This is a genomic window from Saccharibacillus kuerlensis DSM 22868, assembly GCF_000378145.1.
GTDB lineage: Bacteria > Bacillota > Bacilli > Paenibacillales > Paenibacillaceae > Saccharibacillus > Saccharibacillus kuerlensis.
Genome location: NZ_KB899302.1, coordinates 1 through 54,160 on the forward strand (window position 1 = coordinate 1; position 54,160 = coordinate 54,160).

At 50.9% G+C, this 54,160-nt stretch carries 53 protein-coding genes and 1 riboswitch; of the genes, 47 read left to right on the forward strand and 6 right to left on the reverse strand.

Features of this window, described 5'->3' with window-relative positions; all coding sequences use genetic code 11:
* Positions 1-615 precede the first annotated feature (615 nt).
* On the forward strand, positions 616-1,014 hold the full coding sequence (locus tag F456_RS22960) for a hypothetical protein (protein WP_018978455.1): 399 nt from the start codon (positions 616-618) through the stop codon (positions 1,012-1,014).
* 142 nt (positions 1,015-1,156) lie between these two features.
* On the opposite strand, the gene F456_RS0118045 is transcribed toward F456_RS22960, so the two are convergent.
* Positions 1,157-1,687 carry a hypothetical protein gene (locus tag F456_RS0118045; RefSeq protein WP_018978456.1) on the reverse strand — a complete coding sequence of 177 codons (531 nt, stop codon included), beginning with the start codon at positions 1,685-1,687 and terminating at the stop codon, positions 1,157-1,159.
* Positions 1,688-1,885: 198 nt separating this feature from the next.
* Between F456_RS0118045 and F456_RS0118050 the strand changes: the two genes are divergently transcribed.
* The 9 genes from F456_RS0118050 (at position 1,886) to rsmI (ending at position 9,622) form a co-directional block, all read left to right on the forward strand.
* Positions 1,886-3,538: an aminotransferase class I/II-fold pyridoxal phosphate-dependent enzyme gene (locus F456_RS0118050; RefSeq protein ID WP_018978457.1), complete on the forward strand. Its 1,653-nt coding sequence runs from the start codon at positions 1,886-1,888 to the stop codon at positions 3,536-3,538.
* Positions 3,539-3,562: 24 nt separating this feature from the next.
* Positions 3,563-4,228: a dTMP kinase gene (gene tmk / locus F456_RS0118055; protein ID WP_018978458.1), complete on the forward strand. Its 666-nt coding sequence runs from the start codon at positions 3,563-3,565 to the stop codon at positions 4,226-4,228.
* Positions 4,229-4,303: 75 nt separating this feature from the next.
* Positions 4,304-4,633, forward strand: coding sequence for a cyclic-di-AMP receptor (locus F456_RS0118060; RefSeq protein WP_018978459.1), 330 nt, complete (start codon positions 4,304-4,306; stop codon positions 4,631-4,633).
* A gap of 223 nt (positions 4,634-4,856) precedes the next feature.
* Complete coding sequence (locus F456_RS0118070; RefSeq protein WP_026293968.1) at positions 4,857-5,300, forward strand: YaaR family protein; 444 nt, start codon at positions 4,857-4,859, stop codon at positions 5,298-5,300.
* Positions 5,301-5,537: 237 nt separating this feature from the next.
* Complete coding sequence (gene holB, locus F456_RS0118075; protein WP_018978462.1) at positions 5,538-6,527, forward strand: DNA polymerase III subunit delta'; 990 nt, start codon at positions 5,538-5,540, stop codon at positions 6,525-6,527.
* 61 nt (positions 6,528-6,588) lie between these two features.
* Positions 6,589-7,389, forward strand: coding sequence for a PSP1 domain-containing protein (locus F456_RS0118080; RefSeq protein WP_018978463.1), 801 nt, complete (start codon positions 6,589-6,591; stop codon positions 7,387-7,389).
* Positions 7,390-7,421: 32 nt separating this feature from the next.
* Positions 7,422-7,802: an initiation-control protein YabA gene (locus F456_RS0118085; RefSeq protein ID WP_018978464.1), complete on the forward strand. Its 381-nt coding sequence runs from the start codon at positions 7,422-7,424 to the stop codon at positions 7,800-7,802.
* Positions 7,803-7,974: 172 nt separating this feature from the next.
* A complete protein-coding gene (locus F456_RS0118090) occupies positions 7,975-8,739 on the forward strand; it encodes a tRNA1(Val) (adenine(37)-N6)-methyltransferase (protein ID WP_018978465.1) in 765 nt (254 codons plus the stop codon).
* Between the two features lies 1 nt (position 8,740).
* A complete protein-coding gene (rsmI, locus tag F456_RS0118095) occupies positions 8,741-9,622 on the forward strand; it encodes a 16S rRNA (cytidine(1402)-2'-O)-methyltransferase (protein ID WP_018978466.1) in 882 nt (293 codons plus the stop codon).
* A 167-nt stretch (positions 9,623-9,789) separates the two neighbouring features.
* Here the strand turns inward: rsmI and F456_RS0118100 are convergent, their stop codons facing one another.
* Entirely contained in the window at positions 9,790-10,044 is a 255-nt protein-coding gene (locus tag F456_RS0118100; protein ID WP_018978467.1) for an AbrB/MazE/SpoVT family DNA-binding domain-containing protein, read from the reverse strand.
* A gap of 376 nt (positions 10,045-10,420) precedes the next feature.
* On the opposite strand from F456_RS0118100, the gene F456_RS0118105 reads away from it, so the two are divergent.
* From F456_RS0118105 to F456_RS0118160, 11 genes are all read left to right on the forward strand, one after another.
* Entirely contained in the window at positions 10,421-11,722 is a 1,302-nt protein-coding gene (locus F456_RS0118105; protein WP_018978468.1) for an HD domain-containing protein, read from the forward strand.
* A 139-nt stretch (positions 11,723-11,861) separates the two neighbouring features.
* Entirely contained in the window at positions 11,862-12,629 is a 768-nt protein-coding gene (locus F456_RS0118110; protein ID WP_018978469.1) for a TatD family hydrolase, read from the forward strand.
* 200 nt (positions 12,630-12,829) lie between these two features.
* A riboswitch (cyclic di-AMP (ydaO/yuaA leader) is annotated at positions 12,830-13,060 on the forward strand.
* A gap of 325 nt (positions 13,061-13,385) precedes the next feature.
* Positions 13,386-14,867, forward strand: a complete 1,482-nt coding sequence (locus F456_RS23755; protein WP_018978470.1) for a ubiquitin-like domain-containing protein — start codon at positions 13,386-13,388, stop codon at positions 14,865-14,867.
* A gap of 176 nt (positions 14,868-15,043) precedes the next feature.
* On the forward strand, positions 15,044-15,589 hold the full coding sequence (gene rnmV, locus F456_RS0118120; RefSeq protein WP_018978471.1) for a ribonuclease M5: 546 nt from the start codon (positions 15,044-15,046) through the stop codon (positions 15,587-15,589).
* Positions 15,590-15,594: 5 nt separating this feature from the next.
* On the forward strand, positions 15,595-16,479 hold the full coding sequence (gene rsmA / locus F456_RS0118125) for a 16S rRNA (adenine(1518)-N(6)/adenine(1519)-N(6))-dimethyltransferase RsmA (RefSeq protein ID WP_018978472.1): 885 nt from the start codon (positions 15,595-15,597) through the stop codon (positions 16,477-16,479).
* A gap of 130 nt (positions 16,480-16,609) precedes the next feature.
* Positions 16,610-16,888, forward strand: a complete 279-nt coding sequence (locus tag F456_RS0118130) for a Veg family protein (RefSeq protein WP_018978473.1) — start codon at positions 16,610-16,612, stop codon at positions 16,886-16,888.
* A 177-nt stretch (positions 16,889-17,065) separates the two neighbouring features.
* Complete coding sequence (gene ispE, locus F456_RS0118135) at positions 17,066-17,920, forward strand: 4-(cytidine 5'-diphospho)-2-C-methyl-D-erythritol kinase (protein ID WP_018978474.1); 855 nt, start codon at positions 17,066-17,068, stop codon at positions 17,918-17,920.
* A gap of 233 nt (positions 17,921-18,153) precedes the next feature.
* Positions 18,154-18,981, forward strand: a complete 828-nt coding sequence (purR, locus tag F456_RS0118140) for a pur operon repressor (protein ID WP_018978475.1) — start codon at positions 18,154-18,156, stop codon at positions 18,979-18,981.
* Positions 18,982-19,327: 346 nt separating this feature from the next.
* Entirely contained in the window at positions 19,328-19,624 is a 297-nt protein-coding gene (spoVG, locus tag F456_RS0118145; protein ID WP_018978476.1) for a septation regulator SpoVG, read from the forward strand.
* A 285-nt stretch (positions 19,625-19,909) separates the two neighbouring features.
* Entirely contained in the window at positions 19,910-21,301 is a 1,392-nt protein-coding gene (glmU, locus tag F456_RS0118155) for a bifunctional UDP-N-acetylglucosamine diphosphorylase/glucosamine-1-phosphate N-acetyltransferase GlmU (protein ID WP_157060132.1), read from the forward strand.
* A 170-nt stretch (positions 21,302-21,471) separates the two neighbouring features.
* Complete coding sequence (locus tag F456_RS0118160; RefSeq protein WP_018978479.1) at positions 21,472-22,422, forward strand: ribose-phosphate diphosphokinase; 951 nt, start codon at positions 21,472-21,474, stop codon at positions 22,420-22,422.
* Positions 22,423-22,535: 113 nt separating this feature from the next.
* On the opposite strand, the gene F456_RS0118165 is transcribed toward F456_RS0118160, so the two are convergent.
* Positions 22,536-22,736, reverse strand: coding sequence for a hypothetical protein (locus F456_RS0118165; protein ID WP_018978480.1), 201 nt, complete (start codon positions 22,734-22,736; stop codon positions 22,536-22,538).
* Positions 22,737-22,871: 135 nt separating this feature from the next.
* Between F456_RS0118165 and pth the strand changes: the two genes are divergently transcribed.
* The 15 genes from pth (at position 22,872) to hslO (ending at position 41,654) form a co-directional block, all read left to right on the forward strand.
* Positions 22,872-23,432: an aminoacyl-tRNA hydrolase gene (pth, locus tag F456_RS0118170; protein ID WP_018978481.1), complete on the forward strand. Its 561-nt coding sequence runs from the start codon at positions 22,872-22,874 to the stop codon at positions 23,430-23,432.
* 92 nt (positions 23,433-23,524) lie between these two features.
* On the forward strand, positions 23,525-27,058 hold the full coding sequence (gene mfd / locus F456_RS0118175; RefSeq protein ID WP_018978482.1) for a transcription-repair coupling factor: 3,534 nt from the start codon (positions 23,525-23,527) through the stop codon (positions 27,056-27,058).
* On the forward strand, positions 27,039-28,217 hold the full coding sequence (locus F456_RS22970; protein WP_229675773.1) for a peptidylprolyl isomerase: 1,179 nt from the start codon (positions 27,039-27,041) through the stop codon (positions 28,215-28,217). The genes mfd and F456_RS22970 overlap by 20 nt, the downstream gene beginning before the upstream one ends.
* A 179-nt stretch (positions 28,218-28,396) precedes the next feature.
* Entirely contained in the window at positions 28,397-30,052 is a 1,656-nt protein-coding gene (locus F456_RS0118185; RefSeq protein WP_018978484.1) for a putative polysaccharide biosynthesis protein, read from the forward strand.
* A gap of 240 nt (positions 30,053-30,292) precedes the next feature.
* On the forward strand, positions 30,293-31,771 hold the full coding sequence (gene yabN, locus F456_RS0118190; protein ID WP_018978485.1) for a bifunctional methyltransferase/pyrophosphohydrolase YabN: 1,479 nt from the start codon (positions 30,293-30,295) through the stop codon (positions 31,769-31,771).
* 404 nt (positions 31,772-32,175) lie between these two features.
* Positions 32,176-32,448: an HU family DNA-binding protein gene (locus tag F456_RS0118195; RefSeq protein WP_018978486.1), complete on the forward strand. Its 273-nt coding sequence runs from the start codon at positions 32,176-32,178 to the stop codon at positions 32,446-32,448.
* 2 nt (positions 32,449-32,450) lie between these two features.
* Complete coding sequence (locus F456_RS0118200; protein ID WP_018978487.1) at positions 32,451-32,729, forward strand: RNA-binding S4 domain-containing protein; 279 nt, start codon at positions 32,451-32,453, stop codon at positions 32,727-32,729.
* Between the two features lie 318 nt (positions 32,730-33,047).
* Positions 33,048-33,440 carry an FtsB family cell division protein gene (locus F456_RS22975; protein WP_018978488.1) on the forward strand — a complete coding sequence of 131 codons (393 nt, stop codon included), beginning with the start codon at positions 33,048-33,050 and terminating at the stop codon, positions 33,438-33,440.
* Positions 33,441-33,566: 126 nt separating this feature from the next.
* Positions 33,567-34,127, forward strand: coding sequence for a S1 domain-containing RNA-binding protein (locus tag F456_RS0118210; RefSeq protein WP_018978489.1), 561 nt, complete (start codon positions 33,567-33,569; stop codon positions 34,125-34,127).
* Between the two features lie 223 nt (positions 34,128-34,350).
* Complete coding sequence (locus F456_RS22980) at positions 34,351-35,274, forward strand: protein kinase domain-containing protein (protein ID WP_018978490.1); 924 nt, start codon at positions 34,351-34,353, stop codon at positions 35,272-35,274.
* Between the two features lie 38 nt (positions 35,275-35,312).
* Positions 35,313-36,740, forward strand: a complete 1,428-nt coding sequence (gene tilS / locus F456_RS0118230) for a tRNA lysidine(34) synthetase TilS (RefSeq protein WP_018978491.1) — start codon at positions 35,313-35,315, stop codon at positions 36,738-36,740.
* A 62-nt stretch (positions 36,741-36,802) separates the two neighbouring features.
* Entirely contained in the window at positions 36,803-37,342 is a 540-nt protein-coding gene (gene hpt, locus F456_RS0118235) for a hypoxanthine phosphoribosyltransferase (protein ID WP_018978492.1), read from the forward strand.
* A 202-nt stretch (positions 37,343-37,544) separates the two neighbouring features.
* Complete coding sequence (gene ftsH, locus F456_RS0118240; RefSeq protein ID WP_018978493.1) at positions 37,545-39,572, forward strand: ATP-dependent zinc metalloprotease FtsH; 2,028 nt, start codon at positions 37,545-37,547, stop codon at positions 39,570-39,572.
* Between the two features lie 260 nt (positions 39,573-39,832).
* Positions 39,833-40,609: a type III pantothenate kinase gene (locus F456_RS0118245; protein WP_018978494.1), complete on the forward strand. Its 777-nt coding sequence runs from the start codon at positions 39,833-39,835 to the stop codon at positions 40,607-40,609.
* A 121-nt stretch (positions 40,610-40,730) separates the two neighbouring features.
* The gene (gene hslO / locus F456_RS0118250; RefSeq protein WP_018978495.1) at positions 40,731-41,654 is read left to right on the forward strand and encodes an Hsp33 family molecular chaperone HslO; all 924 of its coding nucleotides are present in this window, start codon (positions 40,731-40,733) and stop codon (positions 41,652-41,654) included.
* A 112-nt stretch (positions 41,655-41,766) separates the two neighbouring features.
* On the opposite strand, the gene F456_RS24575 is transcribed toward hslO, so the two are convergent.
* The gene (locus F456_RS24575; protein ID WP_018978496.1) at positions 41,767-41,916 is read right to left on the reverse strand and encodes a hypothetical protein; all 150 of its coding nucleotides are present in this window, start codon (positions 41,914-41,916) and stop codon (positions 41,767-41,769) included.
* A gap of 337 nt (positions 41,917-42,253) precedes the next feature.
* Here F456_RS24575 and cysK point away from each other — a divergent pair, with 337 nt between their 5' ends.
* The 10 genes from cysK (at position 42,254) to lysS (ending at position 52,146) form a co-directional block, all read left to right on the forward strand.
* Entirely contained in the window at positions 42,254-43,192 is a 939-nt protein-coding gene (cysK, locus tag F456_RS0118260; protein ID WP_018978497.1) for a cysteine synthase A, read from the forward strand.
* 214 nt (positions 43,193-43,406) lie between these two features.
* Positions 43,407-45,002, forward strand: a complete 1,596-nt coding sequence (locus F456_RS0118265; RefSeq protein ID WP_040925375.1) for an anthranilate synthase component I family protein — start codon at positions 43,407-43,409, stop codon at positions 45,000-45,002.
* Positions 44,999-45,586 (forward strand): anthranilate synthase component II, encoded by a 588-nt coding sequence (locus tag F456_RS0118270; RefSeq protein ID WP_018978499.1) that lies wholly within the window; start codon positions 44,999-45,001, stop codon positions 45,584-45,586. The genes F456_RS0118265 and F456_RS0118270 overlap by 4 nt, the downstream gene beginning before the upstream one ends.
* On the forward strand, positions 45,583-46,479 hold the full coding sequence (locus tag F456_RS0118275) for an aminotransferase class IV (RefSeq protein ID WP_018978500.1): 897 nt from the start codon (positions 45,583-45,585) through the stop codon (positions 46,477-46,479). Before F456_RS0118270 ends, F456_RS0118275 begins: the two co-directional genes overlap by 4 nt.
* Positions 46,476-47,342 carry a dihydropteroate synthase gene (gene folP, locus F456_RS22985; protein ID WP_018978501.1) on the forward strand — a complete coding sequence of 289 codons (867 nt, stop codon included), beginning with the start codon at positions 46,476-46,478 and terminating at the stop codon, positions 47,340-47,342. The genes F456_RS0118275 and folP overlap by 4 nt, the downstream gene beginning before the upstream one ends.
* A gap of 135 nt (positions 47,343-47,477) precedes the next feature.
* A complete protein-coding gene (gene folB / locus F456_RS0118285) occupies positions 47,478-47,885 on the forward strand; it encodes a dihydroneopterin aldolase (protein WP_018978502.1) in 408 nt (135 codons plus the stop codon).
* Positions 47,851-48,387: a 2-amino-4-hydroxy-6-hydroxymethyldihydropteridine diphosphokinase gene (gene folK / locus F456_RS22990; RefSeq protein ID WP_040925369.1), complete on the forward strand. Its 537-nt coding sequence runs from the start codon at positions 47,851-47,853 to the stop codon at positions 48,385-48,387. The genes folB and folK overlap by 35 nt, the downstream gene beginning before the upstream one ends.
* 100 nt (positions 48,388-48,487) lie before the next feature.
* Positions 48,488-49,480 carry a tRNA dihydrouridine synthase DusB gene (gene dusB, locus F456_RS0118295; RefSeq protein WP_018978504.1) on the forward strand — a complete coding sequence of 331 codons (993 nt, stop codon included), beginning with the start codon at positions 48,488-48,490 and terminating at the stop codon, positions 49,478-49,480.
* Positions 49,481-49,910: 430 nt separating this feature from the next.
* Positions 49,911-50,387, forward strand: coding sequence for a transcription elongation factor GreA (gene greA / locus F456_RS0118300; RefSeq protein ID WP_018978505.1), 477 nt, complete (start codon positions 49,911-49,913; stop codon positions 50,385-50,387).
* A 247-nt stretch (positions 50,388-50,634) separates the two neighbouring features.
* Complete coding sequence (lysS, locus tag F456_RS0118305) at positions 50,635-52,146, forward strand: lysine--tRNA ligase (protein WP_018978506.1); 1,512 nt, start codon at positions 50,635-50,637, stop codon at positions 52,144-52,146.
* A gap of 117 nt (positions 52,147-52,263) precedes the next feature.
* Here lysS and F456_RS0118310 read toward each other — a convergent pair whose 3' ends face one another.
* Entirely contained in the window at positions 52,264-52,863 is a 600-nt protein-coding gene (locus F456_RS0118310; protein ID WP_026293971.1) for a TetR/AcrR family transcriptional regulator, read from the reverse strand.
* 104 nt (positions 52,864-52,967) lie between these two features.
* Between F456_RS0118310 and F456_RS0118315 the strand changes: the two genes are divergently transcribed.
* Positions 52,968-53,510: a hypothetical protein gene (locus F456_RS0118315; RefSeq protein ID WP_018978508.1), complete on the forward strand. Its 543-nt coding sequence runs from the start codon at positions 52,968-52,970 to the stop codon at positions 53,508-53,510.
* Positions 53,511-53,914: 404 nt separating this feature from the next.
* Here the strand turns inward: F456_RS0118315 and F456_RS24685 are convergent.
* A partial coding sequence (locus F456_RS24685) for a hypothetical protein (protein ID WP_026293972.1) occupies positions 53,915-54,160 on the reverse strand: 246 nt, incomplete at its 5' end.

Here is a 54,160-nt window from a genome sequence, read left to right on the forward strand (position 1 = left end):
GGGAGAGTAGGAAGCTGCCAAGCCGATGAAAAAAAGCCTCTACCGTGTATACGGTAAAGGCTCTTTTTGTTTTTATGTTTGTTTTTGTATTTATATATACAAATATTGCCCTTGGTATTATTATGAATTTTGTGTGATTGTGATCTGCCCCGCCCTTCCACCCCGCAGCCGGCAAAGCCGCTGCCTCTTTCCCGGCTAGAATCCAGCCGTATCTTTAGTCCCTAAACTCTCAAGCTTCTGACTGCTTGAGAGGCCTTCCACCCCACGCCGAGAGCGGGCCTTTTTCGAACCGGAGCGCCTTTGCCCTTTCCCCTTTTCTTCCAGATGGTGTTCGTTCAATCAGAAAGGGGAAAGGACAACGAAGCGCAGGTCGAAAAAGGCCCGCGGCCCCTAAGTAACAGTTTTGTAACCGTTCATTATAGTGGAGTCGGTATAATGGAGAAATGGGTTAAATAGCTTTTCTAGCTAATTAATCTGGGGAAAAGTCAAAGTCTGCACAACAATCGCCGGTTTTTCTAGGGGACTCCAGGTTTAAACAAGGAAGTTAGAACCGGGAGAGAAGAACTATATGGGGGTTCAAAGCATTGCGCAGAACGATGTAAGGGGGAATTGAATATGAAGCGGAAGGTGTCCTTATTTGCCTTTTGCCTATTCTGCAGTTCACTTCTTCTTCTAACGGGATGCACTTCGGAAGAGCCTTCGTCCTGGGCGGTTTACGATGGTGCGACGGTGGAAGAAAGTTTTCCCGTGCCTCAAGAAGCAAGTAAAACTGAGGTAACAGCCAATAACACGAAAATAAGTTACGTGCGCTATTCAGTGCCGGGGCTGGACAGCCTTGATAGAATTCCACAAGCTTATCTCGATGCCATCCAAGCATGGGGCTGGACGGAACAAACGGATCAAGAGAACTTGGACGATCCGAATCCGCTCCTTATTTTCTCCAAAGGTGAAACTACGGTTCACTTATCGCTCGAAGGCAGTTATTTGACAGTGCTGGTTCCGAAAGAGAATTGAAGATCGCAGAAACGTAGGAAAAAGAGAAAAGATGGAAAGTCGTATAAAAAGACCGGTGCATCCGACGCAAAGTCGGGCCCGGTCTTTCTTTGGCTGCAGGGAAAGTACAAGTAATGCATACAGCGTTATTATGGAGTTGCAATTATTGAATGTAGTAAGAAACATCTTGTGGATTAAGCTTGATCATGACATCTTTTCGCTGCCCGCGCATGCTGAGCAGTACAGATAGGCGCGGAGCCATAAACCAGAAATGCCAGAACAGCAAAGCCAGCGTAAAAGGAAGCGGAACCCAAGCAATTATAATGCCGATAAAGACGAATCCAATCCACAGCGTTTGCTGAAGCACTTGCTGCAGGATGGAATAACCGGTATGTTGATCGGGCAGGAATCCAAACCACATACCGGAAAAGCGTAGACGCCACTTTTTGCGATAGATGGGGCCGCGAATCAGCAGGACGGAATGCGACACGACGAAATGAATCCACAGTACAAGTAACAAAGCGGCTAACATGTAAACAAGGGCATGCCAGGAAAACCAAAGGGTTCCGACAAGTAAGGCAGGGATAGGAAAGAATAAATAAAGTAGCAGTAAAAGACGTGGAATATGAAACTTGCGAATAAGCTGGTATTGATAAATGGTGGCATTTCCATTTTCGCGCTGTTGTTCCAGCATGTCGGACCTTCCTTCCTTTTCCTGATCAAGCATTCCCGAGCCGGGAAATCGAACTGACTTTATCATAACGCATAGCGGCGGCAATCGGAAGATTGAAAATCGTTTCCTCTCCGGTATTGACTTATAAAATTGGATGCCGTGTAGGCGTTAAATCAGGTACAATAAACAAGGAAAAATGCAGATTGCGGGAGGCTGGGCATGAACGGATGGGATCCTAATGACGCACCGCTTTATGCGGAGCTGCTTCGTTACGCTGCACGTAAAGAAGCTTCTTTTCACGTACCCGGTCATAAAGATGGGAACTTTTATCGAGATATAAGAAAAAACATACCGAGCGGATTTAAGGAAGTACTGGGAATCGATGTTACGGAGATTGAAGGAACAGACGATTTGCACGATCCTGAGGGTGTAATTAAGGAAGCGCAGGAGAAAGCTGCTGCCTTTTTCGGAGCGGAAGAAACCTTTTTTCTCATTGGAGGAAGCACGGCCGGGAATTTGGCATTGATCTTGACCGTATGCCGGGAGCCGGGGGATCTGCTGATCGTTCAGCGGAATGTACACAAATCCGTATTGAACGGTCTGATGCTTGCCGGGGCTCGAGCGGTGTTTGTCGCACCTGATCCTGATCCGGAAAGCGGCTTGGCCGTGCTGCCGGGCGATCCAACACTGGAAGAAGCGCTGCAGCGGTATCCGGAAGCGCGCGGTGTGCTGCTAACCCGGCCCAATTATTACGGGATGGGCCGCAGCATCCGGAAAACTGCCGACATCTGTCATCGGCATGGGGTTCCGCTGCTTGTCGACGAAGCCCATGGTGCCCATTATGGACTTCATACGGCTTTCCCGATCTCGGCTTTAGCGGAAGGCGCAGACGGTGTCGTACAGTCGACACATAAGATGCTGGCGGCAATGACGATGGGAGCCATGCTGCATGTACAGGGCGGACGTCTTGACCGGAGCCTGCTGCGCAGGCGGCTGGCCATGGTCCAGAGCTCAAGCCCGTCCTATCCGATTATGGCTTCGCTGGATCTGGCGCGAAGCATAGCGCAGAGCCGGGGCGAAGATGCCTGGACCGGAGCGCTGGAAGCCGCGGCTTATATCCGCCGCGAGCTGGAGCGGCTGCCCCGGTTCGGATACGTCCGGCCGAAGCTGCCGGACGGCTGCAGTGACAGCGCGGCGGCTTTCGAATGCTGCGCAGCTGAGCCTGCGGCCGCTGAGGAGGGCCGCGGTGAGCCGTTCGGCGGCGGCGCTGTCAGCGCCTACGCTGAACAGGATCCGCTCAAGATCGCCGTCTACGACAGACGGCGAGTCTTGAGCGGCTACGCAATGCAGCAGCGGCTGGCGGCCGCAGGCTGCATTGCGGAGATGAGCGATGAGCGCCGCACGGTGCTGGCGCTCGGGCCCGGTTCCGGCATGAATGATGCCGAACGGCTGATCTCCGCGCTGCGAGAGCTGCAGTGTGAACTAGACATCAACACCAAAGCCGAAAGTGTTGAATTCGGCTCTGGACAACATGAAGCCCTCGAATCGCGCGATGCAGTATTCCGGACAGCTCCGCTTATTTCCGACCCGGTACCTTTTGATCTGCGACCACCGCGCTCGTCAGAGCCCCTGCAGGTTGAAGAAGCCGCCGGAAGGATTGCGGCAGAAATGATCGTGCCTTATCCGCCGGGCATTCCACTGATTTACGCAGGCGAACGGATTACAAAATCCGCCGCAGACCATCTAATCCGGCTTCGGAAAGCAGGAGCCCGGTTTCAAGGGGCGGCCGATGGGGAGCTTACGACGATACAGGTGCGTAGGAAAGAGGAGAACGACGGCAGTATACACAATATTCCTGCCGATTTGGCATAAAATTATAGAGGACGGTAACTAAACATGAAGCATTCGGGTAAATTTATAGTGTTGGAAGGTCCGGACGGCAGCGGCAAAACGACACAGATCGGCCGGATTGAAGCTTATCTGCGCGAACAAGGAGCCGATTTCATTTCCACACGGGAGCCGGGCGGCGTCCTTGTGGCGGAGAAAATCCGCAGTGTCATCCTGGACGTGGACCATGCAATGAGCGGATTGACCGAATGTCTGCTGTATGCGGCGGCCCGTCGGGAACATCTGCTGCAAAAGGTCATTCCAGCATTGGAACAGGGAAAGATCGTGATTTGTGACCGCTATGTTATGTCTTCACTCAGCTATCAGGGGTATGGACGTGAACTGGGGGAAGCAGTACTTGATATTAACAAGCGGGCGATCAATGTGGACGGGACGGAATATTGGCCGGATTTGAACATCTATTTGGACGTTACGCCGGAAGTAGGGCTGCAGCGTATTCACGCTAAAGATGCCGGACGGGAGATTAATCGTCTTGATTTGGAGAAGGAAGACTTTCATCGGAAAGTTCGCGAAGGGTATTTGCGTCTAAGCCGCGAATATCAAGAAAGTTTTGCAACAATCGATGCTTCGCAAAACGAAGCAGAGGTATTTGCCGATATAAAAAGAGTGCTTGAACGTCTTCTTTTCGAAGGTCCGCAGCAGGAATTTTCCTGAATCGTGTCGAATAGGTAACATACGGCTCTTTTTGCCTTCAAGGCAGAGGAACCAATCGAAAGGGAGGGACCACGGATGAAACTGATTATCGCGATCGTACAGGATAAAGACAGCAACCGCCTGTCAGGCGAGCTGGTTAAATCGAATTTCCGGGCAACGAAACTGGCAAGTACAGGCGGTTTCTTGCGGGCGGGGAATACGACTTTTCTGATCGGGGTAGATGACAGCCAGGTCGAGAACGTCATGAGCGTTATTCGCAACAGCTGTAAGGTTCGCGAACAGCTGGTTACGCCGGTTACGCCGATGAGCGGAACGACAGATTCTTACCTGCCGCTTCCGGTGGAAGTACAAGTCGGCGGCGCGACGGTATTCGTGCTTCCAGTCGACCGTTTCGAACATTTCTAAACTAAGCGCTTTGTAAGGAGCGACGGAAGTTGGAAGATACGTGCTGTCCCGCCGGATGTCGGACAACAAGCCCAATAAGACGTGTACGCTATTTACGGACATGTCCGGATACGGAAGCAACCGTTTGAACGACCATTTTACCGGCGGACAGCCGGCCTGAAGGGGTTCTGGTCTCCTTATGGAGGCCGCTCGTCTTCATGGATACAAAAGGCAGGGATAAGCGATGAAGATTAACCCGGGGTTTCGCCCCTTGAATAATATACCGATTACGCCGGATACCGGTACGCGTCCGATTGAACAGCGGAGCTTCGCCGATGCGATTCGTCATCAGGAAGCACAGTCGACCCAGGACGAGCTCGGCCGTCGCATGCAGGAGATCAACCGACAGGGCGACCGTCTGGCACGTTCGATGACGATCCGCGAGCTGAAGTCTTACCGTACTATGGTCAAGCGCTTCCTTGAAGATACCGTTCGCCGCGGCGTCGGCATGAAAGAAACCAAAGGTTGGGATCGTCTCGGCCGAACGAAGCGTTATAAGCTGATTGACGAGATTGACAGCAGTTTACTGTCGATGGCGGACGAATTGTTGGCCAGCGAAGAAGGTCGTCTGGAACTGCTTCAACGCATCGGCGAGGTACGCGGACTACTGATAAATTTGTTGTTCTAACCCTGCATCCAGTCTTATTACAATTGGGCAAAAAAGAAAGCCGGGGGCCGCTATAGGCTCCCGGCTTCCGTTCAGTAAGCGGGTAATGAAGAACCCGGTAGCTTGTCTCAATCAGATGAACGGTTTTGTTTGGCGGAATCGCACTTAAACCGTGTACGTTTCCGCCAAACAAAATCCTACTATTTAAGTGAAACAAGCTGCTAGTCCCGTTAAATTCATTAAAGGAGTCTCACCCTTATGTCCTTACAAACGATCAGAGGCCAAGAGATTGCCAAACGGATGCTGGGCAGCGGTTTGCGCAGCGGACGAATCTCGCATGCCTATCTGTTCAGCGGTCCCGGCGGAAGCGCACGGCGCAGGGCTGCCGATGCGTTCGCCAAGGCGCTGCTTTGCGAACAGGCTCCGGAACTGGGCGATGCCTGCGGCAAATGTCTAAGCTGCCGCAAAGTCGAGCATGGGAATCATCCCGATCTGCAGGCGATCGGACCGGACGGTGCCTCGATCAAGATCGAGCAGATTCGCGAGCTGCAGAAGATGTTCTCTTACCGCTCAGGTTCGAGCGGCCGCAAAATATACATTATTGACGAAGCTGACAAGATGACTGTACAGGCATCGAACAGTCTGCTCAAATTTCTTGAAGAACCTCCGGCTCCGGCCGTGGCTATTCTGCTTGCGGAGAACGGTCAAGCACTGCTGCCGACCATCCGCTCGCGCACGCAGCTGGTTCCGTTCACTTCAATGGGAGCGGAAGATATCCTGGGCGAGCTTGCGGCTGAGGGTTTGGCAACCCCTGCTGCGCGCTGTGCGGCTTACTTAACGCCGGGGCCGGAAGAATGCAAAGCGCTTGCGGCAGAGAATTGGTTTGCAGAAACAAGAAATGTAGTGATACAATTAGGGAAGGAGTCGAGCAGCAGAAGTGGCGCCAGCCTCGTTACCGCCCAACAGCAAGTATTCAAGGCGGGACTTGGCGAACACCTGGACAGTCTGTTCGATCTTTTCCATTTGTGGTTCAGAGATATGATTTATGTTCAATCCGAACGGCGCGAGCATATCGTTTTCATAGATCAATTGGAGTTTATCTCCCAAGTGGCAGGTTCCCGAAGTGCGGAAGATTGGATATCCTGTATGTCCATTGCCGCCGAGAGCAAAAAGAAGCTCAAATCCAACATGAACAACCAGCTCTGTCTTGAGCAATTTTTGGTAGGCCTGGAGCAACCGGGACGGTAACATGAGGTCCAGCGAGCATCCGGGGCCGAATGTTTTGAATGCGCGCAAGGGAGGTTTAGCTTTGTATAGTGTAGTCGGAGTCCGTTTCAAGAAAGCGGGCAAAGTGTATTACTTCGATCCTTTAGAATTTCCCGTTGAGCAGGAACAATGCGTAATCGTGGAAACAGCTCGAGGGGTCGAATACGGCAAAGTCGTTGTTGGGAAGAAGCAGGTGCAGGAGAGTGACGTCGTGCTTCCGCTGAAGCGGGTTATCCGCATCGCCGGAGATACGGACGCGCGCGTAGTGGAAGAGAACAAGGATGCCGCACGCAAAGCTTTTGCAACCTGTCTAAATAAAATTAAGGACCACGGTCTGAAAATGAAGCTGGTCGACGTGGAATATACGTTTGACCGCAACAAAATCATTTTTTATTTTACGGCCGAGGGACGCGTCGATTTTCGTGAACTCGTCAAAGATTTGGCCAGCATTTTCCGGACACGGATTGAGCTGAGACAGATTGGGGTACGCGACGAAGCGAAGATGTTGGGAGGAATCGGACCATGCGGACGAGTACTGTGCTGTTCGTCATGGCTGGGTGATTTCGAACCGGTATCCATCAAGATGGCCAAAGATCAGAATCTTTCGCTTAATCCGACCAAGATTTCGGGACTCTGCGGAAGGCTGATGTGCTGCCTGAAGTTTGAACACGACAACTACGAAAGCAGCAAGGAAGAGCTTCCCGCGGTTGGCAAGATGGTCGTCACTTCGCTCGGAGAAGGCAAAGTCGTCGGCATCAATGCCGGTAAGCGGATGGTACATGTACAGTTGTTTGAGATCGGTAAGGTTAAAGAACTGCCTATGGACGACATTGTCGTCAAGTAAGTCAATCGGAATCGCTCTGGGGTGGAGTTTACTTGGAGAAGAAAAATGTTTTCGCACAAATAGACGAGATGGAAACGCAAGTTGAAAGCTTCAAAAATGAACTCAGCACGATGAAGCAGGCGGTTAAAGAGCTAATGGAAGAAAATCAGCGGCTGCTTACCGAAAATGAACGTCTGCGGATCATTTTGAAAAGGGAAGCCCAGGGAGAAGCAAGTTCCGGTGCACATCCTCAGCCTTACAATGTCCTCAGCGAACCGAAAAAGAAAAACGAAGAAGCGAGCGACACAGTTGGCGAAGGTTATGACAATTTGGCCCGTCTGTATCATGAAGGATTTCATATCTGCAACGTATACTATGGGCATCTGCGTACGGAAGGCGATTGCTTGTTCTGCCTGTCTTTTTTGAATAAATAATCCGGAATTATCGCGTTGATTATGTTCGAATCAAGGTTACCGTCGAACCAAGCCCTTGTTATTGGGGGGAGGGATCACCGGATTACAGTCAAGATTCGGTTATATCAACGTATCAGTCTGAAAGCCGCGGCGTTTTTTGCCAGCGGCTTTTTTTTGAAAGAGGAGCCTAGTCATGGAAAAACAATATGATACTCCCCTGCATAAGGGAGAACGTATCGACGATTTGCTGACACAAAATTTGCATATTATCCAAAGCCCCGAAGTATTCAGTTTCTCGATGGATGCCGTTCTGCTGGGCCGTTTCGCTTCGGTTCCCGCCCGAGGACGGGTGCTAGACCTTTGCACAGGCAACGGAGTCATTCCGCTGCTGCTGTCGACCCGGACCAAGGCGAAGATCGAAGGCGTAGAGATCCAGGAGCGGCTGGCCGATATGGCAGAACGCAGCATAACGATGAATGGGCTGCAGGAGCAAATTACGATCCATCATATGGATCTTAAGCATTTCCACGAAATAGCAGGACATGGTATGTACGATGCGGTAACCGTCAATCCTCCCTATACTCCGCTTACTGGCAGCGATATCAAAGCCAACCCTCATGAAGCGATTGCACGGCACGAGATCCACTGTACGCTGGAAGATGTGGTGCAGGCCTGTTCGAGATTGGTCAAGCAGGGCGGAAAAGTCTCGATGGTACACCGGCCGCATCGGCTGGCGGACATTTTAACATTAATGCGGCAGTACCGGATCGAACCGAAACGGATTCGCTTTGTTCATCCACGTGCCGGAATGGAAGCCAATATGGTACTGGTAGAAGGACTGCGCGACGGTAAGCCGGAAATGCGCGTTCTGCCTCCGCTGATCGTATATAACGAGCAGGGAGAATACTGCAGCGAGATTATGACCATTTATTACGGGCAACCGGGCGAGGAGCACTAATATGCAGATTCAAAAAAGCTTTGAAAAGAAGGAAGCTGAGGTCGGGACGCTGTATTTGGTAGCAACACCGATCGGTAACCTGGAAGACATGACGTATCGAGCTGTACGTATGCTGCGCGAATGCGAATTGATTGCCGCGGAAGATACCCGACAGACACGCAAGCTGCTGACTCACTTTGAGATTGTACCCCAAAAGCTGTTCAGCTACCACGAGCATAATAAGGCTGCCAGCGGCCCCGAATTGATACGTTATATAATAGAAGGAAAAAATCTAGCGCTTGTCAGCGACGCCGGTCTGCCGGCTGTTTCCGACCCCGGATCCGATCTTGTCAAGCTTGCTATAGAGGCCGGAATTCCGGTTGTGCCTGTACCAGGAGCCAATGCCGCCTTGTCCGCGCTGATCGTCTCAGGGCTGTCTACAGAGCGCTTTACTTTTGCTGGCTTCTTGTCTCGAGAAAACAAAGATCGCCGAATTGCCCTGGAATCGCTGGGGCGTCTGGAAGGCACACTGCTGTTCTACGAGTCGCCGCACCGAGTCATCAAAACGCTGGAAGCCATGCTCGAATCATGGGGGCCGAGAAAGGCAGTATTGGCGCGTGAGCTAACCAAACGGCATGAGGAAATTGCCCGCGGGACGCTGGCCGAGCTGTTGGCATTCTTGAACGAACATCCGCCGATTGGCGAATACTGTATCGCAGTTGAAGGAGAAAGCGCCGAGCAGGCACAAGAACGCAAAGATGCTTGGTGGCAGGAACTGGATCTGGAGAAACATGTGGTTTACTACGAAGAACAGAAGATGCTTTCTCGGAAAGAGGCTATGAAAAAAGTAGCGGCAGATCGCGGACTGTCCAAGCGGGACGTTTACAACGCCCTTTTGGATTAAAACAAAAAAAGGCCCCTATGTACCGAAGTCGGACACACAGGGGTGCAAGGAGATATAAAAAAGGTTAGAATTAACATCGTTAGGCTGCTTGTTGATCCCAGACTGGATCGTTTTTTCTATAATTTCCATTATACCTGATACAGCCTATTTTGCAAAAACAAATTGATTTATTTTGCAACCGGAGCAGGAATTTCGGAAACACAATCATAGCAAACAATTTTGCCTTTGAAATAGGTAACGTTATCCGCATTGCCACAGAAAATGCAGGCCGGCTCGTATTTTTTCAGCATAATGCGCTCACCATCGACGTAGATTTCCAGTGCATCCTTCTCGCCGATTCCCAATGTACGGCGCAGCTCGATCGGAATAACGACCCGTCCCAGCTCATCTACTTTTCTTACAATGCCAGTCGATTTCATCATGATAGTATGCCTCCTGAAAATGATCATTATTTAAAAGGTTAGTGGATGTTTGTACAAACGACAGGACGTCCTATCATTTAGGAAGGAACGACTTGGCTTGGCCATGCATCCATTGTCATTATTCGACATTGTTCTAGCTTTTATGATCCTCATAATAACAATGTTTCCCAGAACAGTCAACCCAGGAAGTCTAAAGATTGCATTAAATTTTGATAAAAAATGAAAAATGTCCGAAATATGTATGGAGAAAACGGTCAAATACCGTTGAAAACAAAGAATTTAATGAAAAAAAAGACTGAAAAGGATAAATGACTGCTTCGACAAAAAAAGACAAAGCTCTAATATAGTTCTATTTCCGTTTAAAGGAGTGAAATCGATGCCGAATTACATCAAGCCGCTGCGTGAAGAAAAAGTGTTTAAAGACCCGGTGCATAATTATATTCATGTACAGGATCGTACCATTTGGTCGCTGATCAATACGGTGGAGTTCCAGCGTCTGCGCCGAATCCGGCAGTTGGGCACGACTTATCTGACTTTCCACGGGGCAGAGCACAGCCGCTTCTCACACTCGCTAGGGGTATACGAAATTACCCGGCGTATCATCTCCCAATTCGAACGCAACAATTACCCGGATTGGCCGGTCGAAGAAAATCTGGTCGCCATGTGTGCTGCTCTTTTACATGACTTGGGGCACGGACCTTTTTCACACTCCATTGAAGAAGCTTTCCATATGGATCACGAAGAGTGGACCTGTAAGATCATCTTAGGTGATACCGATGTTAATCGAGTATTGAGCGAGGTGTCAGCAGACCTGCCTGAGCGGGTGGCTTCTGTCATCCGAAAGGACTATGAAAAAAAGATTGTCGTCAATCTTATTACCAGCCCGCTCGATGCGGACCGAATGGACTATTTACTTCGGGATGCCTATTTTACCGGAGTAGATTACGGGAAAATCGATATCGATCGTATTTTGCGAATGCTGCGTCCCTATAATGGAAGAATTGTAGTGAAGGAGTCGGGGATGCACGCAGTCGAAGACTATTTGATGTCCCGCTACCAAATGTACTGGCAGGTTTATTTCCATCCGGTTACCCGCAGTTCGGAAATCATTTTAAGACAGATTTTCCGCCGGGCAGGCGAGCTTCACCGTGAAGGTTATACCTTCGCTTTTCTGCCTCAGCCGCTGCCGGGATTGTTTGAAAATAATCTGACCGTCAAAGAATATCTGAAACTTGACGAATCACTGATCCAAACAACGTTTATGCAGTGGAGTGACGAGAAAGATCCGATTCTGAGTGAACTCTGCTGCAGATTCCTGCATCGCAGACTGTATAAGTATGTAGAAGTTGATTCTATCGATATAGAGACGATTGATGAGATTCGCAGCAGCTTCGCCAAAGTGGGATTAGATCCGGAATACGATTTTGAAATCGACTTTCCAACCGATTTGCCTTACGACGTTTTCCGACCGGACGACCTAAACAGAGGAAGCCGTATTCTCCTGCTGGGAAAACAGGATAAACTGAGAGAAATTTCCGAAGTTTCTGATATCATAAGGTCGATCAGTGGGCTGCATCGAGGGAAATATCATTTATACTATCCTCATCATAAATTAGCTGCTGTCGCTGCGCAGCTTCCGCCTGAAATTGCTGAAATTTTCCCGATTTCGGCGGATTAAGGACATTTTCAGCGTATTTTAGTCCATTTTGAGAAGCTGTTTTTTGAATAATACAACTTTGGAAAACAGTCAGAAAAATGATGAAACCAAGCACACAGCCCTGTGCATAGTTTGATTTTATAAATAGGAGATGGTCAGCATGTTATTCGATACTCATACACATATGGATGCGCCCGAATTCGAAGAAGATCGGGATGCGGCGATTGCTCGTGCGGTTGAAGCGGGAGTCGGACGAATGGTCAATATCGGCTTCAACCGGGAAACCATTCCTACAACGTTGGCATTAGCCGAAAAGTATCCGTTTGTCTACGCGGCAATCGGCTGGCATCCGGTGGATGCAATCGATATGCAGGATGGCGATCTAGAATGGATTGAATCACTGTGCAGTCATGAGAAAGTGGTGGCGATCGGCGAAATCGGACTTGATTATCATTGGGATAAATCGCCCAAAGAAATTCAACATCGTGTACTGAGGGAGCAGATTGCGTTGGCGAAACGGGTCAAGCTGCCTATCGTAATCCATAATCGCGAAGCGCATGAAGATACGATCCGCATCCTCAAGGAAGAGAATGCATCGGAAGTGGGCGGTATTATGCATGCATTTTCGGGCAGCTGGGAAACGGCTAAAATTTGCCTCGATATGGGCTTCCATCTTTCCTTCGGTGGGCCGGTTACTTTCAAAAATGCCAAACAGCCCAAAGAAGTGCTCGAGAAGACACCGATGGATCGGCTGTTGATCGAAACAGACTCCCCTTATTTAACGCCGCATCCTTACCGAGGGAAGAGAAATGAGACCGCTTATGTACGACTCGTGGCTGAGGCCGCTGCCCAACTAAAAGGCGTTTCTTTGGAAGAAATTACCGAATGCACGACGAAAAACGCAAATAAACTTTTTGGTATCAGTTAAAAACGGGAGTAAAACCGCCGAAAAAGAGAGTATTTACGAGATATTAACCCCTTTGTTACAAAAAAGAATAGAAGATTACAAAGTTTTAACCTTTTAGGCTGGAAAACGTGAAAACTGTCGACTTTACAAAGTCCTCTTAAAAAAGCTATTATCTTGTCAGTGATTAATCCGGCCGTATGTTCGGTTAATCCGATCAATCATGTACCGTCTCGCTGAATCTCCGCCCACCATAACGGAGAACGGGGGAACCCGAAGCGGCATGCCCAACGAAATTCGGACCGAGTCCGAAAGAGCTGCCGTGGTCGATTCCTTTCAATTGGGTCTACGGGGTGAATTGAAGGTCTTCTCGCCATGAGCGTAAGAACCGACATAGGACGACTCTCTTCGTCCGAACCCGACAGCTAACCTCGTAAGCGTAAAATAAGAGAGAGGCAGCCACGCGCCTTATGTTTTCCTCAAATCGTCAACATGTCGATTTTTTCTAGAGGGAAGCCGCGGAAAAGTCCTCTTAAGTTTGCTTAAGTTGATCTTTTCCAGGCTTCTTTTGTTTTAGGCACATATGCCGAGGGAACAGCATACATAAGAGTGATTCACGGGCTGGGCTTTAGAACGGGATGAACGTAAAACGACGCAGCCGCAGTGGAATATGTGGAAACATAATCTTTGCACTGCTCGTTTTACGGAAAAATAGCAAGTAGTCGCGTCAATTTTTCTATGTACGTACTTGACGGCGGGGCTATGGAGGAGGACGGAAGAGTGGGAATTTTCACCAAAGAAGACACCCATGGTTCACGATCATCCAGCATGACTTACGCTTTGCGTTGGAAGCGCCAGAATGGGCTTCAAATTTTGGGTGTCGCATTGTTTGTCGTCGCACTTGTGACGATGGTGCTGCTCGGGCTGTATGCGCAGGCTGAAAAGCAAATCGTGCTGGTTGTCGACGGAAAAGAACAAGCGCTGAGTACGCACAAGGGAAGCCTCCAGGAATTCCTGGATGAGCACTCGATCAGCGTTAAGCCTCAAGACGATTTGTCGGTGTCTCTTGGAGCTTCGATTCAGGACGGCGACCGCATTGCCATTACAACGGCTCTGCCGGTAACGCTGACAATCGATGAGAAGAGCGAAAAGCGGTTCACAACTGCAAGGACGGTTGGAGCTGCGCTTGAAGGATGGAATGTTAAATTAGGTCAATTCGACAAAATCTCTAAGCCTGTCAGCTCGGAACTTCAGAGCGGCGCGGAAGTTGCAATCACGAAGGCCGTTCCGGTTACTCTGTCGATCGATGGCAACAGCAAAAAGGCATATACCGCCGAGAAGACGGTTGCCGCTGCGCTTGAAGGATGGGATATTGAATTTGGCGATCACGATAAAATTTCGACACCGTTGAACTCGGCAATTGAACCGGACAGCAAGATTATTATCAAGACAGCTATTCCGGTTAAGCTGAAAGTCGGCGAAGAAACGAAGGAAGCTTATACGACTGCAAGAACGGTAGAGGATGTTCTGGCCGATCAAGGAATCACACTCGGAGAACATGATAAAGTGTATCCGGGAGGATCGAATCCGCTGACAGAAAACATGAGTGTGGCGGTACACCGGATCAACAAGTTCACTGTCGATCAGGAAGTTAAGATTCCATACCAGACGATTAAAAAAGAAGACTCGTCCCTGCTTAAAGGCAAGACCAAAACGATTCAGTCCGGCGTCGAAGGCGTCGTGGTACAAACAATCGAGAAGGTCTACCGAAATGGCGAGTACGTTACGAAATATATGGTCGACAAGAAAGTCAAAACCGAAAAACGTGATGAAATCATTGCGGTCGGTACGAAAGAGCCAGTAGTCGAGAAGACCTTTGCACCAGCTGCGGCTGCCAAAAAGTCTGCACCGGCTACAAAAGCGACTTCGTCGAGTTCATCCAGCAGCAAAGGATTCGAATACAAGACCGTATTGACCGGCGTGTCTGCCACGGCTTATTCTTCGGAACAGCCAGGGATCGGAACGCGTACAGCAACGGGTACAACGGTAACCGAAGGTCGTACAATTGCTGTCGATCCGAACGTGATTCCGCTCGGATGGTGGGTCTATATTGAAGGATACGGCTACCGCAAAGCGGAAGACACAGGCGGCGCCATCAAAGGCAAGAAGATCGATATGTATTACAATAAGCTCAGCACGGCACTCAATTTCGGCCGTAAATCCGGTTTGACTATTTATGTGATCGGACCGAATAAGCCATAAATTTATTCTTGCAAAAGGGCTGGACAGACCTTAAAGGGATGTCCGGCCCTTTCTTTCGTCGAAGCGGACGTTTACGCTGGCGGCCGCAGGGTGGTATACTCAACAATATAGGAACACAATCAAAGAAGAGGAGGTTCTCCTCTTCTTTTTGTTATGAGAGGCGAGGGAGAAGAATCATGATCAAAGAAGTAATTGTTGTGGAGGGGCGAGACGATACGGTAGCGGTCAAACGCGCAGTTGAAGCGGATACGATCGAAACCGGCGGTTCAGCGATCGGGCCAGCTGTCATAAGTCGTATTAAACTGGCGATGGAACGCAGAGGCGTCATTATTCTGACCGATCCTGATTTTGCAGGTGAACGCATCCGCAAAATCGTGGCGCAGAAAGTGCCCGGCTGCAAGCATGCCTTCATCCCCGAAGCCGATGCAACCCGCAAGGGAGACATCGGTGTTGAAAATGCATCGCCGGAATCAATCAGGCGCGCGCTGGAGCGGGTGCATACGGAAATGCCGGGCAAAGAAAGCATGATCGACTGGCAGGACCTGATCGAAGCGGGACTTATCGTACATCCCAATGCAGCCTCCCGTCGGATGGCCATGGGTAATCTGCTCGGCATCGGTTATTGTAACGGCAAGCAGTTCCATAACCGGATGCGCATGTTTCAGATCTCTCAACAGGAATTCGCCGACGCATTGGCCCAAATTGAAAACGAAGGATCGTGAGTCTCATGAACGAAAGAGAAGATATTGCTTCACCCAAACGAACTAAAGCGATTATTGATAAACATAAATTTTCATTCAAAAAAAGTCTCGGTCAGAATTTTCTGATCGATCAAAATATACTTGGTAAAATTGTGGATGCTGCCGATCTTGACTCTACAAAAGGGGCACTCGAGATCGGGCCCGGTATCGGTGCGCTGACGGAAAAATTGGCACTGAATGCCGGAGAAGTTGCCGCTGTAGAGATTGACCGCCGCCTTATTCCGATTCTGCGCGATGTGCTGGGTCCCTATGGCAATGTGACGATACGCCAAGCCGACGTACTTCAGGTTGATCTAAAAGCGCTGTTTGAAGAAGTTTTCGTATCGAGTGAAAAAGTCAGCGTTGTCGCCAACCTGCCGTATTACGTAACAACTCCGATTCTGATGAAGCTGCTGGAAGAAAAGCTGCCTCTGGAAAATATCGTGGTCATGATTCAAAAAGAGGTGGCGCAGCGCATGTCCGCTTCTCCGGGCGGTAAAGAGTACGGCAGCCTCAGTATTGCCGTGCAGTATTACAGCGAGCCGGAACTGGTCTGCATCGTGCCTCGTACTGTCTTTATCCCTCAACCAAACGTCGAGTCTGCCGTGATCCGGTTGAAGGTACGGGAGAAGCCTCCGGTAGACGTGGAGGACGAGGAACATTTCTTTACGCTCGTTCAAGCGTCTTTCGCTCAACGTCGTAAAACAATCGCCAATAATTTGCGTGCCCGCTATTTCTCGCAAGAAGGGCGCGAAAGGATGGAAGCTCTGCTGAAAGAAGCCGGAATCGAGCCTTCACGCCGTGCCGAGACGCTTTCGATCGAAGAATATGCACGACTTAGCGGCATTTTCCTTAGAGAAGGCCTTCGTTAAAACGCAGCCTTTTCCCAAAAAAATCCCCCGTTGACAAGGCTGAAATGGTATTGATATAATGATTAATTCAACTTGACAAGAACCTCTCAAAATGTTACAATTGAGTGTATGAGAGAGGTGGTTGAGAAGAATGGCAAATCAAACGCTATCGGATATCAAACGCAGTCTCGACGCTCATGTAGGACATCGTATCATGCTCCGTGCCAATGGAGGCCGGCGCAAGACGGTTGAGCAAACCGGAGTCCTCGAAGGAACTTACCCGGCGGTATTTACCGTCATGTTGGAAGAAGAGGCCGAACATGCTTCAGGCCGTGTATCGTATAGTTATGCTGATGTTTTGACCGAGACGGTTGAGCTTTCGCTTGTAGAAGACGATTCGGCAACCCCGATCGCCTATGCCAGCGTCTGATCAGCACGTTTTCTAAGAAGGCGGTTTTCGCTTACGCGAAGGCCGCCTTTGTTCGTTCTTCTGGAGACTGTTCAACAGCATGGAAATAGACTTCGTATCGGATTTTGCATATAATAGCAGAAGTCATTTAGAGAGGGCAGCCGGAATTCCGGCCAGAATGCAGGGGCGGTGGAAAGCTTGTACATTTACGAAAAAGCGCCAGCGAAGATCAATTTGATGCTGGACGTTTTACATAAACGCAATGATGGATTTCACGAAGTGGAAATGATCATGACGATGGTCGATCTGGCAGATCGACTGACACTTAGCAATTCCGGTACCGGCCGGATTTCATTATCAAGTCAATCGGGATATATTCCGCTGGATGATAAAAACTTGGCAGTAAAAGCGGCTCGTTTGCTTAAGCAGCGCTTTGGTGTCAACCGCGGTGTGCATATGCATCTGGAAAAGCGTATTCCGGTAGCAGCTGGCCTGGCAGGCGGAAGCAGTGATGCCGCTGCCGCTCTGCGCGGCTTGAACCGGCTGTGGGAGCTTGGGCTGTCTATGACGGAGCTGGAGGAGCTGGGAGCGGAGCTCGGTTCTGACGTTCCGTTCTGTGTACGCGGAGGAACCGCGCTGGCCACAGGCCGGGGCGAGAAGCTGGAAACGATCCCGAATCCGCCGCGCTGCTGGGTAGTCCTGGCGAAGCCGCCAATTAACGTGTCGACAGCGGACGTATACGGCGGTCTGAAGGCGGCAGAGATCGCGGTACATCCTTCAGCTTCGGGCATGAGAGAAGCGCTGGAGCAGGGGTCGTTCAACCGCGTCTGCGCCGGTCTCGGGAATGTCCTGGAGGATGTGACCTTGAATCTGTATCCGGATGTGCGGAGGCTCAAAGAAATCATGGAGCAACTGGGCTCGGACGGTGTATTAATGTCCGGGAGCGGCCCGACAGTATTCGGACTTGTGGCGAAGGAAGAGAAAGCCAAAAGAATCTGTAACGGGCTTAGAGGCTTCTGCGAAGAAGTATATGCGGTAAGAACGCTGGGATAGAGGCGGCATAGGCAAAATCAGCGCTCCACCGAAAATCGTATTCGATGTTTGATAAAATAGATCAGAAGCGTTTAAGAATTTTAGGGAAAGAAAACCAGCCGGTGGAATAACTCCGGCTTATTTTTCTTGATTTTGTTCGCTTTTGGGATATTTTATCAAACATTCACATATACAAATACGTACAAAAGTGATATATTTTTTATAAAATATTCGGATTTAGCGAGGAAACCCTAGTGAAAAAATTAAAACGTAGTGCACGTTTAGTAGAGTTAACCCAGTTTCTGCTGGCTAGACCGCATTCTCTTATTCCGCTGACGACGTTTGCGGAACGATACGGAGCGGCGAAATCTTCGATCAGTGAGGATCTGGCTATTATCAAGGAAGTGTTCGAAGAAGAAGGTATGGGCGAGCTGCAGACTCTGGCAGGAGCCGCAGGCGGAGTGAAATATATTCCGCGCGTATCCAACGAGAGAGCGCTTGGGATCATCAATGACCTTTGTGTCAAGCTGGAGGAACCGGGACGCATTCTGCCGGGCGGTTACTTGTACATGTCCGACCTGCTCGGAAAGCCGCATCTCGTTAATGAGATCGGAGATATTTTCGCGACCATTTTCGGCGGGCAAAATATCGATGTCGTGATGACGGTCGAAACGAAAGGGATTCCGATTGCCTACGCGACAGGAGCCAAGCTGAATCTGCCGGTCGTGCTTGTACGTCGGGATCATCAAGTTACGGAAGGGTCTGCGGTGAGTATCAATTACGTTTCCGGTTCGAACAAAAGTCTTCATACCATGACCTTGTCGCGGCGGGCGATGAAGGAAAAGTCTCGCGTGCTGATCGTAGATGACTTCATGAAAGCGGGCGGAACGGTGCGCGGCATGATCGATCTGCTTGCCGAATTCGATGCCGAAGTTGCTGGCGTTGGCGTACTGCTGGATTCGGGTACGGTAGACTCTGAAGAGCGGCTGTTCGAAGACTATGTGTCGCTCGTTACACTGGAAACGGTGGACCCGAAAAGCCGCGCTATCGGCGTCAAGCCCGGCAATTATTTCGAAAAATAAAAATGAAGTATACGCTTTACTCTTCGAGAAGACGCTTTCCTACCGGGAAGGCGTCTTCTATTACGTTATGGCGATCTGCTGCCGAATATATATATGAGGAAAATTCTGTTCAAAAGGAAACCAAGTGAGGAGGTCTCTTATAAAATTGATGCTTGAACTGAAACCTTTTCGGAAATAGTCCGTATTGAAAACGAGTTTCAGTGGAAAATGGCGCTATCTGTCGTTTCCGTTAATAAAAGCAAAAAAAATCCGAAATTCTGATATTTGCGTCAGTAAAAAGAAGGATTTCGAACACCGGTGTGGAATAATACACCAAGTCTTCTAATGATAAAGGTGGTGAACTTAAATGCAAATTACGGCTGTGAGACTCCGCCGCGTCAATTCCGAAGGTAGAATGAAGGCGATCGCTTCGATAACCATCGACGACGAATTTGTCGTTCACGACATTCGGGTGATTGATGGAAATAACGGAATGTTTGTCGCTATGCCAAGTAAGCGTACCCCGGACGGTGAGTTTCGGGATATCGCCCATCCGATTTCTTCGGGAACACGTGAGAAAATCCAGGCTGCCGTTCTTGAGGAATACGAACGTGCAGGTGTGGAAGGCACGGAAGTTGAAGAAGTGATCGAGGAAGGCGCGTAAGTCACACATAATTAGGTGGAACAGGGAGCCGGAGGATTCGGCTCCCTTTTCTTTTTGCCTGGAATGCGATATATTCAGTATAGTAAATACTTATCGCGAACTTTCGAGATAAGGATAAATTCGCATTTGTGAAGGTCGCGGATATGCTTCGCGGTCGGATGAATGACATAGACGCAGCAGCAGACGCAGAAATAGCGGCCGAAGGGCCCAACCCATAATAACCGTCGCCTCCGCAGGCAACGGTTATTTCCGGGTAAATAAAGAGGAGGCAGAGCATTGAAAAGGATGGCGATTGTTCTTGCCGCCGGCAAGGGCAAACGGATGAAGTCGAAGCTGTATAAGGTCCTGCACCCGGTGTGCGGCAAGCCGATGGTAGGTCATGTCGTGGATACGGTACGTCGTACAAACAGCGAGCGTACAGTAGTTATTGTGGGTCATGGAGCCGAAGAAGTGCAGGCTTATCTGGGCGAGCAGGCGGAATATGCGCTGCAGGAGCAGCAGCTTGGTACAGGACATGCGGTTAAACAAGCGGAAGAACTGCTGGGCAAAGAAGAAGGAACGACCATCTTGATCTGCGGCGATACACCGCTTGTACGTGCCGAGACAATCGAAGCAATGATCGCGCTGCATGAAAGCGAAGGCGCAGCGGCGACGATACTGACGGCGATTCCCGAAGATCCGACAGGTCTTGGTCGCATCATCCGCGGCGAAGACGGGGGCGTACTGCGTATCGTGGAGCAGAAGGACTGCACGCCGGAGGAAGATGCCGTTAAGGAAATCAATACGGGCACATACTGCTTCGATAATCGCAAACTGTTCGATGCGCTGTCCAAAGTAACCAATGAAAATGCTCAAGGCGAGTATTATATTACTGATGTCATCGGCATTCTGCGCGGCGGAGGCGAGAAGATCGCCGCTTATGTGACAGAGGACCTTACCGAATCGATCGGCGTTAATGATCGCGTTGTATTATCCCAAGCCGAAGCGGCGATGCGCGCGCGTATCGTTCGCGAGCATATGCTTGGCGGTGTTACGGTCATCGATCCGGCTTCGACGTATATCGGCGCAGATGTGAAGATCGGTGCGGACACAGTGCTTTACCCGGGTAGCGTGATCACGGGTCGTACGATCATTGGAGAAGATTGCAAAATCGGACCGAACAGCGAGATCGAGAACGCCGAAATCGGCAGCGGATCGACTGTGTCACACTCCGTAATCCGCGAATCAAAAGTCGGCGAACAAGTGGTAATCGGACCGTTTGCACATCTTCGTCCGGGAACAAGCTTGGCTGAAGGCGTAAAAATCGGCAATTTCGTCGAAGTGAAAAATGCCGAGATCGGACAAGATTCCAAAGTGTCCCATTTGAGTTATGTCGGCGACGCCAAAGTCGGTGATCGCGTTAATATCGGCTGCGGTGCTATTACAGTCAATTACGACGGCTTCAACAAATCGCTGACCGAGATCGAAGACGATGCGTTCGTCGGCAGCAACGTAAATCTGATTGCTCCGGTTCATGTCGGTAAGGGTGCTTATGTCGTGGCAGGATCTACCATCACGAAGCAGGTGCCAGATGGCGACTTGGCGATTGCAAGAGCACGTCAAGAGAACAAGGCGGGCTACGCCGACAAGATCAAGGCTCGTGCCAAGGCGAAAAAAGAAGCGGGCAAAAGCAAGTGAAAAAGCGAACCGGAGGCCGGACGCAGGGTCTAGGCTTTCGATTCGCAGTTTTTGAGACGGCGGAAATTCTGAAGCTCCATAATCGATAGGAGCATTATCTCTATACCCAGAGCCAGGACGCTTCCGGCGTGCCTGACCACTAATGACCAGCACGGAGGGTTTACACTACTATGACTTATTGCGATTCAAAGCTGAAAATATTCACGTGCAATTCGAACCCGAAACTGGCGAATCAAATCGCCGATTATATCGGTATCCCGATGGGCGAATCGCACACGACGAGCTTTAGTGACGGAGAGATCCAGGTCAAATTGTCGGAGAGTGTGCGCGGCAGTCACGTATACATCATCCAGTCGACCTGTCTGCCTGTTAACGACAACCTGATGGAACTGCTGGTCATGGTCGATGCGCTGAAGCGCGCTTCTGCAAAAAGCATTAACGTCGTCATTCCGTATTATGGCTATGCACGTCAGGATCGCAAAGCCCGTTCCCGCGACCCGATCACAGCCAAGCTCGTTGCGGATCTGATCGAGAAGGCCGGCGCGCACCGCGTCATCGCTATGGATCTGCACGCTATGCAGATCCAAGGTTTCTTCGACATCCCGGTCGATCACCTGCTGGGAGTGCCGATTTTGGCGCAGTATTTCCGCTCAAAGCAGATCGAGAACCCAATCGTCGTATCGCCGGACCACGGCGGCGTTGTACGGGCACGCAAATTGGCGGACCTGCTTAACGCTCCGTTGGCGATTATCGACAAACGTCGTCCGGAACCGAACGTCAGCGAAGTGATGAATATCATTGGGAATATCGAAGGCAAGACAGCGATCCTGATCGATGACATCATTGATACGGCCGGAACAATCGTACTCGGTGCAAATGCATTGGTAGAAGGCGGAGCAAAAGAAGTGTACGCCTGCTGCACACATCCGGTTTTGTCCGGACCGGCTATGGACCGTCTGGAAAACTCGCCGCTGAAGGAAGTGATCGTGACCGATACGATTCCGATCACGCATCCTAATCCAACGAATAAGCTCAAAGTACTGTCCGTAGCTCCACTGCTGGGCGAAGCGATTATTCGCGTCCATGAAGAATTGTCGATCAGCAAGCTGTTTGAAATCTAAGATTTCTTAGCGCGATAAAGCCTACCGCGGGTTACGCCTCCTTCCCGTAAGGAGCGTAACCCTTCTCGGCGTGAACGCCTCCTCTCGATTGGAGAGGGAAAAGAAAGCGGCGCTCAATACCCGGGGCGAGAAAGAAAGACGTATCTGCCGCGGTGATAGAGGGAGTGTCCAATTTCGATAAAACTGTCGTGAATGCCGGTAACCAATCCGATGTCGACGGGCACGTCCTGCTGATAGACTTCTACGGGAACCTTGGCATTCATGTGATCGTGAAAATGACGGTTATCTTTGAGTGTGGCTCCAAATTCGTACATGTCGTTCTACAGCTCCTTTGCTGAACTAACTGGCAGGGGAATCGTAACAAAATTGCGTACCCTGTGCTTTATCCCTATATTGTAACAAAAATACGCGTCAGAACCATAAAGATTGCGGGTAAGGAGTCGTAACGAATGAAATGGATCGTAGGGCTGGGGAATCCCGGCAAAAATTATGAGCACACACGTCATAATGTCGGCTTTATGGCTTTGGATCATCTTGCAGAGAAACACGGCATTTCAATTACCCAAAACAAGTGCAAAGCGCTGATCGGCGAAGGCATGATCGGACGTGAAAAGGTTGTATTAATCAAACCGATGACATTTATGAATCTGTCGGGCGAATCCGTTCGTGCTTATATGGACTATTATAAGGTCGAATTGAAAGATCTTATTGTCGTTTACGACGATTTGGATACAGAGATCGGCCGTATCCGGCTTCGTTATCAGGGAAGTGCCGGCGGTCACAATGGAATCAAGTCAATTATTCAACATACGGGTACGCAGACCTTTGATCGTATACGTATGGGCATTTCCCGTCCGCAAAACGGTATGGCCGTTGTCGATTATGTGCTGGCCCCTTTTGCTAAAAAAGAGCAGGATCTTTTGAAAGAAATGATCGAAAAAACATGCGATGCGCTCGAACACAGTCTGGACCATACGTTTGAACAGACGATGGCCCGGTTCAATGGATAATAACGAAGGCCTTTGTCGCCGTACGTCGAGGCGCACCGTAAGGACTTTGTTCGGTATCTTTTTAATTTACAAGCATAAGAGAGGTGCCCCTTTTGTTAAACGCGCTTATCAAGGAAGTTGCCCGGGATCACGACTTCGTCTCCATCAAGGACGCCGTCTTAGCAGGGATGAAGGAGCAGCTGATCGCGGGCTTGTCGGGTTCGGCACGTCAATTAATGATGGCGGGTCTGCATCAGGAGTTGGAACGTCCGCTGCTTGTCGTTACGCATAATATTTTTTCCGCACAAAAGATTGCGGATGATCTTCAGGAAGCGCTTCCCGAAGGTCAGGTACTATTTTATCCCGCCAATGAATTGGTAGCGGCGGAATCCGCAATATCCAGCCCTGAAACGATCGCCCAGCGAATCGAAGTGCTGACTCGCTGTGCAGACGGTTTCAAGGGCGTTCTTGTCGTTCCGTTCTCCGGACTGCGCAGATTCGTGCCCGATCCGGATGCTATCCGATCGGCTCAGTTTACGCTGGAAGAGGGCGGAACGCTGGATCTGGAATCGTTCCTGCTTCGTATGATCGAGCTCGGTTACACGCGCGTTGAACGTGTAGAGACGCGGGGTGAGATGAGCGTTCGCGGCGGAATCATCGACTTTTTCCCAATGACTTCCTCGCTTGCTTATCGGGTAGAGCTGTTCGACGATGAGGTCGACTCAATCCGTACATTCGATCCGGAAGATCAGCGTTCGATCGATAAAGTCAAAAGCGTTCGCATTCTGCCGAGCCGTGAGCTTGTAGCCAGCGGTGAACGGATGCAAAAAGCAGCCGATGATGCAGCGGCGCTATTAGAAAAACAATTAGAACGTATGACCGACCGCAAAGCGAAGGCAGCCATGCAGCAGGAAATCGGCCGGGAGATCGAGATGCTGCGTCAGCAGATCCATTTCCCGGAAATGTACAAGTACGTGTCGCTGATTTATCCTGAGCGTCGCACGCTGTATGACTATATGCCGGAGAACACGCTGCTGCTGATGGACGAGCCTGCTCGCCTGCTCGATACGGCTGCTCAGCTCGAACGCGACGAAGCGGAGTGGAATATTCATCTGCTGCAGAGCGGAAAAAGCCTGCCGGATCTGCCGCTTGCGCTCGAAGGGGATTCGGCGGTATACCAACGTCCGTTCCAGACGTTGTTCCTGTCGCTGTTCGTGCGCCAGATTCCTCGCACGCATCCGGGGCAGGTAGTCAATGTCGTCAGCCGGACCATGCAGGATTTCCACGGTCAAATGAATGTGCTGAAAGCCGAGATGGAGCGCTGGAAAAAATCCAACATGCGCGTAATTATGCTGGCCGGCGACAATGAACGGGCTGATCGCATCCGTCAGGTATTGGAAGACTACGAGATTGAAACGCCAGAAATTATGCACGGTCATCTGCAGGGAGGCTTCGAGCTTCCTTCTGCGCATCTCGTCGTCATTACGGAAGGCGAACTGTTTGCCCAGAAGCAGCGCAAGGTACGCAAAAGCAGCTCTACCAAGCAGATCGACAATGCCGAACGTATTAAAAGTTATACCGAGCTGAAGGTCGGCGATTATGTCGTGCATCAAAATCACGGCATCGGTAAATACTTGGGTATCGGTACGCTCGAAGTCGGCGGCATCCACAAAGATTACATGCATATCATGTACGCCGGCGGAGACAAGCTGTCCGTACCAATTGAACAGATCGATTTGATTCAGAAATATGTCGGCGCCGAAGACAAAGAGCCAAAAGTATACAAGCTGGGCGGCAACGAGTGGACGAGAGTCAAAACCAAAGTCCGGTCTTCTGTGCAGGATATCGCCGATGACCTGATCAAGCTGTATGCGGAGCGGCAAGCTTCCGCAGGTTACAGCTTCGACAAAGATACGCCGGAGCAGAACGAATTTGAAAATACGTTCCCTTACGAAGAAACCCGCGACCAGCTGCGAGCAATCGAAGAGATCAAGGGCGACATGGAAATGACCCGCCCAATGGATCGGCTGCTGTGTGGAGACGTTGGCTACGGCAAAACGGAAGTTGCAATCCGTGCGGCGTTCAAGGCGGCGATTGAAGGTAAACAGGTCGCTATTCTCGTACCGACAACGATTCTGGCGCAGCAGCACTACGAGACATTCAAAGAGCGTTTTGAAGGTTATCCGTTCAATATTGGTGTTCTCAGCCGTTTCCGCTCGCGCAAGGAACAGAACGAAACGATCAAGGGTGTTAAGCAGGGTACAATCGACGTCATTATCGGTACGCATCGCATCCTGTCACAGGATCTGGTATTCAAAGATCTGGGTCTGCTGATCGTCGATGAAGAGCAGCGGTTTGGCGTGACGCATAAGGAAAAGCTGAAGCGTCTTAAGACCAATGTGGACGTGCTGACGCTGACTGCGACTCCGATTCCGCGTACGCTGCACATGTCCATGTTGGGCGTTCGTGACTTGTCGGTTATCGAGACACCGCCGGAAAATCGCTTTCCGGTACAGACTTATGTTGTCGAATACAGCCCGACACTTGTTCGCGAAGCGATCGAGCGCGAGCTGGCGCGCGGCGGACAGGTATATTACCTGTACAACCGTGTGCAGGGCATTCACGAGAAAGCGGCGGAAATTGCGGATCTTGTGCCGGATGCACGCGTCAGCGTAGGACACGGTCAGATGAGCGAGCAGGAGCTCGAGCGCACCATTCTCGATTTCCTGGAAGGCGAATCGGACGTACTGGTTAGCACGAGCATCATCGAGACGGGCGTAGACATTCCGAACGTTAACACCTTGATTGTGCATGACGCGGACAAGATGGGCCTGTCGCAGCTGTATCAGATGCGTGGTCGCGTTGGCCGTTCCAACCGGATCGCTTACGCTTATTTCTCTTACCAAAAAGACAAAGTGCTGACCGAAGTTGCCGAGAAGCGCCTTCAGTCGATCAAAGAGTTCACGGAACTCGGTTCCGGCTTCAAGATCGCAATGAGAGACTTGTCGATCCGCGGGGCGGGCAATTTGCTCGGAGCGGAACAATCCGGCTTCATTGCTTCGGTCGGCTTCGATCTGTATTCGCAAATGTTGGCCGAAGAAATTCAGAAGCGCAAAATTTCGATGCTGGGCGAAGCGCCGGCGGAAGACAAGCACTGGAGCACAATGATCGACCTGTCGATTGATGCTTATCTGCCTTCGGATTATATCTACGACAGCATTCAGAAGATCGAGATTTATAAAAAGGTTGCGGCAGCGACTGTATTCGAAGAAGTCCTCGAATTGGAAGACGAACTGCTGGATCGGTTCGGCGAACTGCCGGAAGCGGTTGTGCGTCTGATGCAGGTCGCGCGTTTCAAAATTTACGGCCGACACTGCGGAATTGAGAGCATTTCCAGAAAGGGAGACGACTTCGTCGTTACTTTCTACGAAGGTCAGGAAAACGCGGCAGAACCGGCCAAACTTGCGCAAATTGGAAATCGATTCGAAAGCAGTGTACAATTTAAGCAGGGCACGCCTCTTGCGTTTACGATTAAGGGTAAGAGTCTGCCGGAATCCGAGCGTCTCGAGATGCTCGAGCGGGTTCTGGAAGCCCTCCAAGAAGCGTTCAAATCGAAGGGAGAACTTCATGATGCAGTTAAATCATAAAAAATGGGGAAAATTGGCATCGCTCGGCGCAGTTGCGGTATTGTCTTTTTCCGTGCTGGCCGCCTGCGGCGACAAAGCCGATAATCAAGCGGTGAATACCGACGAGCCGGCAGTAACCGATAACACTGCAGTGACCGACAACAGCAAGGTATTGGCCACATATGACGGGGGAACGATTACAGAGGATCAATTCAATACCGAATTGAACGTTATGAAATTCCTGCAGCCTGCTTATGCGTCGTTGATGGACTCGAGCGATATCAAGAATTCCATGCTGGACCAGCAGATCGCTTACAGCTACCTGCAGGGCAAAGCAACGGATGAAGAGAAGAAGGAAGGCGCCAGCATGGCGGACGAGCAGATTAGTCAGCTGAAGGCTCAGGTCGATCAAGCCCAACTGGACGAGCTGCTGAAGGCGCAAAATATTACTGAGGCGGATCTGAAGGCTTACATGACCCAGGTTATGACCGCTGTACACTATATGTCCAATCAAGTAGCGGATGAAGACGTGCAGGAGGAATACGATACGAATAAAGAATCGTATATCACTGCGGACGTTCGTCATATTTTGATCAACTTCACCGATCCGGAAGGCAACGAACGGACCGACGCCGAAACGCTGAAGCTGGCTAAAGAAGCCAAGGCCAGAGTTGATGGCGGCGAAGATTTTGCTAAAGTTGCCGAGGAAGTTTCGGAAGATCCGGGTTCGGCTTCGAACGGCGGACTGTACGAAAATGCTTCGGTCAATCAATGGGTTGAAGCTTTCAAAAAAGCAGCCTTGGAACAGGAAATTGGTGTAGTGAGCGATCCGGTTAAAACGGAATATGGTTACCACATCATCAAGGTTGAGGACAGAGCAGACACGCTGACGGATGAAGTGAAAGAGTCGGTTCGCCAGACTCTTGCGTCCAACAAGCTGAACGATTTCATGGAGAATGAACTGGAAGGTATCACGAAGAGCAAGGAAGAGTTTGCCGCTGATGAAGAGCCGGCAGCTGAAGGCACGGAAACTGCACCGACTGAAGGCACAGAAACCGTACCAGCCGAAGGAACTGAAGATGCTCCGGCTGAAGGAACAGACGGAGCCGATCAAGGCGCGGCACCTGACGCATCTGGTGATGCAGGCACGTCGACCGACACGACAACAGACGGCAAGTAAGCCAAGAATATCCGACAGAAGCAAAAACGGCCGGTTTGTTTCGTGTGCATATGCACCGGACGAGCCGGCCATTTCTGGAATTCTGAGCGCCCGGCATTTATTATAGACGGATAGGAAATAGCGCGGATTTCACGCGCTATTTTTTTGGGTCCAAAAGGGTAGGGAAAGGAGGACGCGGTTTGAAAACGTCCGCTTCATCGGGATTGTTGAGAGGTGCTTTTATTCTCGGATTTGCAGCGATCTTATCCAAGTTGATCGGTACGCTGCAGAAAATCCCGCTGCAAAATATCGGTGGAGACAGCGTGTTTGGTATCTACACGACTGTTTACTCGTTCTATACGTTTCTAGCGGTATTTGTAACGACCGCCCTTCCGGTTGCGATCTCAAAATATGTAGCTGAACGTACTGCCGGTGCGGACGAGAAAGGCGTACGTACCGTACTGTGGGCAGGAATGTTGACCGCATGCGGCGCTGGTCTTCTGATGGCGCTGGGCATGTGGTTCTGCGCACCGCTGTTGTCTGACTGGATCGGCAGTGAGCACACGCTGCTGCCGATCCGAGCCGTGTCGCTCGCCCTGCTCGTCGTTCCGCCTATGGCTGCGCTAAGAGGTTTCTTTCAAGGTCTGCAGCAGGCACTGCCTACGGCCGTATCGCAAATATCGGAACAGGTGCTTCGAGTAGGCCTCATGGTAGCGCTGCTGCTGACATTGAACGCGACAGGCGCATCGGATGAACGCATCGCGGCCGGAGCGGCGCTCGGTTCCTTAGGCGGTGGTCTGGCCGGTCTGAGTGTCATGCTGCTGTTCTGGCGGCGCTACAATCGTATCCGTAAGGCGAAAAAGTTCGGTTTTGCGGATGAAGTTCGAGCGAGCGCTGAAGCGGTATCGGGGCCGCAGGTTCGTACTGTGGGCGTTTGGGTTAAACGGCTGTTGATCTATGCCCTGCCTGTATTCGTCGGTTCATTGTCTCAACCCCTGCTGGGATTGGTCGATACGCTGACTGTACCGCGGCTTCTTCAAGATGCAGGTTGGAATGACTTGGCTTCGATGGAGCAGTTCGGTGTCTATAACCGAGGTATTCCGCTCGTGCAAATCGTGTTCATGCTGGCAACCTCATTGTCTATGCTGCTGCTGCCGGCAATAGCTGATGCGAAGGCACGCGGTGAAGAAGAAAGAATTGCTGTGTCGACAAGTGTTGCGCTGCGCTGGCTCTGGATGCTTGGACTGACAGCCGCTGCCGGACTGGCTGTTCTGGCTGCTCCGGTCAATATTATGCTGTATGCGGACACCGAAGGAACAACTGCGCTGCGTTGGACCGCCTTTTCCGCTGTAGGCGGCACGCTGGGCATCGTCTCAGCCTCGCTTCTTCAAGGAATGGGCGCGGTCCGGGCCCCCGCCTTGTTCCTGCTTGTCTCAGCCTTATTGAAGCTGTTGCTTAATCTACTGCTGATTCCGCATATGGGCATTTCTGGCGCTGCGCTGGCCGGCGCCGTATCTTACCTGGCCGCCGCACTGTTCGGCGTCCTGCTGCTCGCCCGTCTGACGGGGCTGCGCGGCCGTGTCAGCCGTACGATTCTTCAGCCCCTGCTGCTGGCTGGGCTGACGGCGCTGGCTGCTTATGCAGCCAGCCTGCTGTGCAGCGGGCTGCTGTCCGCTGCCGGGCTCAGCGGCCGTATAGGTGCGCTGCTGACGAGCGTTACCGGCGTAGCTGCGGGTGTCATTGCCTTTGCCGTCGCGCTCGTCTATACCCGTGCGGTCTCGGATGCGGAGCTGTCCGCACTTCCCGGCGGTGCGAAACTCACTGCCCTGGCACGGCGTATGCGGCGCGAAGTCTAGGCTGCGGTGCCTACGCCGAACAGCTGTTTCAGGCTTGTCGTTTGTAGCGCGAAGAAACTCGGCAAGTATCCTGCGGACCGATCATGTTTTTCGATCGGGCTGAGCTTGCAGGATCAAGAAGAGGTTTGAATTTCTTTTTTTGAATGCGGGAACGTATGTGCGTGTTTGGGATTCGCAATTCACCGAAACCCGTGATATAGTGGTAAAATGCGAGGTGCAGCGGAAGGAGAGGAATCGGCAATGAGTACAGGAATTACGGTTGTCGGGCTTGGTTCGGGAGATCCCGATCAGCTGACGTTGGGCATATGGAAAATTCTTCAGGGAGCGAGCCGGATTTATGTGCGAACGCAGGAACATCCGGTTATGAAACGCATCGCCGAAGAGGGAATATCTTTTGAATCGTTCGACTCCGTGTACGAAGATAACGGTTCATTCGGCGATGTATACGAGAGTATCGCCCGCAGGCTGATCGAGCTGGCGGCCGGAAGCGAACTTATCTATGCTCTGCCGGGTCATCCGATGGTGGCTGAGAAGACAGTGCTTCTGCTGCGCGAGTATGCAGCAGAAGCAGGAGTTCCTCTGAAGGTGCTGGGCGGGGAGAGTTTCCTGGATCAGGCGTTTGTTCGACTCGGTTTCGATCCGATTGAAGGGTTCCAGCTTTTGGATTCTTCGGACGTCAATGCGGAAAGTCTTCGCCCTTCCCTGCATACGCTGATCGGTCAAGTGTACGATTCGCTGACCGCTTCCGAGGTTAAACTCGGATTGATGGAAGTCTATCCCGACGATCATCCAGTTATTGTAGGCCATGCGCTTGGAGTAGAGGGAGAAGAGCAAATTGTGAAGGTTCCTCTATACGAGATTGATCGGCTGGAAGGCTACGGCAATCTGTCGCTGGTCTACATACCGCGGAGCGAAGAAGATTCTCTGCGAGCCGGCAGCTTTGCGAGGCTGCACGAGATCGTCGGAATTCTGCGCAGTCCAGGCGGCTGTCCATGGGACATGGAGCAGACACACGCTTCGATTCGCAAAAATTTGATCGAAGAAACGTATGAAGTGCTGGAGACGATCGATGAAGACGATCCCGACCATATGCGCGAAGAGCTGGGCGACCTGCTGCTGCAGATCATGCTGCATTCCCGTATGGAAGAGGAGGTCGGCACGTTCAATGTCTACGACGTAATTCGCGGGTTGAACGAGAAGCTGATTTTCCGTCATCCGCACGTCTTCGGCGACAAGTCTGCGGACAACGCCGAGGAAGCGCTGAAGAGTTGGGACGCCATGAAGTCCGAAGAGAAAAAGCTCAAGGGAGAGTCCAAGTCCGAAGCTTCTCTGTTGGACGGCGTTCCAAAAGATCTGCCTGCCCTTATGAAGGCGTACAAGCTGCAGAAGAAGGCAGCGAAAGCCGGCTTCGACTGGGATAAGATTGAAGATGTGCTGGCTAAAATCGAGGAAGAGCTGGAAGAGATCCGTGCCGGATTGGCCGAGGGGGATGACTCCGAGGCACTTAAGCTCGAACTGGGCGATCTTCTGTTTTCCGCAGTCAATGCGGCCCGATTCTTGAATGCCGATCCGGAAGAAGCGCTGTCTCTTGTCAATGACAAGTTCCGCCGCCGTTTCCGCTACATCGAAGACAGGCTGCGCGAAAAAGGAAGCTCGCCGCAAACCAGCACGCTTGCGGAAATGGATGCCCTTTGGAACGAAGCCAAGGCGGCAGAATAAACAGCCGATTGTTCCGAAACCAAACGCGCAGCAAAAGACCAGGTCGGGCCGATATTTGCGATCATGGCGTACTGCATGAGCACACAAAATTTGCCATACGTTCGTTCGCGAAAGAGGAATCTGCGTTATTATCCAGAATATGAGAATACAGCGCAGGTTGACGTACGAGCTATAAGCAGCCGACTTCGAATAAGCGGCAAGCCCGGACATTTCGGTCCTGCCGGAGCCTTGATTTCGAAGAAGGATTCCAATTACGGATAACCGCGGCAGCACAGACAATTTCGTGCTCTGCTTATCATTATTATTCAGCGTCTCGCTTTCGGTGAGGCCTGCTCGGATTTTACCCGGCAGCCGGAGCCGAAGCAAGAAAACGCGATTTTAAAATCCCGGGAGGAATGAAACTAATGAATAAAACCGAACTGATCAACAGCATTGCAGAAAAAAGTGGAGTAGGCAAAAAAGAAGTTGAAGCCGTATTGAACGGTTTCATGGACGGCGTAACCGAAGCTCTGGCAAGCGGAGATAAGGTTCAGCTGATCGGTTTCGGTACGTTCGAAACTCGTAAGCGTGCTGGCCGCACTGGTCGTAACCCGCAAACCGGCGAGCCAATCACTATTGCCGAGTCTAGCGTTCCTGCATTCAAAGCGGGCAACAAACTCAAAGACGCGGTTAAGTAATCATGCGTGTCGATAAATTCCTGAAAGTGTCCAGGCTTATCAAGCGGCGTACTGTAGCGAAGGACGTGTCCGAGCAGGGCCGTGTTCTGATCAACGGCCGCGAAGCCAAGCCAAGCGCTTCGGTGAAAGTCGGCGACGAAATTACTGTACAGTTCGGCCAGAAGCTTGTTACCGTTCGGGTCGAACGAATCGCCGACACGACCCGCAAAGACGAGGCTGCAGGCATGTATACCGTTGTGAAGGAAGAACCTCTTCCGAGAGAAGATGGGTTTAATTTCTAACGTCCGATTGGCTGTAAGACTCGCATCAGCCGAATTATGGTGTTTCCGTTTCGACGGAAGCGCCTTTTTTGTCATAAATTTAATTTTTTCGCGTCATAATGCCTTTTTTTGTGTTAATGTTTAAGATAGCTGAACAAGTTAGGTAAGAGAGACTATTGACTGTGTCCCTACACGTCAATAATAGTTCCGATGCTCTATTTATCTTGTCGGCCTGCTTACCGATAAAGAGTTGAAGCGTCTACAGATTTCGTTTTCAAGGGGAGTTTGTCCCTGCATACTTACATAACAGCCGGCAGCAGGCCGGAGAAGGAGGGTTCCATGAGAGCGACTTCCGCAGCAACCAAACCGAATAGGCAGCATCCTGATCAATCACCTAAGACTACCCGGACCGAGGTTCGGCGCACTTCTTCGAATCGGCAGCAAAGCGGCAAGAAGCGTCTCCGTTTATGGGCCGTCCTCATGATTTCTCTGTTCGGGTGGGCCGGATATACGTTAATCGGCCAATCTTCGGCTATTGCAGAAAAAACCGCACGTTTGGAAGAAGTGCAAGCGGTCAAAGCGGGAAGCGAAACGAAGTTAAATGAAATTCAAGCAGAGATCAAGCGTCTACAGGATCCTGAATATATTCAGCAAATCGCTCGTAAAGAGTACAATATGTTCAAACCGGAAGAGATCCCGATCCGGGTTACCGGAGAAGGTGGAGGACAGTAGCTTTTATGCAGTTTTGCGCGGTTTTGTTTGTTGACCGCGGATTGCGCTTCCGTTATAATCAAATCACCGCAGACCCGAATTTGACTGATTCGGCTGTATATTTTTAAGGGAGGATCATTTTATTCTATGGCAATTGAAGTGGGCACCAAATTAGAGGGCAAAGTGACAGGCATCACGCATTTTGGAGCATTTGTGGATTTGTCCGGAGGTGTCACGGGTCTCGTTCACATTTCGGAAATCGCTGACAACTATGTAAAAGATGTGAATGATCACCTGAAGATTGGCGATATGGTGACAGTTAAAGTCATTAACGTCGACAAAGACGGCAAGATCGGATTGTCCATCAAGCAAACGGTGGATCGGCCTGCCGGCTCTGCTCCTGCGCCATCTTCCCGTCCACCAAGACAAGACCGCGGTCCTAGCAGCGGCGGTAGTGGCGGCGGCGAACGGTTTAGTGGCGGTGGCGGTAGCGGCGGCGGTGGTGGATTCAACCGCGGCGGTAGCGGCGGTGGCAGACCTTCGAGACCCCCTGGCGGCGGTAAACCTGCATTCGGCAAGCCCGCATTCGGTAAGCCTACGTTCGATGATAAATTGTCCCGTTTCCTTAAGGACAGCGAAGAAAGAATTTCTTCGATCAAGAAAAACACGGAATCCAAGCGTGGAGGCCGTGGCGCCAAAAGATCGTAATTATAGCCTCAAACACCGCGAATGGCTCAGCTCAGCTGCTCGCGGTTTTTTGCTTTGTACGTGAAGCCTTCAGCAAACGGCCTGCATCCTCCGATAAATACAAAGAACATCCTCGACCGAACTTCGCAAGAATGATGTTCGGTCAGGGACGTTGTGATACACTGGTTGCGAATGACGGATTTGGAATTTCGTCGGAATTGCACCGGAAAGGACGGGATGGCAGGTGGCTGCACCAGATTTACCCGGATTTACGCCGGGCACGGTTGTAACCGGAGCTTCCCAGGGCGGGCAATACAAAATTCAATCACTGATTGGTCGGGGGGCAAATGGGAACGTATATCTTGTCCGAACCGCCAACGGACAGCAGGCTGCGCTGAAAGCAGGACCGGAAAAGCCCGAGCTTAAAGCGGAAGTTGAAATGCTGGTGGAGCTGAAGAAGCGCGAATTGGAGAATGGGATTCGCCGTTCATTCCTGCTTGATGCCGATCGATTCGTAACGAATGGACGATCGATTCCTTTTTACGTGATGAAATTTGTTCGCGGCATACCGATTGATGCTTATATCCGCAAATACGGTTATCGTCAGGTCGGCCCTGCAGGTCTTGAACTGCTGGATAAGCTGTCGGGACTGCACCGTGCGGGTTTTATATTTGGTGATCTCAAGCCCTGCCACGTGCTGGTTGAAGAAAGCGGCGAAGTGGAGTTGGTCGATTACGGGGGAGCCAGTCCGGTCGGAAGCAGCGTTAAACAGTACAGCGGCTGGTATGATCGCAAGTATTGGAATGCGGGCAGTCGGACGGCTGATCCCGGTTACGATTTATTTGCATTTGCCGTACTCTGCCTGCACGTCTTTGACGAACGCAGTCTGCGTCGGCTCGACGCTTCTCTGCTGCCGCAGACACGCAGTGCGGAAGACCTTGTACAGCTGGCGGGAAAGATCCCTGCGCTGCAAACGTTTGAGCCTTGGTTCAAGCGTGCACTGTATGGCGGCTTCACTACGTCCAAAGAGGCGTACATGCAGTGGCAGGCGCTCTGCAGGCGTTACCCAGCCGATAGACGTAAAGGAGCCTCAAAGCTGCTCATAGCTGCATTTTGCAGCTCACTGCTGCTGCTCGGAGCCGTACTGTATGCGGCGTTCTCGCTGTAAGGGCGAAGAGGCGGCGGTGAGACGAATGGAGGCCTGGGATGAACAGCGATGGATTGATGAACAGAATAAGCGAAGAAGTTCTTGAATATGGAATGTGGACGGTGGAGGAAACCGTAGTTGCAGCGGTATCCGGTGGCCCAGATTCCATGGCAATGCTGCATCTGCTGCACGGGTTGGCGGAACGACAGGGATTCCGCCTTGTCTGTGCGCACGTGAACCATGGCCTGCGTCCGCAGGAGTCTGCGGAGGAGGCGAAGTTGGTACAAGAGGCCGCGCAGCGCTTGGGACTTCCTTTCGAGCTTGGAGAACCCGATGTTCGAGGCCACAAGCGGGAGACCGGACTCGGTACGCAGGCGGCGGCCCGGGAACTCCGATATCGCTTTTTGCTTGATACCGCACGACGTCATAACGCTTCGGCAGTTGCGCTGGCGCATCATGCTGGAGATCAGGCAGAGACAGTCATGATGCACCTGCTGCGCGGCAGCGGGATCGGTGGGCTGACCGGTATGCGCCGCGTGCGAGAATGGGAAGGCATTCGGATTGTTCGTCCGCTGCTGAGTTTCAGCAAAGAAGAATTGATTACATTTTGTCAGAATAATGCTGTAAGTTATGCAACAGACAGCAGCAATACGCATACCGATTACACCCGTAACCGGTTGAGGTTAGAAACTTTCCCTCATTTGGAGAGCTATAATGGGAGGTTGAGCGCCGCGTTGAATCGTTTGGCCGATACGCTTGGACCGGAAGACGATTATTTGCACGAGCAGACCCTTATTGCTCTGAAGCAAACCTGTCGAATTAGCCAAAGAGAGACTGAGCTTGATACAGAGCAGTTCTCTCTGCTTCCCTTCGCTTTACAACGCAGGCTCGTTAAATTAATATTAAATTACCTGTCGGAGCCGGGAGAGGAAACGGATTTCGCCAAGGTGGACCTTGTCCGTCATCGTCTGCTTTCCCGAGGCGATTCGACATGGACACTGGATCTTGGATACGGCCGAACGTGTACGCGCGAATACGATCGTGCGTTTTTCCGTCTCGGCAGACCAAATCCCGGTGTTCTCCGTACCGAGACGATCGACAGGGAGCCGGGGATCCGTACACTGCAGTTCGGAGGTCTCGAAATGATCTTTAGGGAAGAGCGGGAAGTCCCAGATCCGAAGGTGCTAATGACCTTGGGCCGCGGAGAGGCCGCTTTTGACGCCGATCTGATCGAGTATCCGCTGACTGTTCGTTCTCGTCTTCCGGGAGACCGGATCGAGCTTCCGCGCGGAGCCGGCACGAAGAAAGTCAAAGATCTGCTGATCGACGAAAAGATCGCTCCGTCAGAGCGTGGCCTTGTGCCGGTCGTATGTGACGCGCAGGGACGTATCCTGTGGGTGGCAGGCCTTCGACGCTCTGGTCATGCCTGGGCAGACCGTCGGAGCGAGAAGATTCTATATATTCGGATAGATCGGGCTCTTTGTTGACGGTTTTGGTTTATAAGATAGAGAGAAGATTAAGATCATAATTAGTGGGAGGGTCATGCACGTTGCAAAATGACATTCAAGAAGTCCTCATTAGCGAAGAAGAATTACAGGCCAAGATCAAGGAACTGGGGGCGCAGCTCAGCACCGAGTATGCAGATCGCAATCCGCTTGTAATCTGCGTACTGAAAGGTGCATTTATTTTCATGGCGGATCTGGTTAAACGCATTACCGTACCGATCGAACTCGACTTTATGGCGGTATCGAGTTACGGTGCGGCAACCAAATCTTCCGGTGTCGTTAAGATCATTAAGGACTTGGATACGACGGTAGAAGGGCGCGATGTACTGATCGTAGAAGATATCATTGACAGCGGACTGACACTCAGTCATCTGATTGAGCTGCTCAAAAATCGTAATGCCAACAGCGTGAAGGTTGTCACACTGTTTGACAAGCCTTCGGGCCGTTCGGTAAAGATGGAAGCGGATTACACGGGCTTTGTGCTGCCGGACGCTTTCGTTGTCGGTTATGGGCTGGATTACGCCGAACATTACCGCAACCTGCCGTATATCGGAGTTCTAAAGCCTGAGATCTACACGACTTAAGACTCCATTCGTATCTGTTCTGCTGCTTGAGCGACGATCCTCCGGAAAGTCAGAACGACAGTGGCAGACGAGCGGAGCATGCGGCATAGTGGATAGACCCCAGACACGGACTTTTGGTTCCGGAGTCCGCTTCATGTCTGAATTTGTGATGTGCGAACCGACTATGGTAAAATAAATTCAGTGTCTTGAGAGGAGGTTGGGGATGAATCGGTTCATCCGGAATTCTGGCTTTTATTTAATCCTTTTTCTTGTCGTGGTAGGCATCATTCAGTTTTTGAACGGCGGCCGGGATACGGCCCAAGCTCCAAGATACGACGAACTGGTCCAACAGGTTGAGAGCAATAACGTGGAGAAAGTCACGTTTCAGTTCGAAAACTATTCTTACTTAGTGACCGGTACGTATAAGGAGCCGTTGGAGGAAGACGGCCCGAAGACGTTCTCGACGTATATTCCATCCACCGAAGAGGTGGTTAACAATCTTACGGATACCATGCGAGCGAACCAAGTACAGGTGACATGGGAACCGATGCGGGGCCCGAGCATTTGGGTTACGCTGTTCACTTCGTTCATTCCTCTGATCCTCATGTTCGTACTGTTCTTCTTCCTATTTAATCAGGCTCAGGGTGGCGGCGGCAAAGTGATGAACTTTGGCAAGAGCAAAGCCAAACTGTACAGTGAAGAGAAGAAGAAAGTCACCTTCAACGATGTTGCGGGAGCGGACGAAGAGAAGCAAGAATTGGTCGAAGTGGTCGAGTTCCTCAAAGATTCGCGTAAGTTCTCCGCACTCGGTGCAAGAATTCCTAAAGGCGTACTGCTTGTAGGTCCTCCGGGTACCGGTAAAACATTGCTTGCTCGTGCAGTAGCCGGTGAAGCAGGTGTAGCGTTCTTCAGTATCTCGGGTTCCGACTTCGTTGAAATGTTCGTCGGTGTCGGCGCTTCGCGAGTTCGCGATTTGTTCGAGAATGCGAAGAAAAGCGCTCCTTGTATCATCTTTATCGACGAAATCGACGCCGTAGGACGTCAGCGGGGCGCAGGCCTCGGCGGCGGACACGACGAACGCGAGCAGACGCTCAACCAGCTGCTCGTCGAAATGGACGGTTTCGGCGAAAACGAAGGTATCATCATTATTGCGGCAACGAACCGTGCGGATGTGCTTGACCCGGCTCTGCTGCGTCCGGGACGTTTTGACCGTCAGATTACGGTGGATCGTCCGGATGTTAAGGGACGCGAAGCGGTTCTGCACGTTCACGCACGTAACAAGCCTCTGACGAAGGATGTTCAGCTCGACAAGATCGCCAAACGCACCACCGGCTTTTCCGGTGCGGATCTGCAGAACCTTCTGAATGAGGCGGCCTTGATCGCGGCTCGCCGCGACCGCAAAGATATCTCGATGAATGAAATCGATGAAGCGATCGACCGTGTAATTGTCGGTACGGAGAAGAAGAGCCGTGTTATCAGCGAACGTGAGAAACGGATCGTGGCTTACCACGAGGCGGGTCATACGATCGTCGGCTATTTCCTCGAACATGCCGATACGGTACACAAAGTTACGATCATTCCGCGTGGACGCGCAGGCGGATACGTCATTATGATGCCGAAGGAAGACCGTATGCTTGTGACTAAGCAGGAACTGCTTGACCGCGTAACCGGCCTTCTCGGCGGACGCGTATCGGAGGAACTGTTTATCGGAGAAATCGGTACAGGCGCGTACAGCGACTTCCAGCAGGCGACCGGTATTGTTCGCAGCATGATTATGGAATACGGCATGAGCGAGAAGCTCGGTCCAATGCAGTTCGGCACTGGTCAAGGTCAGGTCTTCCTGGGACGCGATCTTGGACACGAGCCAAATTACAGTGATGCCGTAGCGCATGAGATCGATCAGGAAATGCAGCGTTTCATCAACGAATCGTATGAGAGAGCGCGTCAAGTTCTGACCGATCATGCGAAAGAAGTACATCTGATCGCGAACACACTGCTCGAAGTCGAGACCCTGGAACTCGATCAGATCCGCAACTTGATCGAATACGGTACGCTTGTAGCTCCGGAAGGCGCCATCACAAACAGTGACGCAAGCTCCGAGCCAACAGTAGAGCCGACATTCGACAGCATTGGCGAAACGAATGTACGTCTGAAAGAGTCCGATCCCGTAGATCTGGGCAAAGACGGCGATATTCCAAACGATCCGATGAACAAACGCGGAGATGAAGGTAATGATCCGACACGATCGTAATTTCGATCGTTAAGAACTGCCGGCTGCTATCGTAACAGGTTTCTTTTCAAGCCAGCTTCGACACAGCCAAGACCGGAAAACGAGAACTCGTTTTCCGGTCTTTTCGTATGTAGGGGTTGGATAGTGCTCACTTCGGTGGATAGTGGTACAATGCAGAAGACGGTCAGGCGGTCAGGCCGCCTCTTATTCGGTCGGCCGATTTGTTCGGCACATCGCAGTCGTAACCGGCCCGAACGAACGCAAAGGAGGGTAACAACCTCGTGATTCTTGTAGTGGACATCGGCAACAGTAATATCGTACTCGGCGTGTATAAAGGAACGGATCTGCTGCATCATTTTCGGATTAGTACCAGTCGGCAGGCGACAAGCGACGAGTATGGGGTAATGATTTATAATCTGTTCCGAATGTCGAAAGTAGATGCGGACAAGATTGAAGGAGTCATGATTTCTTCTGTCGTACCGCCAATTGTCAGCGTCATTGAACAAATGTGCCGCGCCTATTTGAAAAAAATACCGCTGATTGTTGGCCCGGGAATCAAAACAGGGCTGAATCTGCGTTATGAAAATCCGAGAGAGATCGGAGCCGATCGAATCGTTAATGCTGTGGCAGCAGTCGAGCTGTATGGCGGACCGCTTGTTGTCGTCGATTTTGGTACGGCTACGACTTTTGACTGTATCGACGGTCAAGGCAACTATCTGGGAGGAGCCATTGTGCCGGGAATCGGTATCTCTACTGAGGCGCTGTATCAGCGGGCTTCCAAACTGCCGAGAATTGAACTTGAGAAGCCTAAAAAGGTTATTGGACGAAATACCGTACATGCTATGCAGGCCGGGATCATCTACGGATATGCCGGACAGGTAGACGGGATCGTCAAGCGCATTCGGCAGGAGATGAATACGGAGCTTAAGGTTGTGGCAACCGGAGGTATGGCTCCGTTAATCTGTGCAGAGACCGAATCGGTCCGTGAGGTCAATCCGATGCTGACGCTCGAAGGACTGCGTTTGATTTACGAACGCAACCGATTGGCCAGAACGTAAGGACAAAACGGATTTGAATATGCATCGGCTCCGCATTGCGCGGGCCGAAGCTTTTTTGCGAAGTGAAAGATAGACCAAAAACATCTACTGCCAACGGCAGATAGAATGGAGGAAACGACTGATGGAAAATTTGGAGAATATGAACAATGGCGATTCCGAAAATACAGAGGAACGCGATTACCTTGTTAGAGGTACGGCGCTGAAAGGCAAAGTCCGTGCATTTTCGGTACGCAGCACGAAGTTGGTCGAGGAGCTGCGCCGTCGGCATGATACGTACCCGACCGCAACGGCCGCATTGGGCCGGACCTTGACAACAGCCGCTATGATGGGGGCCATGTTGAAGGGCGAAGAGAAACTGACCATTCAAGTGAAAGGCAGTGGACCATTGGGTCAGATCGTCGCCGATGCCAATGCCAAGGGTGAAGTTCGCGGTTATGTTGATCATCCGCATGTCCACCTGCCAAGCAATGCAATGGGTAAGCTGGATGTAGCAGGTGCGGTAGGTACGGAAGGGTTCCTATATGTGACTAAAGATTTGGGCATGAAAGAGCCGTATCGCGGCAGCGTACCGATCGTTTCGGGCGAGTTGGGCGAAGACTTTACTTACTATTTTGCAGCATCGGAACAGACGCCTTCGGCAGTCGGTATTGGCGTGCTCGTCTCGCCGGATAATTCCGTTATAAGTGCCGGCGGTCTTATCGTACAGCTGCTGCCGGGTCTGTCGGACGACGAAATCGACGCGATCGAGCAGGCTATTTCATCGCTTCCGCCTGTTTCCGCACTGATCGATCAGGGCTTGTCGCCGGAAGAGTTGATCAAGTGGGTACTGCCGGACGTGGATATTCAGGAATCGTTGGATATTGTATTCCGCTGTGAATGTTCTAGGGAACGTGTTGAACGTACACTGATCAGTCTAGGTTCCGAAGAGATCGAAGCGATTATTGAAGAGCAGGGTGTAGCGGAAGTCGTCTGCCATTTCTGCAATGAAGCTTACCAGTTCGAACGCGAAGATCTGGAACAGATTTTGGAACAGACTCGCGGCTAATAAGCTGAGAAGACAACGGTTTGAAAGTCTGATATACAGCAGCAAAAAGCCGTTTCCTCATAGGGGAACGGCTTTTTTAAAAATTCATTTCTATATCATGTTTGTTTATTCATCAAATCACGGTGCTGTTGCTTATTTTGTCTTCCTTGCGCCCCATCGATTGAATCTGACTCATTAACTTGCTGCGAGAATCTTTGTTGCGAAGCAGATAGGCAGCTCCCAGACCGACAGCGACTCCAAGCAGTGTGTTTTTCCGTATCATGTTGTCATCCTCCTTTAGAAGTGTACGGATAAAGTTCCTATTCTTCTTAGCTTACTCAAAATTACCCTCTGTTTTGGATCCGAAACGAATTCGATAGCAGGGAACAGGCAGGAGAAGAAAGAAGCACGCAAAGAAGCATACAAAGTGTGATTTGCCAATGGCCCGGTGTTCGTTGACAGCCGGCCTACGGATTTGCTAAGATAAAGGAAGTTAAAACCCTACTTTTCTACTCGGATTAAGTCTCGGCAGTATCGGCTTGTTGTGCGGCGGTTTATGCGGCATACAGAGTCGGAGCCGATTTTTGTAAAAGTTTACCCATTCCGAAGGAGGATTTACCATGGCCAAAGTCGTTAACAGCATCACGGATCTGATCGGAGATACACCGCTTGTTCGCTTGAACCGGATTGTTCCGGAAGACAGTGCAGAAATTTATGTAAAACTGGAATATCAGAACCCGGGAGCCAGCGTCAAAGACCGTATTGCCATCAGTATGGTGGAGACCGCCGAAGCTGACGGACGTCTGAAGCCGGGCGGCACGATCATTGAAGCGACAAGCGGCAACACAGGAATCGGTCTGGCCATGGTAGCGGCAGCGAAAGGGTACAAAGCCGTAATCGTCATGCCGGAAACGATGAGTGTAGAACGCCGCAACTTACTGCGTGCCTATGGAGCGGAACTGGTGCTGACACCGGGAGCGGAAGGCATGAACGGGGCAGTACGCAAAGCGGAAGAGCTGCTGAAGGAAAACCCGGATTTCTTCATGGCGGAGCAATTCAAGAATGAAGCGAACGTGAAAATTCACCGTGAAACGACAGGACCGGAAATTGTTGAAGCCATTCAGTCGGTCGGTGGTTCGTTGGATGCATTTGTTGCAGGGATTGGTACGGGCGGAACGATCTCCGGTGCTGGCGAAGTGCTCAAAACAAGTTTCCCGGAAGTGAAAATTTATGCGGTTGAACCTGCGGCGTCTCCAATTCTCGCCGGCGGTAAGCCGGGCCCGCACAAAATCCAGGGGATTGGTGCAAACTTCGTGCCGGATATCCTGAACCAGAATATCTACGATGAAATCATCCACGTGGAGAACGATGAAGCATTCGAAACAGCGCGCAATGTAGCGAAGCAGGAAGGCATTCTGTCCGGTATTTCGTCGGGTGCCGCTATCTTTGCAGCACTTAAGGTAGCCAAGGAACTTGGCAAAGGCAAACGAGTCGTTGTAGTCGTACCGAGCAACGGCGAACGCTACCTGAGCACGCCGCTGTACAACTTCGAAGCATAATTGTCTAAATCTTTTTTCCGCAAGCCCCCGTCCTGTGCAATTGCATTGGCTGGGGGCTTTTTTTGGAGTCATTAAAAATCCGGTTATCCTTTGAAAGGAAGACGATTTGTTTTCCTGCTACCGTAATCCGTACCTTCATCGTATAATGGACGAAAATCGAACCCGGTATGTTTGAACATGGACCTGAAGGAGTGCGTACAGCTTGAGCGAGATCATGACATCCCTTATACAGTGGACGGATTGGGCGAAGCAGGGATATACCCGCTTCCCTTATATATTGCGCAGTAAATTGAAAAATCGACCTGAATCATGGTTGAAAGCTTGGAGCGAGGCATCGCCTTATGCTTTTGTGTTGGAGAGCGGAAAAGAAGGGCGCTATACCTTTCTTGGACTGGACGCCGAATCGGTAATCCGGGGAAGAGGCGAAGAAGCAGTCATTACCGATTTTGGGCAGCGGACGGAGAATGTATCCGGACAGACGAATCAGGGGGATTCGCAGCACAAAGGAGGCTCGCCGCTTGAAGTTCTTCGCAGCTGGATGGAGCCGCATTTGTCGCCCAAGGTGCCAGGTACACTCAAGTTCTGCGGAGGAGCGGTCGGTTTCCTTGCGTACGATGTAGCGCGTTCGCTGGAAAAGCTGCCGGAAATGGCTGACGATGATCTAGCCCGCTCAGGGCTGCCGGATTATGCATTTATGCGGCTGCGGCAGCTGTGGATTCTGGATCATGAAGAACAAGCGGTATATGCTTCAGTGTCGGTTCCGGCCGGCGAGCTGCCGGATTCTGATACAGAATCGGAATGGAGCGCAGCTTACCAACGTGCAGCGGAAGAAGCCGAGCAGATGCTGAAGCACTGGCATATGTTCGAAAGCGCAGAGCTTCCATGGAACGCAGCACGCAGACAGATGATTGTAGAAGAGGCGGAGCGGCATATGGATGGACGCAGCGATGTAGATGGCTTCGAGACGTCATTCGGACAGGAGGCTTTCCAGGAAGCGGTGCTTCGCATCCAGGAATATATCCGCAGCGGGGACGTATTTCAAGTCAATCTGTCGCTGCGCAAAGAGCGAAAGCTTAAAGCTTCGCCTGAGCATATCTACGAATGGATGAGGCTGGTGAATCCATCACCATATATGGGACTGCTGCGCTTTCCGGAGTTTCAGCTCGTATCGGGTTCGCCTGAACTGTTGGTGCGACTGGAAGACGGACGCTTGGCCGCAAGACCAATTGCCGGAACACGGCGGCGAGGTTCTTCTGCCGAAGAAGATCAGCGTATGGCGGAGGAACTGACCGGCAGCGAAAAAGAACAGGCCGAGCATATTATGCTCGTTGATCTTCAGCGCAATGATTTGGGGCGGGTTGCTTCTTACGGTTCCGTGGTCGTACCCGAACTGATGACGATCGAGCGCTATGCGCACGTTATGCACCTGGTTTCCCAGGTGGAAGCCGATCTTGCGCCGGGCAGGACAGCATATGACGTTATTGCCGGCGTATTCCCTGGCGGCACGATCACCGGTGCGCCGAAAGTACGTACCATGCAGATCGTCGAGGAACTGGAGCCGGTCAGACGCGGGCCTTATACCGGCTCCATGGGCTGGATTGACTACAATGGGAATATGGAATTAAATATTATTATTCGTACTCTCGTTGTCCAGAATGGCTTGGGACATATGCAGGCCGGAGCTGGAATTGTGATTGATTCCGATCCATATCGGGAGTATCGCGAGTGCCATAACAAGGCAAGATCCGTAGGCCGCGCCGTATGGTGCGCAGAATTTGCCGCCGAAGCCGAGGAGGGAATTTCCCATTGATTCTGGTTATCGACAACTATGATTCGTTCACTTACAACTTGGTACAGTATCTCGGAGAACTCGGAGAAGAAGTAATTGTGCGCCGCAATGACGAGATTGATCCGGCGGGAATACGCGAGCTTGCACCCGACCACATTTTATTATCTCCTGGCCCCTGCACACCGAATGAAGCGGGAATTACACTTGATGTCATCCGTACATTTGCAGGGGAAATTCCTATTCTCGGTGTCTGCCTCGGCCATCAGGCAATCGGACAAGCGTTCGGAGGTCGTGTCGTTCGGGCAGAGCGTCTGATGCACGGTAAGACATCGTCGGTACTCCATAACGGTACTTCCGTGTTCGAAGAGCTTTCTTCACCGCTGACGGCGGCACGTTATCATTCGCTTGTGGTGGAAGCCGAGAGCCTGCCCGATTGCCTGGAAGTAACGGCTTGGACAGCGGAAGGCGAAATTATGGGGCTTCGGCATCGAGAATATTCTATCGAAGGCGTTCAATTCCATCCTGAATCGATCGTGACGGAGCATGGGCATCTGATGCTTGCCCGTTTTCTGAATCGCAGTCGTGAAGCGGCTGTTCATCCATGAGCAGCTATATCGGATTAAACGGCGTCATTGTGGAAGCGGCCGCAGCAGCGGTGTCCGTTATGGATCACGGCTTAATGTACGGCATGGGATTGTTTGAGACGTTCCGGACTTACAATGGAAAGCCATTTCTGTTTGAGCGCCATCTGGAGCGGATGCAGCGGGGAGCCGCCCAATTGGGCATCAGATGGAATATTGATGCTGCCGCACTGCGCTCGGAAATTGCTGCCCTGCTGGAAGCTAACGGACTCTCGGATGCTTATATTCGTTTGACGCTGACGGCAGGCGAGGATGAACTGGGTCTGCCGTCAGCACCGCTCTACGAGCAGCCTTGTCGAATTATCTATGTCAAATCGCTGCCGGAGACTCCGGCAGCCTGGTATAATGAAGGACGTATGCTGCAAATCCTTCGTACCCGCCGCAATACGCCGGAAGGGACAGAGCGGCTGAAATCACTCCATTATATGAATGGCATTTTGGGCCGCCGTGAACTTGCCGGCATTTCCGGAGCGCAGGGTGCGGAAGGGCTAATGCTGACTCGGGAAGGTTACGCGGCTGAGGGTATTGTCAGCAATCTATTTTTTATTACCGAAAACAAGCTGTTCACGCCTGCTGTAGGTACAGGTATCTTACCCGGAATCACAAGGGCTTTTGTACTTGAATTGGCCGCGGAAGCAGGTATTCCTACGGAAGAAGGCTTTTATCTTTCGGAAGAGCTCGACAGAGCGGACGAAGTTTTTCTTACTGGTTCGGTTCAGGGAATTGTCCCGGTCCGTTCCATTCGATATCCGGACGGTTTGGAAATCGCTGTCGGCAGAAACCGACCGGGTCCTCTGACCGTTCAGCTGATGGAGAAGTATGGCCACTATACGAAAGAAACGGGGAACGCAACATGAAGCCAACCCTTCATATCCGGCATTATTCTTGGGACAGCGTTCGGCTGGACCTCGGTCGTGCCACTCGCATTATGGGGATTTTGAATACAACGCCCGATTCTTTCTCGGATGGAGGCCGCTATGTCGATGTGAAGGCAGCAGTCGCTCACGCTCGCGAGATGGTGCTGGCCGGAGCCGATCTAATCGACATTGGAGGCGAATCGACCCGCCCGGGCGCCGATCCTGTCTCGCTGGATGAAGAGCTATCACGCATACTGCCTGTGATTGAGGCGCTGCGGCAGGAACTGCCGGATACTCCATTGTCCGTCGATACATATAAAGCCGAAGTTGCCCGTCAGTCATTGGCGGCCGGCGCACATATCATTAACGATGTTTGGGGCTGCAAAGCGGATACACGCATGGCGCAGGTTGCTGCGGAAGCCGGATGCCCGGTTATCTTGACGCACAATCGGCCAGACTCGAACTATACCGACCTGCTTGCCGATGTGGCTTCCGACCTGATGGAGAGCGTGCAGATTGCCCGAGCGGCAGGTGTATTGGATTCGAATATTATTCTTGATCCCGGAATCGGCTTCGCCAAGAACGGCGAAGAAAATCTGCGGATGATGACTCAGCTTGGCCGTCTGGTCGAACTGGGCTTCCCGGTTCTGCTCGGTACATCGCGTAAACGATTTATCCGTGATGTACTTGATCTACCGGTAGACGATGTTCTGGAAGGTACTGCGGCTACCGTTGCATTTGGTATTGCGGAAGGCTGTCAGATTGTACGAGTGCATGATGTTGCTTCGATCAAGCGTACTGTAACAATGTGCGACGCAATGCTGTATATGGAGCCAGGTCGTTCCTACGAAGCTCTTGCATAAGCTGATTTTGCTAGGATCATGAGCCGGAAAAATCTTTCCAGCCTCAGAACTGTCATTTTATAAGCGGCGGTTCTAACGCTGGGAAGTACCGGTTCACGCTCATGAAGAACAATTTTTAAAAAAGGCGGTGCGCTGATGGATAAAATGATTATTTCCCGTATGGAGTATTATGGCCGGCATGGGGTATTTGAAGAAGAACGCCGTCTTGGCCAACGATTCTATGTAGGATTGGAATTGGAACTTGATCTTTCGGCCGCTGGATTGACAGACGATCTGGAACAAGCCGTCAATTATGCGGAAGTGCATGAAACGGTTAAAAATGTAGTAGAAGGCGAGTCGGTCAAATTGATTGAAACGCTCGCCGAACGTATTGCATCGGCAGTGCTCCGCACGTATACTAGGGTGGAAGCGGCGACAGTTAAGGTTACCAAGCCGCATCCTCCGTTTGATATCCATTTTGAGGGCGTTACGGTAGAGATTCGCCGGAGCCGAAAGAGAGACCACAACCATGAAAAAGGACACAACCCGGAATTTAACCTCTGAGCGATCAGAGGCTTATATTGCATTGGGGGCCAATCTTGGCCGACGCGAGGAGACGCTGCGTGAAGCGCTGCGGATGCTAAATGAGCATCCGGAGATCGAGGTGCTGCGCGCCTCGGATCTGTACGAGACGGATCCGGTCGGATATGCCGATCAACCGCCTTTTCTGAATATGGCCGCGGCATTGCGTACAGCGCTTCCGCCGGACAAACTGCTTAGCGTCATGCAGAATGTCGAGAATCGTCTTGGCCGGGTAAGAGATATTCGCTTTGGTCCGCGTACCGCCGATTTGGATCTTCTATGGATGGACGGACTGGCGATTTCCAGTGAAGAACTGACGCTTCCGCATCCGCGAATGCATGAACGGTTTTTCGTGCTGATTCCGTTGGATGATGTAGTACCGCAGGACGAACCATCGGGTCTGCGTCTGCTGGTGGACAATTCATTGATTGAACTGGGCGAAGCTTCGGGTATCGTTCGTTACGGCGGTCCGCTTTTCCCATAAATATTTCCCGCCGGGCATGGCTTACGGTTCTGCCGGCGGGAAAAGTTGTTTTTAGCCCTGTCAAATGTATTTATTTTTCCTATCATTGAGGTGATCTCTTATGCTGAAGATCGGCAATATTGAACTGAAGAATCGTGTCGTATTGGCCCCAATGGCTGGTGTCTGCAATCCCGCTTTCCGTCTGATCGCTAAAGAATTTGGTACAGGTTTGGTATGCGCGGAAATGGTTAGCGACAAAGCGATTCTTAACGGCAACAAGCGTACGCGCGAAATGCTGTTCGTCGACGAGCGAGAAAAGCCGCTCAGTCTGCAAATTTTCGGCGGCGACCGAAAGACGCTTGTTGAAGCGGCCAAGGTAGTCGATCAGGACACGAATGCAGACATTATCGACATTAACATGGGATGCCCGGTACCTAAGGTGACCAAGTGTGATGCCGGTGCCCGTTGGCTGCTGAATCCCGAGAAAATTTACGAAATGGTCTCCGCTGTTACCGCAGCCGTTCAAAAGCCGGTAACGGTCAAAATGCGGATTGGCTGGGACAGCGAGCACATCTTTATCGAAGAGAACGCTAAGGCGGCCGAAGCGGCCGGCGCCAGTGCCATCAGTGTTCATGGACGTACGCGTGAACAGCTGTATACCGGCCATGCTGATTGGAGCTGGATCAAGCTGGCGAAAGAATCCGTCAAGATTCCGGTTATCGGCAATGGTGACGTCCTTACCCCGGAAGACGCCAAGCGTATGTTGGAAACAGCCGGATGCGACGGAGTCATGATTGGACGCGGAGCACTGGGCAATCCTTGGATGCTGTACAGCACTATTCATTATCTGGAGACTGGCGAACTTCTCGCAGATCCGGCACCCGAAGAAAAGATCCGTATTGCGGTTCTTCATATGGATCGACTGATCGCGCTGAGGGGCGAAGACGTAGCTGTGCGCGAAATGCGCAAACATCTGTCTTGGTACCTTAAAGGATTGAAAGGGTCGGCCAGTATCAAAGATTCGATTATGGAGGGAACGCGCCGTGACGAAATGGTGCGTATTCTGAACGACTATATCACCAGCCTGCCTGATCTGGTTGCCGTGGAAGCTTAATTGATCCCCGTGGAACATTTAGCCAACATCTGAGAGGTCGGAAAACCGCCCTTTTTCTATGTTTATAAAACGGTTACAATTTAGCAGGGAAACACATTGACTTTTCATAAGGCTTCCCCTATAATTTGTCAGTATAAAATTCGCCTCAGCAGCATAAATTCCAAAATACGGAATATTCCGCTTTGCCTGGATTCGGCATTTAATAGATACGAACGGTGTACAGAACAGGACACTGACGTTCATAAAGATATAACGGCTTCAGCCTTGGCTGCCTGTTATTATATTTCTTAAGCGAGAAGCGGAACACGTTTATTGCTTGAAGAGCGTGATCGTTTCTATTTTGCCGTTGCCGTCTTTACAGGGATTTCGTAATTAACCGGATGTGAGAGTGCGAAAATCTACTATTCACATGACAGGAGAATCGGTACAGATGAGCGATAAAGAGGTCATTCTCACCCAGGACGGGCTTAAGAAGCTGGAAGACGAGCTTGAGAATCTAAAATCCGTGAAGCGCCGTGAAGTTGCGGAACGGATCAAAGTGGCAATCGGCTACGGAGATATCAGTGAGAACTCCGAGTACGAAGATGCCAAAAATGAACAGGCCTTTATTGAAGGTCGAGTGATTACGTTGGAGAAAATGCTGCGTAATGCGCGCATTATCAATGCTGACGAAATCGGTACCGACGCGGTAAGCGTAGGTTCGACCGTTCAGGTAAAAGATCTGGAATTCGGTGAAGAAATGGAATACACGATTGTTGGTTCGGCAGAATCCAATCCGCTTGAGAACCGCATCTCCAATGAAAGTCCGGTTGGCATGGCACTGCTCGGCAAGTCAAGAGGAGCGACGGTCGATGTCAATGTTCCTGCCGGCACCATTCAGTACAAAATCATCGACATCAAAAAATAACCCGATTCCGTAGATGCAAGGGAGCATCTGCGGTCTCGTAAGCTTCCGCGACCGTTTTGGCTGATGCCGAAGCAGCTGCGGGAGCTTTTTTGATGAGGTTCTCTCCGACAGCTTCTTTCTGGGATAGAAAGCGGCTTTCGCGGTTGACGAACCGGACGATTTGGAACGATAATATAGGTTGACGACAAGCGGAGCCAGCACGGCAAGATAATGCGGGCGATCGCCAAGGACAGGAGCTGAAACACACGTGTCTGAAGAAAATACAAACCAGGAAAACCAGGAAGTCGAACTGAGTGAACTGCTCAAGGTACGCCGGGAAAAACTGGGTGAATTAAAGGAACTCGGCATCGACCCGTTTGGCGCCAAGTTTGAACGCAGCGAAACGGCGGCGGGCATTGTTGCCAAATACGATAGTATGGACAAAGACGAGCTGGAAGAAAAAGCGATTGAGGTACGTCTGGCAGGCCGGATCATGGCTAAGCGGACAATGGGTAAAGCCAGCTTCGCGCATATTCAGGATCTGACAGGCCGTATCCAATTGTATGTACGTAAGGATAGTGTGCCGGAAGAGCAGTACAATGCGTTCTCGATCCTCGATCTCGGTGACATCGTTGGTGTACGCGGAACAGTGTTCAAGACGAAGACCGGGGAAACGACAGTCAAAGTAGCGGAACTGACCGTTCTGAGCAAATCCCTACAGCCGCTGCCGGACAAGTATCATGGACTGAAAGACGTAGAACTGCGTTATCGTCAGCGTTATGTCGACATGATTGTAAATCCTGAAGTTCAGCAGACATTCATTCTGCGTTCGCGGATCATTCAATCAATGCGCCGTTACTTGGATTCGTTGGGTTATCTCGAAGTGGAGACGCCGACACTGCATTCGATCGCAGGTGGCGCTGCTGCACGTCCGTTCATTACTCACCACAACGCCCTCGATATGGAGCTTTATATGCGGATCGCTATTGAGCTGCATTTGAAGCGTCTGATTGTAGGCGGAATGGAGAAGGTGTATGAGATCGGTCGTGTTTACCGCAACGAAGGAACATCGACGCGTCATAATCCGGAGTTCACGATGATTGAGCTGTATGAAGCTTATGCAGATTACAAAGACATCATGAGCCTGGTAGAAAATATGGTCGCTCATATTGCTCAAGAAGTGCTTGGTACGACGATGATCGAATATCAAGGCCAACAGATCGATCTGAAACCGCAGTGGCGTCGTGTGTCGATGGTAGATGCAGTCAAAGAAGTAACGGGAGTAGACTTCAGCGTGCATATGACGAGTGAAGAAGCTCACGCTTTGGCGAAAGAACACAAGGTACCGGTTGAGAAGCATATGACGTTTGGTCATATCCTGAATGCTTTCTTCGAGCACTTTGTCGAAGAGACGCTGATTCAGCCGACGTTTGTTACCGGACACCCGCTTGAAATTTCGCCGCTGGCAAAGAAAAATGATCAGGATCCTCGCTTTACCGACCGGTTCGAATTGTTTATCGTAGCACGTGAGCATGCGAATGCATTCAGCGAGCTGAACGATCCGATCGATCAGCGCGAACGTTTTGAAGCACAGCTGCGTGAGAAAGAGCACGGAAACGATGAAGCGCATGAGATGGACGAAGATTTTATCCGCGCGCTGGAATTCGGTATGCCGCCTACCGGCGGTCTGGGTATCGGCATCGACCGTCTGGTTATGCTGCTGACCAATGCTCCGTCGATTCGCGATGTCCTTCTGTTCCCACACATGCGGAACCTGTAAAGCACCTGGAATTTATCATAATGGTTCCATATAAAAAGAGAAGGCGCTTTTGCGCCTTCTCTTTTTTCTTTCCTCCTTTACGAATGAAGGATTTAACTGCAGGTTTTCGCCGCGTATTTAAGTTTGTTTTTTGCACAGAGAGTCGAGATAGTGATCCAGCATCTGCTCCATGGAAGAAGGCGGCATACGATCCGGGTACAGCAGTCCATGTAGGGCCACTCCGTCAACGAACATTTGCATCCGTAGGGCTTCTCCTTCTACATCCAGTGATTGGGAAGCAAACCCGTAATCCACCAAAGCTTGCACAATACGTGTCATGGTTTCCTTCATTTCTTTATAGACACGATCTGCGTGATCGCGAAGCGAAGGCTCCGACATCGATTTGGATGTGAAAGCAAGCCAGACTTCCATCTCTGAACGGGTTTCTTCGTTTAGTGGTACAAGTTCCCGCAGAACGTCTCTGGCAACTTCCGGTACGGGGCGTTCAAAAGAAAGCGCAAAGATTCGTTTGTTTACCCGTTCCGACACCAGATTCATGGAAAACGAAAACAACTCGGCTTGAGTAGAAAAATAATGGCGCATGGATCCTGGTGATATGCCGGTTTCCTGAGCAACATTGCGAACCGAAGCATTCTCAATACCCGAGCGACGAATAATCCTCCAAGCCGCTTCGGCAACTTTAATTTTTTGTTGTTCATGATCAACGATTTTTGGCATAAAAAAATTATAACACATTTGTACTTGAAAAAACTATTCTTTTTAACACGACCGTGCTATTATAAAAACATATAAACATTGTCTTTTAAAAAAGGAGGGATAAAATGATTGGCTGGTTGATTATAGCGTGTGAAATTGGATTTTGGATTGTTGTATTTGTCGGACTGATAGCACGTTACATATTAAAGAAGAAACAGCTCGGTGCTTTTTTGCTGCTGCTGACGCCAATAATAGATCTTGTACTGCTTGCGGCGACAGTCATAGATATCCGGAGAGGAGCAGAAGTCGGTTTCATGCATGGACTAGCGGCAGTATATATCGGGGTAACGGCTGCCTATGGGCATCGGATGATCAAGTGGGCGGACGAGCAGTTTGCTTATCGCTTTGCCGGAGGTCCAAAACCCGAGAAAAAACCGAAAACAGGAATGAAGCATGCGGCTTTGCAGCGGGGAGAGTGGTATCGACATTTGTTGGCCTGGACAGTAGGAAGTACACTGCTCGGCATTATGATTCTGTTAATCGGTGATATGGATAGAGCGGAGGCTCTAAGATTATGGATTGTACGCTGGGCCATGATATTGGGAATCGACTTCATCATCAGCTTCAGTTACAGTCTTTGGCCAAGGAAAGAAGCTCGCAGGTTATAAAAGGAGAGACTTCCTTTCGAAGAGAGGGATGAGAAGACGAGCAAAATAAGAAGATACCAAGGTATGGGAGTATGAAGGTACGAAGCTCTAATAGAAGGAACTAATCAGCGTTTCAGTCATTCCTTTGTTTTTTTAAAATAATGCTTGCATAGCTTGCTTCAGCATGATATATTCTAGGAACGGCCTTGAGAGAGCGCCTGAGCGGTTCGGACAAGTGAGCAGGTACAGAATAGAATCGGAATAGACGCTTCGCAAGAAGCTGAAAAAAAGATTTTAAAAAAGACTTGCAAAACGAAAGCGAACATGCTAATATATAAGAGTTGCTGCTGCGAGACAATGGTTGACCGGCGGAAACAAGCATTACACAGTTTGTTCTTTGAAAACTGAACAGTGAGTAACGAGAATCACTTAACCCAGCCGGGCATAGTGATTTGAGGAACCGCGACAAGCGAGAAGGCTTTGCCTTTGATCTTGGACGGTTCGAGTGAATATAGGGAATGAAAATTCCCGCCACGTTTTAACGAGCACATGGTGCTTTCTTTAATAGCGAAGATCAAGTAATCGCTTGGTTCATTGCTCTTGCCCGAAGGGGTCAGGCAATGAAGTCGCGGTTGCGAAAGTATTCGCAACTTAATGGAGAGTTTGATCCT

Excerpts from the sequence above, each read along its gene's own strand:
- folP (WP_018978501.1), top strand. The coding sequence starts at position 46,476 with ATGAAGCCAACCCTTCATATCCGGCATTATTCTTGGGACAGCGTTCGG.
- F456_RS0118210 (WP_018978489.1), top strand. The coding sequence starts at position 33,567 with ATGGCAATTGAAGTGGGCACCAAATTAGAGGGCAAAGTGACAGGCATC.
- tmk (WP_018978458.1), top strand. The coding sequence starts at position 3,563 with ATGAAGCATTCGGGTAAATTTATAGTGTTGGAAGGTCCGGACGGCAGC.
- pth (WP_018978481.1), top strand. The coding sequence starts at position 22,872 with ATGAAATGGATCGTAGGGCTGGGGAATCCCGGCAAAAATTATGAGCAC.
- folK (WP_040925369.1), top strand. The coding sequence starts at position 47,851 with ATGAAAAAGGACACAACCCGGAATTTAACCTCTGAGCGATCAGAGGCT.
- F456_RS0118050 (WP_018978457.1), top strand. The coding sequence starts at position 1,886 with ATGAACGGATGGGATCCTAATGACGCACCGCTTTATGCGGAGCTGCTT.
- F456_RS0118315 (WP_018978508.1), top strand. The coding sequence starts at position 52,968 with ATGATTGGCTGGTTGATTATAGCGTGTGAAATTGGATTTTGGATTGTT.
- F456_RS0118160 (WP_018978479.1), top strand. The coding sequence starts at position 21,472 with ATGACTTATTGCGATTCAAAGCTGAAAATATTCACGTGCAATTCGAAC.
- F456_RS0118265 (WP_040925375.1), top strand. The coding sequence starts at position 43,407 with ATGACATCCCTTATACAGTGGACGGATTGGGCGAAGCAGGGATATACC.
- spoVG (WP_018978476.1), top strand. The coding sequence starts at position 19,328 with ATGCAAATTACGGCTGTGAGACTCCGCCGCGTCAATTCCGAAGGTAGA.
- F456_RS0118090 (WP_018978465.1), top strand. The coding sequence starts at position 7,975 with ATGGAAAAACAATATGATACTCCCCTGCATAAGGGAGAACGTATCGAC.
- F456_RS0118200 (WP_018978487.1), top strand. The coding sequence starts at position 32,451 with ATGCGTGTCGATAAATTCCTGAAAGTGTCCAGGCTTATCAAGCGGCGT.
- greA (WP_018978505.1), top strand. The coding sequence starts at position 49,911 with ATGAGCGATAAAGAGGTCATTCTCACCCAGGACGGGCTTAAGAAGCTG.
- F456_RS0118070 (WP_026293968.1), top strand. The coding sequence starts at position 4,857 with ATGAAGATTAACCCGGGGTTTCGCCCCTTGAATAATATACCGATTACG.
- F456_RS22960 (WP_018978455.1), top strand. The coding sequence starts at position 616 with ATGAAGCGGAAGGTGTCCTTATTTGCCTTTTGCCTATTCTGCAGTTCA.
- F456_RS0118110 (WP_018978469.1), top strand. The coding sequence starts at position 11,862 with ATGTTATTCGATACTCATACACATATGGATGCGCCCGAATTCGAAGAA.
- F456_RS0118310 (WP_026293971.1), bottom strand. The coding sequence starts at position 52,863 with ATGCCAAAAATCGTTGATCATGAACAACAAAAAATTAAAGTTGCCGAA.
- F456_RS0118195 (WP_018978486.1), top strand. The coding sequence starts at position 32,176 with ATGAATAAAACCGAACTGATCAACAGCATTGCAGAAAAAAGTGGAGTA.
- F456_RS22970 (WP_229675773.1), top strand. The coding sequence starts at position 27,039 with ATGATGCAGTTAAATCATAAAAAATGGGGAAAATTGGCATCGCTCGGC.
- F456_RS0118275 (WP_018978500.1), top strand. The coding sequence starts at position 45,583 with ATGAGCAGCTATATCGGATTAAACGGCGTCATTGTGGAAGCGGCCGCA.
- folB (WP_018978502.1), top strand. The coding sequence starts at position 47,478 with ATGGATAAAATGATTATTTCCCGTATGGAGTATTATGGCCGGCATGGG.
- yabN (WP_018978485.1), top strand. The coding sequence starts at position 30,293 with ATGAGTACAGGAATTACGGTTGTCGGGCTTGGTTCGGGAGATCCCGAT.
- F456_RS0118165 (WP_018978480.1), bottom strand. The coding sequence starts at position 22,736 with ATGTACGAATTTGGAGCCACACTCAAAGATAACCGTCATTTTCACGAT.
- tilS (WP_018978491.1), top strand. The coding sequence starts at position 35,313 with ATGAACAGCGATGGATTGATGAACAGAATAAGCGAAGAAGTTCTTGAA.
- ftsH (WP_018978493.1), top strand. The coding sequence starts at position 37,545 with ATGAATCGGTTCATCCGGAATTCTGGCTTTTATTTAATCCTTTTTCTT.
- dusB (WP_018978504.1), top strand. The coding sequence starts at position 48,488 with ATGCTGAAGATCGGCAATATTGAACTGAAGAATCGTGTCGTATTGGCC.
- rsmA (WP_018978472.1), top strand. The coding sequence starts at position 15,595 with ATGAACGAAAGAGAAGATATTGCTTCACCCAAACGAACTAAAGCGATT.
- cysK (WP_018978497.1), top strand. The coding sequence starts at position 42,254 with ATGGCCAAAGTCGTTAACAGCATCACGGATCTGATCGGAGATACACCG.
- F456_RS0118100 (WP_018978467.1), bottom strand. The coding sequence starts at position 10,044 with ATGATGAAATCGACTGGCATTGTAAGAAAAGTAGATGAGCTGGGACGG.
- rnmV (WP_018978471.1), top strand. The coding sequence starts at position 15,044 with ATGATCAAAGAAGTAATTGTTGTGGAGGGGCGAGACGATACGGTAGCG.
- holB (WP_018978462.1), top strand. The coding sequence starts at position 5,538 with ATGTCCTTACAAACGATCAGAGGCCAAGAGATTGCCAAACGGATGCTG.
- F456_RS0118060 (WP_018978459.1), top strand. The coding sequence starts at position 4,304 with ATGAAACTGATTATCGCGATCGTACAGGATAAAGACAGCAACCGCCTG.
- hslO (WP_018978495.1), top strand. The coding sequence starts at position 40,731 with ATGGAAAATTTGGAGAATATGAACAATGGCGATTCCGAAAATACAGAG.
- rsmI (WP_018978466.1), top strand. The coding sequence starts at position 8,741 with ATGCAGATTCAAAAAAGCTTTGAAAAGAAGGAAGCTGAGGTCGGGACG.
- glmU (WP_157060132.1), top strand. The coding sequence starts at position 19,910 with ATGGCGATTGTTCTTGCCGCCGGCAAGGGCAAACGGATGAAGTCGAAG.
- F456_RS0118105 (WP_018978468.1), top strand. The coding sequence starts at position 10,421 with ATGCCGAATTACATCAAGCCGCTGCGTGAAGAAAAAGTGTTTAAAGAC.
- F456_RS0118045 (WP_018978456.1), bottom strand. The coding sequence starts at position 1,687 with ATGCTGGAACAACAGCGCGAAAATGGAAATGCCACCATTTATCAATAC.
- F456_RS22975 (WP_018978488.1), top strand. The coding sequence starts at position 33,048 with ATGAGAGCGACTTCCGCAGCAACCAAACCGAATAGGCAGCATCCTGAT.
- F456_RS0118130 (WP_018978473.1), top strand. The coding sequence starts at position 16,610 with ATGGCAAATCAAACGCTATCGGATATCAAACGCAGTCTCGACGCTCAT.
- F456_RS24575 (WP_018978496.1), bottom strand. The coding sequence starts at position 41,916 with ATGATACGGAAAAACACACTGCTTGGAGTCGCTGTCGGTCTGGGAGCT.